This is a genomic window from Nocardia sp. CNS-044 (assembly GCF_059570515.1).
This window is the reverse complement of record NZ_JCANSX010000007.1, coordinates 573265-630586: the sequence shown is the minus strand read 5'-3', so window position 1 is coordinate 630586 and position 57322 is coordinate 573265. Positions and strand designations below refer to the sequence as shown.

52 protein-coding genes, 2 tRNA genes and 1 pseudogene (2 of these 55 running past the window's edge) are annotated in these 57322 nt (G+C 69.2%); 30 read left to right on the top strand and 25 right to left on the bottom strand.

From position 1 onward, the window contains the following. The 6 genes from T333_RS17635 to T333_RS17610 all read left to right on the top strand — a co-directional run. On the top strand, nt 1–890 hold the 3' portion of the coding sequence (locus T333_RS17635; RefSeq protein WP_496425120.1) for a glycoside hydrolase family 13 protein. It extends 766 nt beyond the left edge of the window; the window shows 890 of its 1656 coding nt (coding positions 767–1656); its start codon lies off the left edge, out of view; its stop codon occupies nt 888–890. Nucleotides 891–982: 92 nt separating this feature from the next. Then, a complete protein-coding gene (ctaJ, locus tag T333_RS17630; protein ID WP_067787523.1) occupies nt 983–1261 on the top strand; it encodes an aa3-type cytochrome oxidase subunit CtaJ in 279 nt (92 codons plus the stop codon). Next, nucleotides 1248–1712 (top strand): DUF5130 domain-containing protein, encoded by a 465-nt coding sequence (locus T333_RS17625; protein ID WP_496425119.1) that lies wholly within the window; start codon nt 1248–1250, stop codon nt 1710–1712. Before ctaJ ends, T333_RS17625 begins: the two co-directional genes overlap by 14 nt. 134 nt (nt 1713–1846) lie before the next feature. Next, complete coding sequence (locus T333_RS17620) at nt 1847–2650, top strand: NAD(P)H-binding protein (RefSeq protein WP_496425118.1); 804 nt, start codon at nt 1847–1849, stop codon at nt 2648–2650. A 111-nt stretch (nt 2651–2761) separates the two neighbouring features. After that, nucleotides 2762–3178 carry a hypothetical protein gene (locus T333_RS17615; RefSeq protein ID WP_496425117.1) on the top strand — a complete coding sequence of 139 codons (417 nt, stop codon included), beginning with the start codon at nt 2762–2764 and terminating at the stop codon, nt 3176–3178. Next, complete coding sequence (locus tag T333_RS17610; RefSeq protein ID WP_496425116.1) at nt 3175–3375, top strand: DUF6186 family protein; 201 nt, start codon at nt 3175–3177, stop codon at nt 3373–3375. Before T333_RS17615 ends, T333_RS17610 begins: the two co-directional genes overlap by 4 nt. Nucleotides 3376–3587: 212 nt before the next feature. Here T333_RS17610 and pepN read toward each other — a convergent pair whose 3' ends face one another. Continuing rightward, complete coding sequence (pepN, locus tag T333_RS17605) at nt 3588–6176, bottom strand: aminopeptidase N (protein WP_496425115.1); 2589 nt, start codon at nt 6174–6176, stop codon at nt 3588–3590. A 320-nt stretch (nt 6177–6496) separates the two neighbouring features. On the opposite strand from pepN, the gene T333_RS17600 reads away from it, so the two are divergent. Beyond that, the gene (locus tag T333_RS17600) at nt 6497–7327 is read left to right on the top strand and encodes a phosphoribosylaminoimidazolesuccinocarboxamide synthase (RefSeq protein WP_357251567.1); all 831 of its coding nucleotides are present in this window, start codon (nt 6497–6499) and stop codon (nt 7325–7327) included. 22 nt (nt 7328–7349) lie between these two features. Here the strand turns inward: T333_RS17600 and T333_RS17595 are convergent, their stop codons facing one another. The 4 genes from T333_RS17595 to T333_RS17580 all read right to left on the bottom strand — a co-directional run bounded on the left by T333_RS17595 (nt 7350) and on the right by T333_RS17580 (nt 10994). Continuing rightward, nucleotides 7350–7865: an NUDIX hydrolase gene (locus T333_RS17595; RefSeq protein ID WP_496425114.1), complete on the bottom strand. Its 516-nt coding sequence runs from the start codon at nt 7863–7865 to the stop codon at nt 7350–7352. A 159-nt stretch (nt 7866–8024) separates the two neighbouring features. Further along, nucleotides 8025–9257, bottom strand: a complete 1233-nt coding sequence (locus T333_RS17590) for an RNA polymerase sigma factor (RefSeq protein ID WP_496425113.1) — start codon at nt 9255–9257, stop codon at nt 8025–8027. Beyond that, nucleotides 9254–9655, bottom strand: a complete 402-nt coding sequence (locus T333_RS17585) for a YciI family protein (RefSeq protein WP_355000880.1) — start codon at nt 9653–9655, stop codon at nt 9254–9256. Before T333_RS17585 ends, T333_RS17590 begins: the two co-directional genes overlap by 4 nt. Nucleotides 9656–9761: 106 nt before the next feature. Further along, nucleotides 9762–10994: an NAD(P)/FAD-dependent oxidoreductase gene (locus T333_RS17580; RefSeq protein ID WP_496425112.1), complete on the bottom strand. Its 1233-nt coding sequence runs from the start codon at nt 10992–10994 to the stop codon at nt 9762–9764. 180 nt (nt 10995–11174) lie between these two features. On the opposite strand from T333_RS17580, the gene T333_RS17575 reads away from it, so the two are divergent. Further along, complete coding sequence (locus T333_RS17575) at nt 11175–11816, top strand: mycothiol-dependent nitroreductase Rv2466c family protein (protein ID WP_357251580.1); 642 nt, start codon at nt 11175–11177, stop codon at nt 11814–11816. A gap of 45 nt (nt 11817–11861) precedes the next feature. Here the strand turns inward: T333_RS17575 and T333_RS17570 are convergent, their stop codons facing one another. After that, nucleotides 11862–12800: a M48 family metallopeptidase gene (locus tag T333_RS17570; RefSeq protein WP_496425111.1), complete on the bottom strand. Its 939-nt coding sequence runs from the start codon at nt 12798–12800 to the stop codon at nt 11862–11864. A gap of 686 nt (nt 12801–13486) precedes the next feature. Between T333_RS17570 and T333_RS17565 the strand changes: the two genes are divergently transcribed. After that, a complete protein-coding gene (locus T333_RS17565) occupies nt 13487–13960 on the top strand; it encodes a ribose-5-phosphate isomerase (protein WP_357251583.1) in 474 nt (157 codons plus the stop codon). Nucleotides 13961–13974: 14 nt separating this feature from the next. Continuing rightward, nucleotides 13975–14772 (top strand): Fpg/Nei family DNA glycosylase, encoded by a 798-nt coding sequence (locus tag T333_RS17560; RefSeq protein WP_355000876.1) that lies wholly within the window; start codon nt 13975–13977, stop codon nt 14770–14772. A 48-nt stretch (nt 14773–14820) separates the two neighbouring features. On the opposite strand, the gene T333_RS17555 is transcribed toward T333_RS17560, so the two are convergent. Continuing rightward, on the bottom strand, nt 14821–15777 hold the full coding sequence (locus tag T333_RS17555; protein WP_141812251.1) for a GGDEF domain-containing protein: 957 nt from the start codon (nt 15775–15777) through the stop codon (nt 14821–14823). Between the two features lie 683 nt (nt 15778–16460). Between T333_RS17555 and T333_RS17550 the strand changes: the two genes are divergently transcribed. From T333_RS17550 to T333_RS17540, 3 genes are all read left to right on the top strand, one after another. Continuing rightward, nucleotides 16461–16531, top strand: a tRNA-Gly gene (locus tag T333_RS17550). 47 nt (nt 16532–16578) lie between these two features. Then, nucleotides 16579–16655 (top strand) — tRNA-Pro (locus tag T333_RS17545). 44 nt (nt 16656–16699) lie between these two features. Continuing rightward, nucleotides 16700–16939 (top strand): hypothetical protein, encoded by a 240-nt coding sequence (locus tag T333_RS17540; protein WP_496425110.1) that lies wholly within the window; start codon nt 16700–16702, stop codon nt 16937–16939. A gap of 173 nt (nt 16940–17112) precedes the next feature. Here the strand turns inward: T333_RS17540 and T333_RS17535 are convergent, their stop codons facing one another. Then, nucleotides 17113–17601 (bottom strand): FBP domain-containing protein, encoded by a 489-nt coding sequence (locus tag T333_RS17535; protein WP_496425109.1) that lies wholly within the window; start codon nt 17599–17601, stop codon nt 17113–17115. Between T333_RS17535 and T333_RS17530 the strand changes: the two are divergent. Both T333_RS17530 and T333_RS17525 read left to right on the top strand, forming a co-directional pair. Next, nucleotides 17600–18397 (top strand): annotated as a pseudogene (locus T333_RS17530) (exonuclease domain-containing protein); the annotation flags it as partial. The gene T333_RS17535 and the pseudogene T333_RS17530 overlap by 2 nt on opposite strands. Before the next feature lie 162 nt (nt 18398–18559). Then, complete coding sequence (locus T333_RS17525) at nt 18560–19639, top strand: TerD family protein (protein WP_496425320.1); 1080 nt, start codon at nt 18560–18562, stop codon at nt 19637–19639. Nucleotides 19640–19730: 91 nt separating this feature from the next. On the opposite strand, the gene T333_RS17520 is transcribed toward T333_RS17525, so the two are convergent. From T333_RS17520 to T333_RS17510, 3 genes are read right to left on the bottom strand one after another with little or no spacing between them, the layout of a single operon-like run. Beyond that, the gene (locus T333_RS17520; protein ID WP_496425108.1) at nt 19731–20450 is read right to left on the bottom strand and encodes an ESX secretion-associated protein EspG; all 720 of its coding nucleotides are present in this window, start codon (nt 20448–20450) and stop codon (nt 19731–19733) included. Continuing rightward, entirely contained in the window at nt 20447–21031 is a 585-nt protein-coding gene (locus T333_RS17515) for a WXG100 family type VII secretion target (protein WP_496425107.1), read from the bottom strand. The genes T333_RS17520 and T333_RS17515 overlap by 4 nt, the downstream gene beginning before the upstream one ends. Next, nucleotides 21028–21396 (bottom strand): hypothetical protein, encoded by a 369-nt coding sequence (locus tag T333_RS17510; protein ID WP_355000870.1) that lies wholly within the window; start codon nt 21394–21396, stop codon nt 21028–21030. Before T333_RS17510 ends, T333_RS17515 begins: the two co-directional genes overlap by 4 nt. 180 nt (nt 21397–21576) lie before the next feature. On the opposite strand from T333_RS17510, the gene T333_RS17505 reads away from it, so the two are divergent. After that, entirely contained in the window at nt 21577–21969 is a 393-nt protein-coding gene (locus T333_RS17505) for a DUF1801 domain-containing protein (protein ID WP_357251602.1), read from the top strand. A gap of 3 nt (nt 21970–21972) precedes the next feature. On the opposite strand, the gene T333_RS17500 is transcribed toward T333_RS17505, so the two are convergent. Then, complete coding sequence (locus T333_RS17500) at nt 21973–23217, bottom strand: serine hydrolase domain-containing protein (protein WP_357251605.1); 1245 nt, start codon at nt 23215–23217, stop codon at nt 21973–21975. Nucleotides 23218–23727: 510 nt separating this feature from the next. On the opposite strand from T333_RS17500, the gene T333_RS17495 reads away from it, so the two are divergent. Continuing rightward, entirely contained in the window at nt 23728–23889 is a 162-nt protein-coding gene (locus T333_RS17495) for a hypothetical protein (RefSeq protein WP_496425106.1), read from the top strand. A 101-nt stretch (nt 23890–23990) separates the two neighbouring features. On the opposite strand, the gene T333_RS17490 is transcribed toward T333_RS17495, so the two are convergent. The 3 genes from T333_RS17490 to T333_RS17480 form a co-directional block, all read right to left on the bottom strand. After that, on the bottom strand, nt 23991–26669 hold the full coding sequence (locus tag T333_RS17490) for a polynucleotide kinase-phosphatase (RefSeq protein WP_496425105.1): 2679 nt from the start codon (nt 26667–26669) through the stop codon (nt 23991–23993). Continuing rightward, nucleotides 26666–28483, bottom strand: a complete 1818-nt coding sequence (locus T333_RS17485) for a 3' terminal RNA ribose 2'-O-methyltransferase Hen1 (protein ID WP_496425104.1) — start codon at nt 28481–28483, stop codon at nt 26666–26668. The genes T333_RS17490 and T333_RS17485 overlap by 4 nt, the downstream gene beginning before the upstream one ends. A gap of 79 nt (nt 28484–28562) precedes the next feature. Continuing rightward, nucleotides 28563–31028: a phosphoketolase family protein gene (locus T333_RS17480; RefSeq protein WP_496425319.1), complete on the bottom strand. Its 2466-nt coding sequence runs from the start codon at nt 31026–31028 to the stop codon at nt 28563–28565. Nucleotides 31029–31297: 269 nt separating this feature from the next. On the opposite strand from T333_RS17480, the gene T333_RS17475 reads away from it, so the two are divergent. The 6 genes from T333_RS17475 to T333_RS17450 all read left to right on the top strand — a co-directional run bounded on the left by T333_RS17475 (nt 31298) and on the right by T333_RS17450 (nt 37346). Continuing rightward, a complete protein-coding gene (locus T333_RS17475; RefSeq protein ID WP_355000862.1) occupies nt 31298–31855 on the top strand; it encodes an FKBP-type peptidyl-prolyl cis-trans isomerase in 558 nt (185 codons plus the stop codon). 149 nt (nt 31856–32004) lie between these two features. Next, the gene (gene tig / locus T333_RS17470) at nt 32005–33366 is read left to right on the top strand and encodes a trigger factor (RefSeq protein WP_355000861.1); all 1362 of its coding nucleotides are present in this window, start codon (nt 32005–32007) and stop codon (nt 33364–33366) included. A gap of 297 nt (nt 33367–33663) precedes the next feature. Continuing rightward, the gene (locus T333_RS17465; protein WP_355000860.1) at nt 33664–34251 is read left to right on the top strand and encodes an ATP-dependent Clp protease proteolytic subunit; all 588 of its coding nucleotides are present in this window, start codon (nt 33664–33666) and stop codon (nt 34249–34251) included. 72 nt (nt 34252–34323) lie between these two features. After that, nucleotides 34324–34989, top strand: a complete 666-nt coding sequence (locus tag T333_RS17460; RefSeq protein WP_067787453.1) for an ATP-dependent Clp protease proteolytic subunit — start codon at nt 34324–34326, stop codon at nt 34987–34989. Nucleotides 34990–35430: 441 nt separating this feature from the next. Beyond that, entirely contained in the window at nt 35431–36711 is a 1281-nt protein-coding gene (clpX, locus tag T333_RS17455) for an ATP-dependent Clp protease ATP-binding subunit ClpX (protein ID WP_141812266.1), read from the top strand. Nucleotides 36712–36941: 230 nt separating this feature from the next. Continuing rightward, nucleotides 36942–37346 (top strand): STAS domain-containing protein, encoded by a 405-nt coding sequence (locus T333_RS17450; protein WP_355000859.1) that lies wholly within the window; start codon nt 36942–36944, stop codon nt 37344–37346. A 68-nt stretch (nt 37347–37414) separates the two neighbouring features. On the opposite strand, the gene T333_RS17445 is transcribed toward T333_RS17450, so the two are convergent. Together T333_RS17445 and T333_RS17440 are read right to left on the bottom strand one after the other, a co-directional pair. After that, on the bottom strand, nt 37415–37792 hold the full coding sequence (locus T333_RS17445) for a nuclear transport factor 2 family protein (protein ID WP_496425103.1): 378 nt from the start codon (nt 37790–37792) through the stop codon (nt 37415–37417). A 293-nt stretch (nt 37793–38085) separates the two neighbouring features. After that, nucleotides 38086–38697: a dihydrofolate reductase family protein gene (locus T333_RS17440; protein ID WP_496425102.1), complete on the bottom strand. Its 612-nt coding sequence runs from the start codon at nt 38695–38697 to the stop codon at nt 38086–38088. 182 nt (nt 38698–38879) lie between these two features. Here T333_RS17440 and mihF point away from each other — a divergent pair, with 182 nt between their 5' ends. Further along, nucleotides 38880–39194, top strand: a complete 315-nt coding sequence (gene mihF / locus T333_RS17435) for an integration host factor, actinobacterial type (RefSeq protein WP_067787445.1) — start codon at nt 38880–38882, stop codon at nt 39192–39194. A gap of 174 nt (nt 39195–39368) precedes the next feature. Here the strand turns inward: mihF and T333_RS17430 are convergent, their stop codons facing one another. The 4 genes from T333_RS17430 to T333_RS17415 form a co-directional block, all read right to left on the bottom strand. After that, nucleotides 39369–39902 carry a hypothetical protein gene (locus T333_RS17430; RefSeq protein ID WP_496425101.1) on the bottom strand — a complete coding sequence of 178 codons (534 nt, stop codon included), beginning with the start codon at nt 39900–39902 and terminating at the stop codon, nt 39369–39371. Nucleotides 39903–40000: 98 nt separating this feature from the next. After that, a complete protein-coding gene (gene fdhD / locus T333_RS17425) occupies nt 40001–40837 on the bottom strand; it encodes a formate dehydrogenase accessory sulfurtransferase FdhD (protein WP_496425100.1) in 837 nt (278 codons plus the stop codon). Nucleotides 40838–40975: 138 nt separating this feature from the next. Beyond that, entirely contained in the window at nt 40976–43285 is a 2310-nt protein-coding gene (locus T333_RS17420; protein WP_496425099.1) for an FdhF/YdeP family oxidoreductase, read from the bottom strand. Nucleotides 43286–43367: 82 nt separating this feature from the next. Then, on the bottom strand, nt 43368–44537 hold the full coding sequence (locus tag T333_RS17415; protein WP_496425098.1) for an FHA domain-containing protein: 1170 nt from the start codon (nt 44535–44537) through the stop codon (nt 43368–43370). A gap of 382 nt (nt 44538–44919) precedes the next feature. On the opposite strand from T333_RS17415, the gene T333_RS17410 reads away from it, so the two are divergent. Further along, the gene (locus tag T333_RS17410) at nt 44920–45447 is read left to right on the top strand and encodes a GNAT family N-acetyltransferase (protein ID WP_357251644.1); all 528 of its coding nucleotides are present in this window, start codon (nt 44920–44922) and stop codon (nt 45445–45447) included. Between the two features lie 590 nt (nt 45448–46037). On the opposite strand, the gene T333_RS17405 is transcribed toward T333_RS17410, so the two are convergent. Both T333_RS17405 and T333_RS17400 read right to left on the bottom strand, forming a co-directional pair. Next, nucleotides 46038–47585 carry a glycerol-3-phosphate dehydrogenase/oxidase gene (locus T333_RS17405; RefSeq protein WP_496425097.1) on the bottom strand — a complete coding sequence of 516 codons (1548 nt, stop codon included), beginning with the start codon at nt 47583–47585 and terminating at the stop codon, nt 46038–46040. Further along, the gene (locus T333_RS17400) at nt 47582–48205 is read right to left on the bottom strand and encodes a TetR/AcrR family transcriptional regulator (RefSeq protein WP_496425318.1); all 624 of its coding nucleotides are present in this window, start codon (nt 48203–48205) and stop codon (nt 47582–47584) included. The genes T333_RS17405 and T333_RS17400 overlap by 4 nt, the downstream gene beginning before the upstream one ends. Nucleotides 48206–48344: 139 nt before the next feature. Between T333_RS17400 and T333_RS17395 the strand changes: the two genes are divergently transcribed. Beyond that, nucleotides 48345–49919, top strand: a complete 1575-nt coding sequence (locus T333_RS17395) for an FAD-binding oxidoreductase (protein ID WP_355001156.1) — start codon at nt 48345–48347, stop codon at nt 49917–49919. Further along, nucleotides 49919–50884 (top strand): YegS/Rv2252/BmrU family lipid kinase, encoded by a 966-nt coding sequence (locus tag T333_RS17390; RefSeq protein WP_496425096.1) that lies wholly within the window; start codon nt 49919–49921, stop codon nt 50882–50884. Before T333_RS17395 ends, T333_RS17390 begins: the two co-directional genes overlap by 1 nt. Nucleotides 50885–50888: 4 nt before the next feature. On the opposite strand, the gene T333_RS17385 is transcribed toward T333_RS17390, so the two are convergent. After that, nucleotides 50889–51581: an AAA family ATPase gene (locus T333_RS17385; protein ID WP_496425095.1), complete on the bottom strand. Its 693-nt coding sequence runs from the start codon at nt 51579–51581 to the stop codon at nt 50889–50891. Nucleotides 51582–51684: 103 nt separating this feature from the next. After that, nucleotides 51685–52284, bottom strand: coding sequence for a helix-turn-helix domain-containing protein (locus T333_RS17380; RefSeq protein ID WP_496425094.1), 600 nt, complete (start codon nt 52282–52284; stop codon nt 51685–51687). A gap of 91 nt (nt 52285–52375) precedes the next feature. Between T333_RS17380 and T333_RS17375 the strand changes: the two genes are divergently transcribed. From T333_RS17375 to folC, 3 genes are all read left to right on the top strand, one after another. Continuing rightward, nucleotides 52376–53326 (top strand): NAD(P)/FAD-dependent oxidoreductase, encoded by a 951-nt coding sequence (locus tag T333_RS17375; RefSeq protein ID WP_496425093.1) that lies wholly within the window; start codon nt 52376–52378, stop codon nt 53324–53326. 238 nt (nt 53327–53564) lie between these two features. Further along, the gene (locus tag T333_RS17370; protein WP_355000846.1) at nt 53565–56243 is read left to right on the top strand and encodes a valine--tRNA ligase; all 2679 of its coding nucleotides are present in this window, start codon (nt 53565–53567) and stop codon (nt 56241–56243) included. Beyond that, on the top strand, nt 56240–57322 hold the 5' portion of the coding sequence (gene folC, locus T333_RS17365; protein ID WP_496425092.1) for a bifunctional tetrahydrofolate synthase/dihydrofolate synthase. Its footprint extends 375 nt past the window's final position; the window shows 1083 of its 1458 coding nt (coding positions 1–1083); it begins with the start codon at nt 56240–56242; its stop codon lies beyond the right edge, outside the window. The genes T333_RS17370 and folC overlap by 4 nt, the downstream gene beginning before the upstream one ends.

The following is a 57322-nucleotide window of genomic DNA, read 5'->3' as shown; positions in this document are numbered from 1 at the left end:
CCAAGATGCTCATCCACGACGACAGCGACCCGCGCTTCAACAACCCGGCCGTGCACGACATCCACCGCCGCATCCGCAAGGTGATCGACGAGTACCCGAACGCGGTGTCCATCGGCGAGGTCTGGGTCGACGACAACACCCGCTTCGGCGAATACGTGCGACCCGACGAACTGCATCTGGCCTTCAACTTCCGCCTGGCCGAGACGGCGTTCACCGCCGAGGCGGTCCGCCACGCCATCGACAATTCGCTGGCCGCGGTCGCGCCGGTCGGCGCCTCGCCCACCTGGACCCTGTCCAACCACGACGTCGAACGCGAGGTCACCCGCTACGGCGGCGGCCCGACCGGGTTGGCGCGGGCCAAGGCGATGATCCTGGTCGAGCTGGCGCTGCCCGGCTCGGTGTTCATCTACAACGGCGCCGAGCTCGGCCTGCCGAACGTGGACGACCTGCCCGAGGAAGTGCTGCAAGACCCGGTCTGGGAACGGTCGGGCCGCACCGAACGCGGGCGCGACGGCTGCCGGGTGCCGATTCCGTGGGAGGGCGACCGGCCGCCGTTCGGGTTCACCAAGGGTGAGCGCTCGTGGCTGCCGATTCCGCCGGAGTGGGCCGGGCTGACCGTGGAGGCGCAGCTCGAGGAGCTCGGATCCACTGTCTCGCTGTACCGGCTGGCGATCGAGTTGCGCGGCCTGCGACCGGAATTCGCCGGCCCGCGGATCGAGTGGTACGGCAGTCCCGCGGGATGCCTTGCCTTCCGCCGCCCCGGCGGGCTGGTCTGCGTGCTCAACGCGAGCGCCGCACCGATCCCCCTACCGCCCGGCGAACTGCTCCTCGCCAGCGCGCCGCTGACCAGTGGCCACCTGCCGCCCGACGCGGCCGCCTGGCTGGTCTGACCTATACCGCGACCAGGGGAAGCTGGAACGACACAGGGGTGAGTGGCCGACCGGACGAGCGTCTACTACACAGCATCGTCTACCGTAAGGCCGTGAGCATTCTCGAGACAGTGCTGATCTTCGTCGGCATCCCGCTGGTGATCTACGCGGCGATCGCCGGATTGTCGTTTCTCGGTAAGCCGCTGCCCGGCGAGAAGCCGGTTCACTTCGAACTCGGACAGAAGTGGACCGCGGAGCCGGTGCTGTGGAGTGCTACCGACGAGGTGACCGGACACGGCCACCACGACACCGCTCAGTCGCATGGCAGCCATGCGGCTATCGAATCCGCCCAGGTTGAGCTGATCGGAGGCCGGGCAAGTGGCAAGTTCTAAGTGGCCCGCGGTGGTCGAGGCCGACCTCCCGCACGGGTACGCCCTCACCAGCAGCGGACGCGTGTCCGGCGTGCACGAGGCGGGCGACCTCTTCAGGGAAGCCCCCTTCAGCGATGAAGAGCGCCTCGCCATGGACAACGCGCTGACCGAGGCGACCAGGGCGACCAAGGTGCGCTTCAACATCTACGTCGGCGATCTCGGCGCCGACACGGCGGCGGGCGCGGACGCGCTCTTCGCCACGACCCCCGAGGCGGCGCGCTCGGTGCTCATCGCCGTCTCGCCCAACGAGAAGGCGATCGAGGTCCGCTCCGGCCACGATATCGCCGACCGCGCCAACGACCGCGTCTGCCAGCTCGGCGTCACCGCCGCGCTGAGCTCGATCCGCCAGGGCGAGCTGATCGACGGTTTGATCTCCGCGGTCCGCGTGATGGCTGCCGCCATCGGTCGCTGACCCCCACGTCACCAGCGTGCTCGCGGCGCGCCCACCCGGTTCGGGTGGGTGCGCCGCTCGCGTTTCCGGGTGTGCTTGCGTCGCTGCGGAATTGGGGGTTGTCGCGAGCGGCGGAGTGCGAGCACCTTGGGAAGATGAAGATTCTTGTCACGGGAGCGACCGGCAACATCGGACGGATGGTGGTGGACCACCTGCTCGCGGGCGGCGCGACGGACGTGCGTGCGCTGTCGAACCATCCCGAGCGCGCGGCGTTCCCCGCGGGCGTCGAGGTCGCGCACGGTTATCTGCGGCGGCTGTCCTCGCTGCCCGCCGCCTTCGAGGGCGTCGACCGCATGTATCTCGCGCCGGTGCTGGAGACGGTGAACGAGGTGGTGGAGCTGGCGAAGGCGGCGGGCATCCGGCATATCGTGGATCTGTCGGGTGACGCGTCCACCGACTGGCAGCCCATCGCGAAGGCCGTCGAGGGTTCCGGCCTGGACTGGACCCACCTGTACGCCGGTGAGTTCACCGAGAACGCCACCATCTGGGCCGGACAGATCAAAGCCTCGGACGAGATCCGCGATCCGCACCCGGACGCCGCGAACGCGCCACTCACCATGGACGACATCGCCCGCGTCGCGGCGAAGGTGCTGCTCACCGAGGGGCACGCGGGCAAAACCTATGAGCTGACGGGCCCGGAGACGCTCACCAGGGCCGAGAAGATCAGCGCCATCGGCGCCGCCCTCGGACGGGACCTCACCGTCGTCCAGCTGCCACGTGACGAAGCCATCCGGCTGCTCGAACCGGATATGGGGGAGTACGCGCAGTGGTACGTCGACGGAATCGCGAGCATGGTCGAGCACCCGCAACAGGCCACGACCGTGATCGCGGACCTCACCGGCGCACCGGCCACCACCTTCGCGCAGTGGGCGCGGGACAACGTCGACCTGTTCCGCTGAGCCGGGCGGCTCAGCCGCCGGTGGGCGGAAACCGCCGAAGCCGATCGGTTCTGCGGAGTGGCGGCAGCGCCACGTGGCGCTCCGGGTCTGTCGTGGTCGTATCCTGCGACGATGGCAGCGGAGTCGACGCCCGGAGCGCGTCCGTCGAGCGGATGGCGCGTGCTCGCTGTTGTCTGCGTCGTCGCGGTGGCGGCGGTCGGGTCCGTAACTCGGCCGTTCGGCTGGGCCGCGACAGTGCTGGTGGTGGTCGTCGGCGTGGCCGTATTGATCCGGGCCATCCGTTCCCCGAGCTCGGTGCGGCCGAAGGACCCGCCGCTGCGCCGCGGCACCGCGATGTGGTCCGCGCTGCTGCTCGCGATCGCCGGATGGGAGGCGTACGCCTTTGTGCGCCAACCGGATTGGACTAAGCCCAGCGACCAGCATCCGACTCTCTCGACCCTGCTCGATCCGGGTCTGGAACAGGGCCCGCTGCGCTTCGCGGGCTGGCTGGTCTGGTTGGCCGTCGGCTGCTGGCTGGCGACGCGATGACCGAGCGCGCCATCGTCATCGCGGGTTTCGTCGCCCTCTTCGCGCTAGCCCTCGGCCTGACCGCGCTCGCTCATCTCCGCCGGGATCTGATCGCTCCGCTGACCGAAGTGGCTGCCGCCGCCCTCGACCACCGCTCGGTGCGCATCCTCGCGGTGCTCTGCTGGGCGTGGCTCGGCTGGCACTTCCTCGCTCGCTGAACATCCCCGCCGACCTGACGTAGATCAGCTCGGGATGCCGGGCCCGGCGCGGCGCGCTGAACCTTCGGCCAAGCGGGGGCGCACAGGGATCGCACGCCGCGCATTGGTGGCGGCTGCGAGGCGTTCAAACGGTGGGCCCGACGGCTTCCACTGCGGCGAGGCCGACGGATTGCGTCCGGAGGAGACGTGGTCTCTCCTCCGGACGATCCGGACTATCGTGCGTCGAACGCCCGTGCGCGCAGCGAGCGTTCGATGCCCGCCTTGCCCTCGGAGACCAGGCGGCGCAGGGCGGGCGGGTGGTTCCCGGCGAGGAACTTGTCCGCGACGGCGACCGCGTCGTCGGTGATCTCCCACGCCGGGTACAGGCCGACGACGACCGTCTGCGCGACCTCGCTGGAGCGCCGCTCCCACACCGCGGGGATCTCGGCGAAGTACCGCTCGACGAACGAGCCGAGCAGCTCGCCCTGACCGGCCGGTGCGAAGCCGCCGACGATCGCGCGGGCGGTGATGTTGGGCAGCGAGTCGTCGTCCATCACCCGGGTCCACGCCTGTTCCTTGACCTCGGCGATCGGCCGCGCGGTCGCCGCGGCCGCGGCCTGGCGCTTGCCCGCCGCGGTCGGGTCGTTGGCGAGCTCGCGGTCGATGGTCGGAGAAGCCGTGCCCTCGGCGTCGATCTCGCCCGCCGCGGCGAGCGCGCTGACCAGCCGCCAGCGCAGATCCGTGTCGACCACCAGTCCGCCGAGACCGACCGAGGCCGGGTCGCCGTCGAGCAGTTCGCGCAGCACCTCGGTGTGCCAGGCCGACAGCCGCGCGCCGGTCAGCGCGTTGACGAAGGCGAGCTGGTGGTCCGAGCCAGGCTCGGCTTCGCGCGCCAATTCCAGCAGGCGGTCGGCGAATTCGGGCCAGCCCACCGAAGCCGCCCACGCGGGATCGGCGTAGCTGCCGATCGCGGTGTGCGCCTGCATGAGCAGCCGCTGCACCACGCCGATCTCGGTTTCCGCGCCGACGCCGCGCTGCACGAGCGCCACGAAATCGCGGGCCTTGAACTCGGCCTGCCTGGTCATCTCCCACGCCGCCGACCAGGCCAGCGTGCGGGGGAGCGGCTCGGCGATGTCGGCGATGCGGTTGACGAGCACGTCGAGCGAGTCGGCGTCCAGCCGCACCGAGCAGTAGGTCAGGTCGTCGTCGTTGACCAGCACGAACTTGCCGCGCGGTACGCCGACCAGCTCGGGCACCTCGGTGCGTTCGGCGGCATCGAGATCCAGCTCGACGCGATGGGTGCGGACCAGCTTGCCGTCCTGGTCGTCGTAGACGCCGACCGCGAGCCGGTGCACGCGCCGCTCGCCCGCGCCGGGGGCCGCGCCTTCCTGGACGACCGCGAAGGAACCGAACTTGCCGTCGGCGTCGACCTGGAAGTCGGGCCGCAGGATGTTGAGGCCGGTGGTCTTGAGCCACTGCGAGCCCCAGGTCGACAGGTCGCGGCCGGAAGACTTCTCCAGTGCGGTCAGCAAGTCGTCGAAAGTGGCGTTGCCGTAGGCGTGCTCGGCGAAGTAGTCGCGCAGACCCGCCAGGAACGGCTCCAGCCCGACGTAGGCCACCAACTGCTTGAGCACGCTCGCGCCCTTGGCGTAGGTGATGCCGTCGAAGTTGACCTCCACCGCGGCGAGGTCCGGGATGTCGGCCGCGATCGGGTGCGTCGACGGCAGTTGATCCTGCCGGTACGCCCAGGACTTCTCCACGTTGGCGAAGGTGGTCCAGGCGTTGGTGTACTCGGTGGCCTCGGACTGGCACAGCACCGAGGCGAAGGTGGCGAACGACTCGTTCAGCCACAGGTCGTCCCACCACTTCATGGTGACCAGGTCGCCGAACCACATGTGCGCCATCTCGTGCAGCACGGTCTCGGCGCGGCGCTCGTAGGACGCGCGGGTGACCTTGGAACGGAAGACGTAGTCCTCCAGGAAGGTCACCGCGCCCGCGTTCTCCATCGCGCCAGCGTTGAACTCCGGCACGAACAGCTGGTCGTACTTGCCGAAGGCGTAGGGCACGCCGAAGTTGGCGTGGTAGAAGCCGAAACCTTGCTTGGTCTCGGTGAAGAGGCGGTCGGCGTCCATGTGCTCGGCCAGCGACGCGCGGCAGTAGATGCCGAGCGGGATCGAGCCGTGCTCGTCGGTGTAGGTGTCGGTCCACTTCGCGTACGGGCCAGCGATCATGGCGACCAGGTAGGTGCTCATTCGCGGCGTGGTGGCGAAGGTGTGCACGGCGACCCCGCCGGATTCCTGTTTGCCGCCCGCACCATTGGAGACGACTTCCCAGTCGGCGGGCGCGGTGGCGGTGATGTCGAAGGTGGCCTTCAGGTCCGGCTGGTCGAAGCAGGCGAACATGCGCTTGGCGTCGGCGGTCTCGAACTGCGAGTACAGGTAGACCTTGTCGTCGGTGGGATCGACGAACCGGTGCAGGCCCTCGCCGGTGTGCGAGTACACGCAGTCCGCCTCGACGACCAGTTCGTTGCGCTCGGCCAGGTTGTGCAAGGCGATGCCCTTGGCCTCGTCGTAGTCGGAGATGTCGAGCGGGGTGCCGTTGAGCGCCGCCGAACGCACGCCGGCCGCGACGATGTCGATGAAAGTGCTCGCGCCCGGCGTCGCGGTGAAGGTCACGGTGGACTTCGAGCCGAACGTCTCGCCGACCGCGCCGTCGGTGCCGGTCGGCTGGTCGGTGAGATCGAGTTCGATGCGGTAGTTCTCGACGCTGACCGTGGCGGCGCGCTCGATCGCCTGGTCGCGGGTGAGATTCGGGGCAGACATGGAACTCCTTCGCTCTTCGACGAACACGGCACGGTGCGAGCTCGCGGCGGGATCGCCCACCGGGAGCGCGACAGCGTCCACAATGCCACCGGGCGGGACCGCCCGCGCGGAACTTTCTCGGCCAACCCTAGTGGGCGCAGCCGGACGAAGTCGGTCCCTCGACTGCGCATGGCCGGGACGAATACCGACTGATGGGCGCATGCGGCCGCTAGCGAGACCAATGCACGCGGCCGCCGGGCGGCGGCAACGGGCCGGACGCGGCGCGGCGGTATCGTTCCTGTGCAGCGCAGACACACATCCACGGATTCGGAGGCTCCACGTTGAAGCATGTGCACGCCGGTAAGGTGCGCGACCTGTACGAGGACGGCGACACGTTGCTGCTGGTGGCCTCCGATCGGGTCTCGGTGTACGACGTGGTGCTGCCGACGCCGATCCCGGAGAAGGGCGCGCTGCTGACGCAGCTGTCGAACTGGTGGTTCCAGTTCTTCGCCGACGTGCCCAATCACGTGCTGTCCACCACCGACGTCCCCGCGGAGTTCGCGGGCCGCGGCGTGCGGGTCAAGCCGCTGAAGATGGTGCACGTGGAGTGCATCGCGCGCGGCTACCTCACCGGCTCGGGTCTGAAGGAGTACGAGCGCACCGGCACCGTGTCCGGCGTCGCGCTCCCGCCCGGCCTGCGCGACGGCGACAAGCTGCCCGAGCCGATCTTCACCCCCACCAGCAAGGCGTCCGAGGGCCACGACGAGCCGATCACCTTCGCCGACGTGGTGAACCAGGAGGGCCGCGAGGTCGCCGAGCAACTGCGCGATCGCACCCTCGACATCTACCTGCGCGGCGCCGAGCACGCCGCGAGCAAGGGTGTCATCATCGCCGACACGAAGGTCGAATTCGGCTGGGACGGTGACGTTCTCACCCTCGGCGACGAGGTGCTCACCTCCGACTCCTCGCGCTTCTGGCCCGCCGATCAGTGGGAGCCCGGCCACCCGCAGCCCTCCTTCGACAAGCAGTTCGTCCGGGACTGGTCCACCTCGACCGGCTGGGACAAGGAGCCTCCGGGGCCGGAGATTCCGGCCGACATCGTGGCGGCGACTCGCCGCAAGTATCAGGAGGCGTTCGAACTCATCACCGGCGTGAAGTGGGCGTCGGCCTGAGTTCCCGCCAGGCTCCGCGTTTTCAGGGCCGAGTGTCGTCGGTGCGGTTCAGGTCTCGGTCGGTTTCCGCGCGCAGGTGTTCGGTGAGGAGGTCCAGGTAGGGCCGCTGCCCGCCGATCAGTTTGTCGTGAGCGGTCGCCAGGTCGAACCATTCGGCGCGGTCGATTTCAGGGAAGGCGACGAGACGGCCGGAGTGCGGCGGCCATTCCATCTCGAAGGTGCCGGGGTCGAGTTGGGCGGGATCGAGGTCGCCCTCCACGGCCCACGCGACGAGCCGCTTGCGCCCGCTGCTGTACCGGACCTCGCCCAGCGGGATCCATTCTCCTTCCGGCGCGGGCAATCCCAGCTCTTCGGTGAATTCGCGGCGGGCAGCCAGCGCGGGGTCCTCGGTGTCCGGGTCGTATTCGCCCTTGGGGATCGACCAGGCCGCGTTGTCTTTGCGCGCCCAGAAGGGCCCGCCCATGTGGCCGAGCAGGACTTCGGGATCGCCCGACGTGGTGCGAAACAGGAGTACGCCCGCGCTGAATGTCGCTGTCACACCAGCAGTCTGCCGCGCCACTCGACCGGAGCGCCCGATGGTCGGCGGTCGTGTCGGCAGCGATGTGGTGCGGCTTGGACCGCCCGTGCGAGGGTCGTGTGGCGCCGGTGCTCGCGGTGCAGTCGCGGGATATCGGCGCGCAGGGCACTCGCAGTTCGGTCAGCGTTTCGCGGCGGTCTCTTGGCGCAGTCGCGCCGCACGCAGCGTCAGATAATCCCGCTCCGGCACACTCGTGGTCCGGCGGGCCGCCGCGGTGTAGTGCGCGACGGCAACCGGATACTCACCCGCCATCTCGTGCAGGTGCCCGCGCACCGCGTCCAGCCGATGACCAGCACCCGCGAGCGGCTCCTCGAGGGTGTCGATCAGCGCCAGCCCCGCCGACGGACCGTGCACCATCGCGACCGCGACGGCTCGGTTCAGCGTGACCACCGGATTCGGCGCGATGCGTTCGAGCAGGTTGTACAGCGCCAGGATTCGCGGCCAGTCGGTGTCCTCCGCACGCGGCGCCTGCCCGTGCACGGCCGCGATCGCCGCCTGCACTTGGTAGACGCCGGTGAGTCCATGCGACAGGGTGCCGGTGACCAGTCGCACGCCCTCGGTGATCATCGCTCGATCCCATCGACCTCGTTGCTGCTCGGCCAGCGGAATCAGCTCGCCGTGCGGACCGACGCGGGCGGCACGGCGAGCGTCGGTCAGCAGCATGAGCGCCAGCAGACCGGTGACCTCGACGTCGTCGGGCAGCAGCCGGTGCACGGCGCGGGTCAGCCGGATCGCCTCGCCGGAGAGGTCGGTTCGCTGCAATTCGGCGCCCGACGTAGTGGTGTGCCCTTCGTTGAAGATCAGATACAACACGTGCAGCACCGAGCCGAGTCGCTCTCGCCACTCGGCGGCATCGGGCCTGACGAATGGACGATCGAGCGCGGCGAGGCGCTTCTTGGCCCGCGCGATGCGCTGGGCCGTGGTCGGTTCCGGCAGCAGGAAGGCGCGCGCGATCTCCGTTGTGGTGAGTCCGCCGACCGCCCGCAGCGTCAACGCGATCGCACTCGCCGAGGACAACGCGGGGTGGCAGCACAGGAAGAACATCGCCAGGGTGTCGTCCCGGTCGACGGTCTCGGTGTCCGGCACCTCGCGCTCGAAAACAGTTGCCTCCCTGCGCCGCCGCGCCGCTTCGGCGCGCACCACGTCCGCCATCCTGCGCTGCGCGACCTGGACGAGCCAGCCGCGCGGATTGTCCGGCAGCCCCGCCGCGGGCCACTGGGTCGCGGCGGCGAGCAGGGCCTCCTGGACGGCGTCCTCGGCGGTGTCGAAGTCGCCGAAACGGCGCACCAGGACGCCGAGGACCTGGGGCGCCAGTTCGCGCAGCAGGGCCTCGGCGTCGGAGGACAGGGTCACAGTTCGGCGGCGGGAGCGCTCATCACCGCGCGCACTTCGATGTACTCGCCGATCGGCTTGCCGCCGGGGCCGGGCGCGGCCGAGGCCTGGGCGGCGATCTGCAACGCGCGTTCGGGGCTGTCCACGTCGACGAGCCAGTACCCCGCCAGGAATTCCTTGGTCTCGGGGAACGGGCCGTCGGTGATCACCGGGGCGGAGCGGCCGTCGGCGCTGACGATGCGCGCACTCTCCGGTCCTGCCAAGCCTTGCGCGTCGACCAGCTCGCCCGATTTCGCCAGTTCCTCGCCCAGCGCACGCTGAAAGTCGATGTGCGCCTCGAGATCCTCCGGCTCCCACTCCGAGATCGGGGTGTCGCAGTAGGCGGCTTCGCTGTAGGTCTTGATCAGCATGTACTTCATGGTCGGCTCCTCGCGGATCGGCGCGCCCCTTCGGCGCTCTCGTAGGTAGGTCGGAGCGGGGCGCGCCTCTTCGACACATCGCTCACGGGAGGTTCAGTGATCTGGATCACAGTGACGTCGAGGTGTCTGCCAGGCGGTCGGGGTCGGCCGGCTCGCCCGCGGTGATCAGCTCCTTGATCCGGTCGGTCACGTCCCACACGTTGACGTTCATGCCCGCGAGCACGCGATTCTCCGAGTCCAACCAGAACGCGACGAACTCGCGCTGGTCCAGATCGCCGCGTACCACGACCCGCTCGTACCCGCCGGGCGCGGCGTAGCCGGTGTACTCCATGCCGAGGTCGTACTGATCGGTGAAGAAGTAGGGCAGCCGGTCGTAGGTCGCCGACTTGCCGAGCATGGTCGCCGCCGCGACCGCGGGCTGGTTGAGCGCGTTGGCCCAGTGCTCCACCCGGATGCGGCGGTCGAGCCGCGGATGCTGCTGTTCGGCGATGTCCCCCACGGCGACGATGTCCGGATCGCTGGTGACCAGGCTCGCGTCGACGAGCACGCCCTTGTCCACCTCGAGTCCCGCCTCGGCGGCGAGCTCGATATTCGGCCTGGCGCCGACCGCGACCAGCACCGCGTCGGCGGCGACGGTCGTCCCGTCGGCCAGCCGCAGCCCGTCGGCGATCGCCGTCGCGATCCCGTCGTGCGTGGTGATCTCCTCGACTTGGGCGCCGAGGCGTAGATCGACGCCGTGCGCCCGGTGCAGGTCGGCGAAGACCGCGCCCATCTCGGGTCCGAGCGCGCCGAGCAGCGGCTGTTCGGCGGTCTCCACGATGGTGACGTCCATCTCGGCGGCGCGGGCGGCCGCCGCGACCTCGAGACCGATCCAGCCCGCGCCGATGATCGCGAGCCGGTCGCTCTGGCCGAACAGGCCGATGAGGGTGTCGGAGTCCTCGATGGAGCGCAGCGTGTAGACGTTGGGGGTGTCGGCGCCGGGCAGCGACAACGTGCGCGGCGTGGATCCGGTGGCCAGCGCGAGTTTGTCGTAGGCGAGCGTGGAGCCGTCCGGCAGCGTGATCGTCTTGGCGTCCCGATCGATCGCGCTGACGGTCGTGCCGAGCAGCAGGTCCACATTGTGGTCGCGGTACCACTGCGCCGGATTCACGGTGAAGTCCGCGAGCTGCTTCTTGCCGAACAGATGTTCCTTGGACAGCGGCGGTCGTTCGTACGGCAGGTGCTCCTCGGCGCTGACCAGGGTGATCTTCCCGTCGAAGTCGTTGTCGCGCAGGGCTTCCGCCAGCTTGGCCGCGGCAAGTCCACCGCCCACGATCACGAAACGCCGATCCGAGGTCATTTGCGGACTCCTTCTCGGGAGGAAACGCGTGCCCACTCGAGCCTACTGTCGGCGGGTGTTCCGCAACGCCTTATCCGGACATCGGTTCGGGGCGGGAACGAATCGTCCGGCGGCGTGGTTGGTTCCGGGTGACGGCGCTCGCGCGCCGCGCTTCTTGCATGCGATCGAGAGGAACGACCCGTGACCGACACGGCCGAGAAGAACGTCGCCGATTTCTGGTTCGACCCGCTGTGCCCTTGGTGTTGGATCACTTCCCGCTGGATCTTGGAGGTCGAGCAGGTCCGCGACATCGAGGCGCGCTTCCACGTGATGAGCCTCGCGGTGCTGAACGAGGGCCGCGATCTGCCCGAGCAGTACCGCGAACTGATGAACAGCGGCTGGGGTCCGGTGCGCGTCGCCATCGCCGCCGCCAAGGACCACGGCGACAAGGTGCTCGCCCCGCTCTACACCGCGATGGGCAGCCGCATCCACGATCGCAAGGCCGAATACGAGCGGCCGACCATGCAGGAGAGCCTGGCCGCGGTGATCGCCGACGCGCTCGCCGAGGTGGGCCTGCCCGCGGAGCTCGCGAAGGCCGCCGAGAGCACCGAGTACGACGAGGCGCTGCGCAAGAGCCATCACGAGGGCATGGACAAGGTCGGCCAGGACGTCGGCACCCCGACCATCCACGTCAACGGTGTGGCGTTCTTCGGCCCGGTGCTCTCGCGCATCCCGCGCGGCGAGGACGCGGGCAAGGTCTGGGACGGCGTCGTCGCGCTGGCCTCCTACCCGCACTTCTTCGAACTCAAGCGGACCAGGACCGAGGACCCGGTCTTCGACTGAACGCGAAACCGGGCGCCGCGCGTTCGCGGCGCCCGGTTCGTCGGCTCAGGGCACCGGCTTCGGCGGCAGACTCGGCACCTCGCCGTACGGGCCATACGGCACGGCGCCCATCGGCGGCTGCGGGCTCGGGCGCAGGAAGAGCTTTCCGTGCCTGCTGCGGTCGCGCAGCGCCCACATCCGCCAGGTCAGCACCGGGTGCGAGGACAGGGCATTGACGAACCAGACGAACCCGCCCTTCTCGGTCGCGGCGCGGTCGGCCATCTCGTCGAAGCCGACGAGGGTGTTCATGTACTTGCCCGCCGCCAGCGTGCCCATGGCCGCGGCCGCGCCGGTGTGCCGGTTGCAGTAGCCGTGGTTGTCGGCGGTGTACTCCTGCGAACGGATCAGCGAACTGCCCAGGATCGGCAGAAACGGCACGAGGAACATGCCCAGCTGTCGCCAGTACGAGGTGTGTCCGGCGGCGATGTGGCCGACCTCGTGGCCGATGATGAACGCGAGCGCGTCGGGTTCGCGTGCCTTGCCGCCGATTTCGAACAGGTCGCTGTAGACGACGACGAAGCGCCGGAAGCCGTGCCCGGAGGCGAAGGCGTTGATCTGGCCGTTGCCGAGCACCACATAGGCGTCGGGCACCTTCGCCATACCCAACCGGGCCGCCGCCTCGACCACCATCTGATAGCCCTCGGGGAACTGCGTCGGCGACATCTTCACGCCGTTCACCCGCTGCGACGCGTAGTTGATACCGCGCCCCACCCAGACCAGGATCGGCGCGAAGACGAGCAACAGCAGGTAGTCGCTCGGCACCGCGCCGTCGGCGAGCACCACGACGAGCATGACGATGGCGATCAGGTAGGCGACCGTCGTGCACACCACCACCAGGACGAGCAGCGGGATCTCCCAGCTGTGCCTGGCGGGCATCCCGAACGGGGAGAGGCCGCGCGGCATGTTCTTCGGCGGTACGGGGGGTGGTGCGCCGTAGGGCGTCATCGGACCGGCGCCGTAGGGGGACGTGGGCTGAGCGCCGTAGGGCGAGGTGGATCCAGTGCCGGGAGGCGGCGTCGGCTGGGCGCCGTGAGGCGACGTGGATCCAGCGCCATAGGGCGAGGTGGATCCAGTGCCGGGAGGCGGCGTCGTTGGGGTGCCGTAAGGCGACGTGGATCCAGCGCCGTAGTGCGAGGTGGATCCGGCGCCGGGAGGCGGCGTCGGCTGGGCGCCGTAAGGCGACGTGGACCCAGCGCCGTAGTGCGAGGTGGCCCCGGCGTCGCGAGCGGGTGTGGATCCAGCGTCGTAGGGTGACGTGGGTTCAGTGCTGTAAGGCTTCGAAGTCTCGGTGCCGTAGGTCGGTTGGGCGCCGGTGTGCTGTGGTATCGCCGAGCCGGGCTGCGGCGGTTGCTGTTCCTGCCCCCACCCGCTCGGCGGCGCGTACGGGGATTCCGGCTGGTCGGCTCGGTCCGGCGGCGTCGGTTCGTGCGGCTGCATGGAATGCACTCTATTCATCGGTAGGGGCGGGGTTCTCGCGTCCGAGAGCCAGCGCCGCTGTGCTGTCGGACACTCGCTGGTCAGTGCCCGCGGGCACGCCTCGTGTCAGCAGATTCGCGCCGGACGGCGCTGGTGTTGATGGCGGACGGTGCCCACCCGGATCGGCTGTCGCGCGGCCTGACAGAATCGCAGCCATGCGCGTATACCTGGGTGCCGACCATGCCGGTTTCGAACTGAAGAATCACGTCAAGGCCCATCTCCAGCAGGCGGGCCACGAGGTCGTCGACTGCGGCGCCCTCGAGTACGACGCCCTGGACGACTACCCCGCCTTCTGCATCGAAGCGGCTCGTCGCACCGTCGCCGATCCGGGCAGCCTCGGCCTGGTCTTCGGCGGCAGCGGCAACGGCGAGCAGATCGCCGCGAACAAGGTGCCCGGCGCCCGCTGCGCCCTCGCCTGGAGCGTGGAGACCGCGAAGCTGGCCCGCGAGCACAACAACGCGCAGCTGATCGGCATCGGCGGCCGCATGCACTCCACCGAGGAGGCGCTGGCCATCGTCGACGCGTTCGTCTCCCAGCCGTGGTCCGAGGAGGAGCGCCACCAGCGCCGCATCGACATCCTGGCCGAGTACGAGAAGACCGGTGTCGCTCCCGCCGTCCCGGCGTACTGAGGTCACGTCGACGAATGCCTGAAGGGCACACGCTGCACCGCCTGGCGAACCAGCATCAGCAAGCCTTCGCCGGCGGTGTGGTGCGGGTGTCGAGTCCGCAGGGCCGGTTTGCCGACGGCGCCGCGCTGGTGGACGGACAGCGACTCGTGCGCTCGGAGGCGCACGGCAAACACCTGCTGCATCACTACGAATCGGGCCTCGCGGTGCACGTGCATCTCGGGCTCTACGGCAAGTTCTACGACTCGGAACCACCGATGGGCGTGCCCGTCGGGCAGGTCAGGATGCGGATGGTCGGCGACGGCTTCGGCACGGATCTGCGCGGTCCCGCGGCCTGCGAGGTGCTGCTGCCGCCGGAGGTCGAGGCGCTGACCGACCGCCTCGGCGCCGACCCGCTGCGTCCCGACGCCGATCCGGACCGCGCCTTCGCGCGAATCCGCCGTTCCCGCAGGCCGATCGGCGCGCTGCTGATGGACCAGAGCGTGATCGCCGGTGTCGGCAACGTCTACCGCGCCGAAGTGCTCTTCCGGCACGGTATTTCGCCCTACCGTCCCGGCGTCGACCTGAGTGCCGAAGAGTGGAGCGCCCTTTGGTCGGATTTGGTCGAGCTGATGCCCGTGGGCGTGGCGACCGGACGTATGCACGTCGTCCGTCCCGAGCACGATCACGGCGAACCGTCCTACGCCCCCGACCGTCCGCGCACCTACGTCTACCGCCGCCTCGGCTCGGATTGCCGGGTGTGTGCCGAGCCGGTTGCTCACGCGGTGCTGGAAGGTCGCAACCTCTTCTGGTGTCCCACCTGCCAGCCGAGCTGAACTCCTTCGGCAGCGCCACCCCCGCCCGCGGACGCGGTTTGCGGGGGTTCAGCCGGCGACGGCCGCGTCTATCTCCGGTTCGTCGGAATCGGAGAACGCGAACCGTCGCCCGCCCGCCGTCTTGGCCGAGTACATCGCCCGATCGGCGCGCCGCAGCAGATCGGTGAAGTCGCACGGGGCGCCCGGCGGGTTGTAGGCGGTGCCCACACTCGCCGAGACCGGCACCGGACCCGCCGACGACCACACCGGGTCGCGCAGCGCTCCCACGATGCGGTTGGCGATCTCGGTGAGGGTCTTGCCGTCCCGGTTCACCGCCAGCACGAACTCGTCACCGCCGTACCGGCAGATCACCGTGTCGGGCGGGCAGACCTCGCGCAGCCGGTTGGCCAGTTCGACGAGCACCTCGTCGCCGACCGCGTGCCCGTATCCGTCGTTGATCTGCTTGAACCGGTCCAGGTCGATGAGCAGCAGCCCCACGCAGCTGTTCGGGTCGGTGGCCATGCGGCGCACCTGATCCTGGAGCAAGGTCCGGTTGGCCAGGTCGGTCAGCGCGTCGTGGGTGGCCTCGTGGCGGAGCCGATGCTGGAGGGCGGCGATCTCCTGCACCCGCAGCGACACCTTGGCCGAAAGACTTTGCTCCTGCTGGGCCAGCGCTCGCTCCTGCAGGGCCTGGGCGTAGCTGTCGATGGCCTGGCTGGCCACGAACGGCCAGCGGGTCGCCACCAACGAGCCCGGCCTGCCGGAGGGGAAGCCGAGCAGCCAGCGACTGGCCTGCGCGAGCATCCTGGTCCGCTCGAACGGCGGCTCGGCGAGGCGAGCGCCCAGCATCCGCGCCTCCGGCACCGGGAAGGGCTCGTGCCTGGCCAGATACAGCAGCCGTTCGACCAGCTCGATCAGAACAGGTTCCAGCTGATGCGGCGTCGTGTGCGAGCCGGGTTCGGAGCACACGGCCCGTGCCCAGGCGCGACACATCGCGGCGACTGGCGGTTCGATGTCGGTCGCCATCGCATTCACCGACCGTGGGCAACGTCGGTACCCGGGTGCCCTGTGCGCACACAGGTGCCGGCCTCACCCCGATCACTACTGCTACGCGGTTGTGTCCACCTCGCTCGGCGCACGCTCACCGCCCCCTTTCCAGATACCCCCGTCCGGCAAAAAGGATCCTAGCAAGCCACTCGGCACTGAAAAACGGCGTTTTACAACGAGTTTTCGATGCCTCGCGAATGGCGATCGGATGTGTGATCGTTCCAGCGGCGCGGATGTTACACATGAGTTTTCGTTCGCTGGAGAGTCGCGGGCCGACGCGCCGGGAGTGTGCTGAAACGGGGGTCCTGCTCGACAAGGGCGTAGGCCAACGCGTCGGCGGGCCCCGACGCCGCGGCGGACACCGGTTCCGGCCCGAATCCGGCGGCACGGTGGGCTCCACATGGAGCGGATCGAGGCTCGGCGCGGGACGCTGCAACTCGAGAGCTGGGATCGCACAGACGGTCCATACGTCACGCAGAGGCGGTGCTGTGTGTCGCGTGCGAAAGCTGTGTGCGACTTGTTCGGCCACCCACGCGCGGTGATCAGCGGCGACGGCCGGTCGCGCACCGCCAGCACGGGGGCGATTGGCGTTTCCCGAACCGGATTCGGTACAGTGCGTGGTGCACACGACATCGTGGCGATCCCATCGATGTCGTATGCCTGCGGGTGTAGTTCAATGGTAGAACCTCAGCCTTCCAAGCTGATGGTGCGGGTTCGATTCCCGTCACCCGCTCAACGCAAGATTCATACTCGTCGGCGGCCCCCGCCACCGCGAGGCCTCGGGGTGTAGCGCAGCTTGGTAGCGCATCCGCTTTGGGAGCGGAGGGTCGCAGGTTCAAATCCTGTCACCCCGACCAGTTTTCGACCTCCCGGCCCGATCGGGATCGGTACCCTGATCGCCGTGGTGGATGCGATGGGGCACGGCCCCACCCAGTTTCAGAAGCCCTGGCCGCCCGACGCGACCCCGGGGATCCTGACGGAAAGCGGGCGGGTCTTCCATCGTGGCGTCGATTGTCCCGGATATCGGGAGGGCGTCGAGAACTCGCGTCGACTCGGCAGACGGATCGCGCCGGTCGAACAGGTGACCTCCGTCGAGGCGCGTCGTCGTGGCAAGGGCGTGTGCAACAAGTGCTGGGCGTAGGGGATTCCTCTCCGGACGGGGCGGGCCGGTTGGGTCGGCGCGTCTCGACCGGAGAGGGATCCCGGGCATCCCGAGTCCCGTTGAGGGAGAGGGGACTCGGGTGCTGTCGGGATGCGGGGTGGTCGAGTGTCGGCACATGGCATCTACCTCCTTTCGAACGGGCTACGGGTGGGTCAGCTGTAGAGCCTGGTGAGGAAGGCGTTCATGTTGTCGCGGACCCGGTCGATCTTCTCCTCGAGCGTGAGGTCCTCGCGGTAGCGGCTGCCGAGGGCGGGGCGCTTCTTGCCGCGCGCGTACAGCGAGCAGGCCAGATCGGTGCACATGTAGGTGCCGATCGAGTTGCCGCGGCGACCGGAATCGCCCGCCTTGTGCGCGGTCATCAGGACCACATCACCGCCGGTGTGCGTGGTCAGGCAGATCGCGCACAGCTGCGGCTTGCCGGTCCCGCCGGTCTCGTAGCGCAACGCGACCCCGACCAGCCGTTCGTCCTGTGGCACCACCAGGTAGCAGCGGCCCGGCAGCGACGGATCTCCCCAGCCGAGGAAATCCAGATCGTCCCATGGCCGCTCCGCGAGGTCACGTGGCACGGACAGCCGCTTGGCGTCTCCCTTGGAACAGTTGACGAACGACGACCTGATATCGCGTTCGGTGACAGGTTTCATGACAGTGTCGACTCCTTCCGGTCGATGGTGGACAAACCGACGTGACGTTACGGACCCCGCCACCCGTGGAACAACGGATTTTCCGCGTCTGCCCCGCCCCGCCGAGATCCACCCGACAGCCTCCGGCGAGCACGGCGACCCGATCGCCCACCCGACCCGCGCCTTGTCACCGAATATCTCGGCTTCGACCTCCCGAGCTGAACGCAGCCGGAAAAGATTCGCCTGCAACACTTTCAGCACCGGCACCGATTGCTCTCGCATGCAGGGGAGCACGGTTGCCCAAGGAGTGCCGCAGGACGGCGGGTTCGGATCTTTCACCATCGTGGATGTCGAGACCACGGGACTACGCGCGTCGGATCACCGCATCCTGTCGGTGGCCGCATTGACGTTGGAGAGCGATGGGCGCGTCGCGCGAGAGTTCCACACGCTGCTCGATCCGGGCTGCGACCCCGGTCCGGTGCACGTGCACGGGCTCACCGCCGAGATCTTGCGTGGTTCACCACGTTTCGAACATGTGCGGGAACAGTTGTCGGAACTGCTGACCGGCCGGGTGATGGTCGCGCACAACGCCGGCTTCGATTACGGCTTCCTGATGAACGAGTTCGACCGCAGTGGTGGTGTGCTGCCGGTGGACCACCGATTGTGCACCCTCGCCCTGGCACGCCGGGTCGCCCCGCCGACGCCGGACTGCAAGCTCGGCACGCTCGCCTCCTATTACGGTGTGCCGCAGCGGAAAGCGCACGACGCGCTGGACGACACTCGTGTCTTGGCAGGGGTCTTTCGCGCCTTGGTCGCGGACGCGGCGCGCCTCGGGGTCGCACCGCCGCTGCTTCGCTGCCCGCCGAAAGAGAACAGCCGGGGTTCCTGGCGGCGCCCTGGCACTCGTTCGGGTCCGAAGTCGCCGTGCGAGTTCAGCTATCCGGGTGCTCTCGGCGCCGATGGCCGTCTCGTCCAGGGAATGAAGGTCGCGTTCACCGGCGAGACCGAGACCGAACGCGAAGTTCTGATCGCCATGGCGGAAGCTGCCGGTTTGGATGTGACGGGTGGTGTCAGTGGACGAACGAGCCTGCTGGTCACGAACACTCCGCATGGACCAACCGGAAAGGCCCGCCGTGCGGCTGAATTGGGCACGCCGATCGTGAGCGAACAGCGATTCGTCGCGATGCTCGGTGAAGTGCGACCGGGACGGCGCAAGGACGATTCCGCCGCGTCGGGACGCACCGCCTCGTCGAAAGCGACCGGACCTCTAGCGGGTCGGCGCATTCTGGTACTCGGCGGCGCACACCGCGAAGCGGCAGATGCTCGCGCCCGTGTCGTGGAACTGGGCGGTTCGGCGGCGGTGAACATGTCGGCTCGGGTGACAGATGTGCTCGCGCTGCCGGGGGCCGGTGCCGATCGCAGGCACGCGAAGGCGATAGAGCTCGGCCTGCCGGTGCACGGCCCGGAGCTGTTGTCGGGCGGGCCGTCGACCACGGTGCGGCAGGTGGCGATCGCCGAAGCTGTAGTTGATCCGATCGATCTGGCGCGCGGGCAGGTGATCGATCTGCCGATCGCTGAACGCGGAGTCCAGTGGCAGCTGCGCGCGTCGTGGGCGCAGAGCACGACCTGGGAGGTCGATCTGATCGCCTTTCTGGTCGACGGCGACGAGCGTGTCTCCACAGACGAGGATTTCGTCTTCTACAACCAGCCCCGGACGAGCGGAGCCGGGCTCGCTGTGGAGGGCCCCAGCGAACAGTCGATCGAGTTCGATCTGGATGAGCTGCCGGTGACCTGCCGCCGAATCGTGTTCGCTGCCGCACTCGAGGGCGCGGGCGTGACCTTCGGTGACGTCGGCGCCGTAGAGGTGGAAGTCGCGCCAGGCGGCGATGCGGCGGCGGTGGCCAGGACAACGCTCGACGCCGCGACCGAGGAAGAGACTCTGCTACTGGCCGAGATTTATCTGCGCGGCGACAACTGGCGACTGCGGGCGATCGGTCAAGGGTACGCAACCGGGCTTGCGGCGCTTGCTCGAGGTTATGGCGTCGAGGTGGATGAGTAACGGCTGACAGATCGCGCAACAGGTCGACGAAATTCGAAGTTCGGAGCCGAGTTCCGGTGGTGGGAGTGGGTACTTGTCAGCGCATCCACCGTCAGCGGATGGCGGCCAAGCGGGTGAGATGGGTGGCGAGTGCGGGGTCGGTGACCGGTGCCAGGGTCAGATCGGTGGTGGTCGTCAGTAGGTAGCGTCCGTCGTCGGTGAAGTCCAGCCAAGTGCGGTGGCGGGTCGGGGGTGACATCGGGTCTTCCGGCGCGACGGTGACGGTGATGAACCCGCGCGCGTCGATCGGCCGGTGCAGGGTCTCGCGGAGGGCGGCGGCGCGCAGCGCGGCCTCGGATCGCTGCTGCCAGAGGTGGGGATCTTCGTGCAGGACGGCCTCGCGTGGTTCACGCATCGGCGCGAGGCGGCCGGGGGGAGCCGAGCCCATGGCGGCCACCAAGTGATGGGCGACTTTCCTTGCGTGGCAGGCGATCACGCTGACGTCGCAGGGCCCCGCGACGATCACCGTTCCCCACACGAGGTGGGTGGCGCCGAAGGCGAGGATGGGCTCATCGGCGCGCCCGTCCTGGACGTAGCGGTCGCCGGATACCGTGATGGTGGTGACGTCACCGCGGGCGCAGAGGGTGAGCGCGCCGGTCAGGTCGGGATCGGCGTTGCGGGGGAAGCGTTTGGCGAGTTTCAGCTTGTCCCAGTCGTTTTCACTGCGGACAGTGCCGCGGTGGGCCATGTTGATCGGGTAGGGGCGGCGATCGAGGCCGGTTTCGACCGACCACACGTAGGTGAACTCGTCCGGCGTGAAGACCCACTTCACCGCGCGCCCTCGCCGCTCGGTTCGGGTGTGCCGAAGACGGGCACCGCGTCGCCGGAGGCGACGAGGGTGGAGTTGTAGCCGAAGGTCAGCGTGTCCTGCGCGGCGGCGAGCGCCTCGGCGGCGGCGATGTCGTGTGCCATCTTGCGCGGACCGCCCTCGATCGCCTCGAGCACCGGGTCCGGATTCGGCGCGTAGGGTTCGGGCGGCGGCGGAATGGCATCGCGGATCGCTTGAGCCGCAGTCGAATTCGACTCCATCAACCGGTGCAGTTCGGCGCAGACGTCGCGCACGGTCGCGCCCGCGCGAAGGAACCGCTCGGTCGATTCGCGCGCGGCCGTCGCCGCTTCGCCGTGCCATTCCGCGAACTCGCGGCGCACCGCGGCCGCGAACGCCGCGAACAACTCGTCGAGCGCCTCGGCTCCGGCCTGCCAGCCCTCGGCGATGCGGCCGAGCTCGGCCGGACGCAAGGCCTCGTGCACGAGTTCCCAGATCTCACGGTGGGTGTAGGCGTCGAAGGATTCCCGATCGGTGACGTACGGCGGGTCGGTCGCCGCGTCGACGGCGTCGGGCGCGCTGTTCACGCGCCCTCGTCCAGGCGGTCGGCGGCCAGCTCCAGCGCCGCGCGCTGGGCGGCGTCGGCCTCGGACACCAACTGCCCGGCCGCCAGATATCCGGCCTTGTAGCGCAGGGCCGCTTCTTGTAGCGCGGTCAGCGTGTCCGCGAATTCCTGCCCTTTGGCCGCGAATCCGCGGGTCAGCGCGACTCCTGAGGGCAGATCGGGAAAACCGCTCACCTCGCCGAGATCGGTGCCGCGCAGCTGGCGCAATCCGTCGATCAGCGCGTCGCAGGCCGACGCCAGTCGCAGCGCCGTCTGTTCCGACATGCGCAGCTCACCGGTCAGCGCGGCATCGAACACTCCGGCGGCCCGTGCCTGTTCCGGTTGCACTGGAATCGCCCCCTCGCTCTCCCTCGGCACGACGGTCGTGAGCAAGGCAGCCTATCAGCGCCCGAGCGCGCCTTTCCGGTGAATCGTGCACGGTTCGTGGATCACACAGCGTCGTCGGTAAGCGCTTGTGCTCCGATCCGAACACTGTCCTCGGACCGGTATCTGTGCCACGATCGGCACATGCCCTACGTGGCCGACCCACGCGTCGACGCCTACATCGACGCCCTGCCCGCGTGGCAGCAGGCGATCTGCCGCGAGGTTCGCGACCTGGTGCACGCCGCCGACCCCGAGGTCGAGGAGACCATCAAGCGCACCGTCCAGCCTTACTTCGTGCTCGACGGCAATATCTGCGCGCTGCTCGCCGCGAAGACGCACGTCAACGTGTTCCTCTACGACGGAGGCATCGTCCCCGACCCCGAGGGCATCATCACCGGCGGGCACGACAACAAGACCGCACGCACCGTGGCCATTCGCGAGGGCGAGACCGTCAATGCCCGCGCCCTTTCGGCCATGTTCCGCCAGATCATCGCCGACAACCGCGCGGGCGGATGGCGAAAACTGAAGGGGCGCTGATTTTCAGCTGGCCGCTGCTTCCGGCTCGACCGGGATCGGCGCTTGGCCGCGGGCGGCGCGGGCGATGCGCTCGGCGCGGGCGGCGAGCATCGGCAGCCTGGCGTCGCCGACCGACATGGCGTGGTTGCCGAGACGATTGGTGACGAAGGCGACCGAGAGGCCGAGTTCGGGGAACGCGATGCCGCCCGATCCGCCGATCCCGAAGTGCCCCAACGCCCTTCGGGTGATGCGCGGACCGACGATGGCGCGGTGGTAGCCGAGCGCGAAGTGTGGCGCCGCGCCGAGCACGTAGTCGAAGCGGCCGTTGGGCGGCATCTCCGCGATGCGCCGGGTCGTCTCGGCGCGCAGCAGTCGGCGGCCGCTCACCATGCCGTCGTTGGCGATCGCGCCGTACATCTTCGCCAGCGCGCGGGCAGTGAACACCCCGTTCCAGCCGGGCATCATCGCGTCGTAGGGCCGGGTGCCGATCGACATGTCGGCCCAGCCGTCGTAGACCGCGCCGCGGGCGGCGTACACCAGTTGCAGCGGTGCGAAGGGCGCGATCAGCCGGTCGATCGGAACCCTGGCGACCCCGATCCGCGGCGAGAGCGTCGCCAGCCGGTGCCGCTCGTGTTGCGGAACGCCGTAGAAGAAGTCGCGCTCGCCGAGCGGTTCGGCGAGTTCGGAGCGGACCAGATCGGTGAAGTCGCGACCGGTCGCGCGCTGGGCGATCTCGGCCACCAGGGTGCCGAAGGTGATGGCGTGGTAACCGGATGCGCGCAGCCGCAACGGATCCGGCGCGGAGGCGGCCATCGCGGCGGAGACCGCGTCGTGGTCCAGGAAGTCGTGCGGGTCGGGCAGCAAGCCGCGGATGCGCTGGAGACCCGCGCGGTGGTTCAGTACATCGCGCAGGGTGATGTCCGCCTTCCCGTTGGCGGCGAAATCCGACCAGTAGTCGGCGACCGGGGCGTCGACGTCGAGCAGTCCGCGATCGATGAGCCGATGGGCGACGGTGGCCGCCACACCCTTGCCGGTCGAGTACGACAGCGCCATGGAGTCCGCGCGCCACGGCCGGTCGCGGTCCGCCCAGCCCGCCCACACATCGAGCACCGGTTTGCCGTTCAGATAGACCGCGAGCGCGCCGCCGCCCTGGCTCTTGCGACGGAACATGCCGAAGAACTTCGAGGCCAGCCCGGTGAAGCGGTCGTCGATCAGCATCGTCCGGGTGTCGGACTCTCGAGCCTGCCCGTTGTCGAGGGGTGCAGTCATGGTCAGACTCCTTTGTCTGTCGGCTGCGCGCGGCCGAACCGCGCAGGCGGGCTGCTTACTCTTGCAAGCGCCCTGCTAGCAGACTGTAACGGCCGTCACGATCCGTCCGCAACGGTCGTTCCCACTGGATGGGGAGTACCCAGCGTCAACCTTTCGATGCCTCAGCACTTCTCACTCCGGGCGCGCGGCGTCGCTAGAACCCCCACGACCTGCGCCGATCGCCGGATACCGCCCAGCTGCCAAGCGACTATCGGCGTCGAAGCCGGGACACGCGGGGCCATCGAGCCGCTCTGAAAGTCCTCTGGACGCCGTCCGCCCCCGATCGCGGGCCACCGACCGGCAGTCCACCGACCGGCACGCCACCGACCGGCGCGCATCGCCCGGCGCGGCATCGAAGAGCGCGGCGCCGACCGGCGCGGCACCGGCCAGCATGGCACCGACCGGCGCGGCGCCGACCGCAAGTTCAGGGGATCCGTACCCGTTGTCCTCGGTTCGGCCCGCGCGTCGTCGGTGAACTCTCGCCAGCGTCCAGCAGGTGATCGCGGGGTCGATTGGCGCGCCTGCGGCCTGGCGGACCGACGTGTCGGCATCCAGCAGTTGCGCTTCCTTCCGCTGCGCACGCCGTCCGACGGCCTCGACGAGGCGATGCTGCCCAACGCTGCGCCCGCGTGACCGGGTCGGCTCGGTCGTGCGCACGGTCGAGCCGACCAAGCCGCCGGAGGTCTTCTACGAGGTCACCGGGTGGAGCCGTTCACGGCGCCGGGCACCGCCGTTCACAGGCGCGGGTCGACGGGCTCCGATTCGAGGGCCAGCACCGCGAACACCGCCTCGTGCACCCGCCACAGCGGCTCGCCCGCGACGAACCGGTCCAGCGCCTCCAATCCGAGCGCATACTCGCGCAGCGCCATCGACCGCTTGCGCCCGAGACCGCGGGTGCGCAGGCGGTGAAGGTTGGGCTCGCGCAGGTACTCCGGGCCGTAGATGATCCGAAGGTACTCGGGTCCACGGCATTTCACGCCCGGCTGAACCAGGCGGGCCGACTCGCCTCGGGTCGGAGTGCTGGCCGTGTCCGAAGTGTCCGGTGCCGAACCGCTTTCCTCGGGACCACGCTCACCGTCGGTACCGGGACGGTCGACCGATCGGCTTCGGACAAGGGAACCGAGCGGCTTCACGATCATGCCTTCGCCGCCCGCGGTGGTGAGTTCGATCCACCACGCCGTCGCGGCCGCTTCGCTGTCGGCATCGGCGAGATCCACCACCATGCGGCGCGTAGGAGTGAACAGCTCCGGATCGGCGGCGACCAGGCGATCGATCACCGCCAGGTGCCAGGCGTGGTCGCGGGTGGCGTGGTTGACGCCCTCGGCGGCGAGCACTTGGAACGGCGCGAGACGCAGCCCGGCAAGACCGTCGGTCGTCCAGCAGTAGCGGCCGTAGGCGGTGGTGAAGGCCGCGGCGTCCGCGCGCCGCCCCGTGGTGCGGTCGGCCAGCTGGGTGACGTCCTGGCCGCGCATGGCGACCGCCGCCAGCACCGCCGCGGTGTCGTCCAGCGCGGCCTTCGCCGCCGCGCCGACGGCCGCGTACTGGTTGCGCAGCAGGCCGACGGCCTTCGCCGACCACGGCAGCAACTCCGTGTCCAGCAGCAGCCACTCGCTGCGTAGTTCCTCGAACAGACCCGCGGCCTCGGCCGCCGCGCGGACTCGCGCGAGCAATGTCTCGGTCTGGGCGGGGCCGTCGAAGAACGGGCGACCGGTGCGCGTGTAGATCGCGCCCGTGCCGTCGTCCTCGACGCCGAAACGGTCCCGCGCGACCGCCGCCGAGCGGGTCACCAGGACGACGGCTCGCGAGCCCATGTGCTTCTCCTCGCACACGACCCGGTCCACCCCTTCGCCCCGGTAGTAGGCGAATGCCTCGGCCGGGTGCTCGAGGTAGCCGTCGAGCGACGAGGTCGCACACGGCGCCATCGTCGGAGGCAGGTACACCAGCCAGCGCGGATCGATCGCGAAGCGGCTCATCACCTCCAGGGCAGCCCCGGCGTTCTCCTCCTGCACGCCGACGCGGCCGTGGTGGCGGGTGTGCACCACGCGGCGTCCCAGCACGTCGTCGAGATCCAGCACGCCCGGATCGCGGTGCACCACGGCCGCGGTGGTGTCGGCCGTGGTGGCTACGGCAGGCGCGAGCGGGCGCACCGGCTCGTACCAAACCTGTTCGGCAGGAACGGATGCCGGCTCGCGCTCGGGGTAGCGCAGCGCCGTGAGGCGACCGCCGAACACCACGCCGGTGTCCAGGCAGAGCGTGTTGTTCACCCACCGCAGCTCGGTCACCGGGGTGTGGCCGTACAGCACGGTGGCCCGGCCGCGGTAGTCCGAGGCCCACGGGTAGCGCACCAGCAGACCGTATTCGTCCGTCTCGCCGGTCGATTCGCCGTACATGGCGAACGCGCGGACCCGGCCGGACGCGCGGCCGTGGTACTCCTCCTTCAGCCCGGCGTGCGCGACGACGAGGTTGCCGCCGTCGAGCACGTAATGACTGATCAGTCCGCGGCAGAAGTCGAGCGTCGCCTTGCGAAAATCCTCGTCCTCCGCCTCGAGCTGGCTCAGCGATTCGGCAAGGCCGTGCGCGATCCTGACCTTCTTGCCGTCCAGCGCGCGAACAAGCTTGTGTTCGTGATTGCCGGTGACACACAGCGCCGTTCCCGCGGCGACCATACCCATCACCAGCCGCAGCACACCCGGGGTGTCGGGGCCGCGGTCGACCAGGTCGCCGACGAACACCGCGGTGCGCCCGCGCGGATGACGCGCGCCGACCGCACGCCCGGCCTCGTCACGCTCCAGCGCGTACCCGAGCTCGCCGAGCAGCGTCTCCAGTTCGGCGCGGCAGCCGTGCACGTCGCCGATCACGTCGAACGGTCCGGTGAGTTCGCGCTTGTCGTTCCACGCCTTCTCGTCGACGAGGGTCGCGCCCTCGATCTCCTCTGTCCCGCGCAACACGTACACCTTGCGGAAACCCTCGCGCTCCAGTCCGCGCAGGCCGCGGCGCAGCTCCCGCTGCTGGCGATGCACCACGTGCGCGGCGAGATGCGAACGGTCGGGACGCAGCGCATTGCGTTGCAGGCACACCGCATCCGGCACGTCGAGCACGATGGCGACCGGTAGCACGTCGTTGGCGCGCGCCACCGCGACCAGTTCCTGACGCGCCCGAGGCTGCACATTCGTCGCGTCGATCACCGTGCGCAAGCCGCGGCGCAGCCGGATGCCCGCGATGTGGTGCAGCAGCGCGAAGGCGTCCGGTGTGGCCGACTGGTCGTTCTCGTCGTCGCTGACGATGCCGCGGCAGGCATCGGAGGAGACCACGGCCGTGGCCGGAAAGTGCTTGCGCGCGAAGGTCGACTTGCCCGAGCCGGTGCTGCCGATGAGCACGACGAGCGAGAGTTCAGGGATGGACAGTTCGGTCATCGTACGGCTCCTTTCGTGTCTTCGCCGGTGGGCCGGGGTTCGTCGGCCCTGGTGAACAGCGCCAGCTGTGTGGGCGCACCGAGCTCGGGGTGCTCGGCGCCCACGGGGCGCAGCTGAACGCGGTACCCGTTGCGCTGCGCGACGCCGGTCGCCCAGGCGGCGAATTCGGCGCGGGTCCACTCGAACCGGTGGTCGTCGTGGCGGAACTCGCCCGCGGGCAAGGTCTCGTAGGTCGCGTTGTACTCCGAGTTCGGTGTCGTCACCACGACGGAACCGGGTGCGGCCGTGGCGAATACGGCGTGCTCGAGCGCGCCGAGGCGCGGCGGGTCGACGTGCTCGATCACTTCCATCAGCACCGCCGCGTCGTAGCCGCGCAGGCGAGCGTCGGTGTAGGTGAGCGCTCCCTGGAGCAACGTGAGCCTGCGTGCGACACGCTCCGGCATGCGGTCCAGCCGCAGCTTGCGCTTGGCGATGTGCAGCGCCCGTGTCGACACGTCGACGCCGACGATCTCGGTGAACATCGGGTCCGCCAACAGCTCTCGCAGCAGCGCGCCCTCGCCGCACCCGAGATCGAGCACCCGCTGCGCCCCGATCTCACCCAGCGCGGCGAGCACCGCCGCCCGCCGCTGCACCGCCAGTGACGGCGTACGGGTTTCATCGGTGCGTTGCTCGCCCGCCGAGTCGACGGCAGACGCGCCCGCAGCGGCATCAGTCAGTGCAGGTTCACCCGTATGCGGCGCCACCGCGCGCGTGTCGGCCCGCATTCCGTCGGATGCGGCGTCCGGCGACGAGCGAGGAGCCTCGGCCGCATCGAGCAGGGCGATCTGTGTCGTCGAGCCGAGCCCCCGTGAACCCGTGGAGTCCGCGGTCTGGCCCGAGATCGAACTGTCCGCATGCGAAGACGCGGCGCTACCGACGTGCACAGCAGTGTCAAATGCCACGGAGGCGTTGTCGTCCAAGGCATTCGCGCCGTCGACATAGTCCTCCACCGCGCCGAGATCGTCCGGATCGGCCTCGTCGATCTCCGCCAAACGCGCCAGTGCGGTGCGAACGAGCGACTGACGCCGGGCCAGGTAGCGACGGGCGATCCACCCGCGTTCCGGGTGCTCGGCCAACCACCCGTCGCCCGCGCGGATCAGCTTGTCGACCTCGTCGGCCGCCATCCAGTAGTGCTTGGCTCCGTCGAGGACGGGCAGCAGTACGTACAGGTGTGAGAGGGCGTCGGCCAGTCGCATCTCACCGGTGAGCGCCAACCGCAGGTAGTGCGAATCGCCCCACTCCGGAAAAGCAGGATCGAGCGGGAGCGGCGTGGTCGAGACACGCCAGCCGAGCGGCGTGAACACCCGCTCCGCGGCCTCGGCACCGCCCTTGCACGGCACCGCGGGCAATTCGATCCGCAACGGCAGCTCGGCGAGCGCGAGTTCCGGACGCGCTTTGCACTGCCCGTGCAGCGCCGTGCGGAACACCGCGCCGATCGCCACGGACAGCAGTGACGACGCCGCGTACGGCCGGTCGTTGACGTACTGACCGAGGCTGAAATCCGGTGTGCCACGCGAACGTCCGCGCACCAGGCGGATCGGGTCCACCTCGAGAACCAACGCCGCCGTACAGCGCGCCGGATCCGCCTCCGGATACACAACGTGCGCCGTGCCGTAGGACTGCTCGAACGCCTGCACCCGCTCGGGGTTTTTGTGCAGCAGGAACCCGAGGTCGGTCGCGGGCCAGTCCGCGCCCTCCGGTCGCGTGCAGGTGATCGTCAGCAGCATGCTGCGATCGTCGCCGACCCACCCCATGGCCGCAAGGAAGTTTTCCACAGCGACGATGAACTTCCATATGGCACAAACCATTCGGGCGCCGATATGTGAACAACCGGCTGTCGCTCCCGCCGCGCGGCTAGCCTGAGAGGCTGACTTCGGGCCAGCTCCACTCCGCGACGCACGGGATGTCGGCGCCGTACTCCCTGGTCCACGCGCGCGCCTGCCAGCGGGCGTCGACCATCTCCTGGCGCAGCCCGGCGGCCTTCTCGCGCAGGTCGGGCACCCGGTCGATGACGTCCATGACGAGGTGGTACCGGTCCAGGTCGTTGAGCATCACCATGTCGAAAGGCGTTGTGGTGGTGCCCTCTTCCTTGTAGCCGCGGACGTGTATCTCATCGTGGTTGGTGCGCCGGTAGGTCAGCCGGTGAACCAGCCACGGGTAGCCGTGGAAGGCGAAGATCACCGGGCGATTCCTGGTGAACAGCGTGTCGAACTCGCTGTCGGGTAGGCCATGCGGGTGCTCTTCCGCAGGCAGCAGCCGCATCAGATCCACCACGTTGACCACGCGAACCCGCAAGTCCGGCAACCGATCGCGGAGTATCGCCGCGGCGGCCAAAGTCTCCAGCGTCGGCACGTCGCCCGCGCACGCCAGCACGACATCCGGTGTGCTGCCGACAGTGTCGTTGTTGCCAGCCCACTCCCAAATGCCAAGGCCTCGTGCGCAGTGCACCGCCGCTTCGGTGACCGAGAGCCAATCCTCCTGCGGCTGCTTGCCCGCCACCACCACGTTGACGTAGTGCCGCGAGCGCAGGCAGTGGTCGTACACCGAGAGCAGGGTGTTGGCGTCCGGCGGCAGATACACCCGCACGATCTCGGGCTTCTTGTTCAGCACCACGTCCAGGAAGCCGGGATCCTGATGGGTGAACCCGTTGTGGTCCTGCCGCCAGACGTGCGAGGACAGCAGATAGTTCAGGCTGGCGATGGGCCGCCGCCATGACACCGCCGCGCTGGCGTCCAGCCACTTGGCGTGCTGGTTGAACATCGCGTCGACGATGTGGATGAACGCCTCGTAGCAGGTGAACACCCCGTGCCTGCCGGTCAGCAGATAGCCCTCGAGCAGGCCCTGGCACATGTGCTCGGAAAGTACCTCGATCACCCGACCGGTGCGGTCCAGCGCGACGTCGTATTCACCGATCTCCGCCTGCCAGTCGCGTCCGGTGACCTCCAGGATGTCCTGGAGCCGGTTGCTGGCCAGCTCGTCGGGCGCGAAGGTGAGGAAGTTGTCCGGATTGCGCCGGGTCACCTCACGCAGCCAGCCGCCGAGCACCCGGGTGGCCTCGTGTTTCGTGCCGCCGGGCGCGTCCACCTCGACGCCGAAATCGCGCCAGTCCGGCAGAAGCAGATCGCGAACGAGCATGCCGCCGTTGGCCACCGGGTTCGCGCTCATCCGCCGATCACCCGCGGGCACCTGGTCGAGCAGTTCCGGCACCGGCTGTCCCGCCTCGTCGAACAGTTCCTCCGGGCGATACGAGCGCAGCCATTGCTCGAGCACCTCGCGATGCGAATCGTTGTTCCGCGCGGCGGGCAGCGGCACCTGATGGGCGCGGAAAGTGCCCTCGACCGGGTCGCCGTCCACCAACGGAGGACAGGTCCAGCCCTTCGGGGTGCGCAACACGATCATCGGCCAGTTCGCGGGCGCGCCGTCGGCGCCGGACCTGGCGGCGCGCTGAATCCGGTCGATCCGATCGAGGCAGCCGTCCACCGCACCCGCCATCGCCTGGTGCACCGTCGCCGGATCGTCGCCCGCCACGACGATCGGTTCGTAGCCGTATCCGCGCAGCAACTCGATGAGTTCGTGCTCCGGAATCCGCGCGAGGATGGTCGGGTTGGCGATCTTGTACTGGTTGAGCGCCAGGATCGGCAGCACCGCGCCGTCGCGTCCGGGGTTGAGGAACTTGTTGGCGTGCCAGCTGCCTGCCAGCGGTCCGGTTTCGGCCTCGCCGTCGCCGATCACACAGAAGACGATCAGGTCGGGATTGTCGAGCGCGGCGCCGTAGGCGTGCAGCAGGGAATAGCCGAGTTCGCCACCCTCGTGGAAGGAGCCAGGTGTCTCGGGCGCGCAGTGACTGGGCACCCCGCCGGGGAAGGAGAACTGGGCGAACAGCGCGCCCATCCCCGCGCCGTCGCGCGGAATGTGGCTGTACAGCTCGGAATATGTACCCTCCAGCCAGGCGCACGCGTTCGGGCCGGGACCGCCGTGGCCGGGACCGGCGACGAACACCGCGTCGAGTTCGCGGCGACGGATCGCCCGGTTGGCGTGCGCCCACACCAGATTGAGCCCGGGCACCGTGCCGAAGTGCCCGAGCAGCCGAGGCTTGATGTGCTCGGGACGCAACGGTTCGCGCAGCAGCGGGTTCTTCATCAGATAGATCTGGCCGACGGACAGATAGTTCGCCGCGCGCCACCAGGCGTCGATCGCGGTCAGCTCCGCGCGATCCAGCGGCCCGGACGCCTCGCTCAGCCGATAGGGCCGGGGCGCGATGGAAACGCCGCTTCGCGCGCCGACATTGTCCGCCGAGGTGTCGCCCCCGGCACTGGCCATCTGCGTCATCCGCCGACTCTCCTCACGGTCGCTGGGAAATCCGCTTCACCGGCCGCATTACCCGTTTACGGGCCGCGACACCCCGAGACTGCCGGAAACCGCCACTGGACGCACGGGCACTGTGTCGTCGCTGCGCGCGCGGGCGCTGTGTCGTCGCTGCGCGCGGGCGCTGTGTCGTCGTGCGCCCGCGGACGCTGGGGTGTCGCTGGGCGCGCGGGTGCCGGGTCGTCGCTAGGCGCGCGGGCGCTGGTTGGTCTAGGGTCCGCCGCATGCACACACTCGGCAGGATCATCGGTGTCGGGGCCATCGCCGCGGCCGCGTTCACGCTGGCCGCCTGCGGCTCCGACGACAAGGACACCGCCGCCACCGCGACGGCCACCACCACCAGCCCCGCCGCCGCGCAGGCCAAGCACGGCAGGGAATGCACGGCCGAGGACATCGGGGTGACGGGCGGCTTCGGCGAGACGCCGACCGTGACCATCCCCGGTGACTGCGACCCGCCCACCCAGCTGATCGTCAAGGATCTGGTCGCGGGTAGCGGCCCCGGCGCGGTGGCCGACCAGCCGCTCACCATGAACTACGTGCTGGTGACCTGGTCGGACAAGAAGAAGCTGGACAGCTCGTTCGATCGCGGCAAGCCCTTCCAGCTGAACCTCGGCGCCGGTGAGGTCATCCCCGGCTGGGACCAGGGCCTCGTCGGTGTCCAGCAGGGCGCGCGCAGGCTGCTGATCATCCCTCCGAACCTGGGCTACGGCGCGGGCAGCGGCGGCATCAAGCCCAACGAGACGCTGGTCTTCGTCACCGACGCGGTCGCCGTCGGCAACTGAACGCAGCCGGTCGCGGCGCCGCGGGGTGCGCCGCGCCGTGACCGATTGCAGGCGCCGACGGCCGGTCAACTAACCTGGTCGGGATGCGTACGCGCACCCCCGCTGGAGTCGCGCCAACCCGAACGAACAACGAACCAAGGAGCATGTCCGTGAAGAGCACCGTCGAGCAGCTGAGCCCGACCCGGGTCCGGATCAATGTCGAGGTGCCCTTCGAGGAACTGAAGCCGGACTTCGACCGCGCCTACAAGGCCCTCGCCAAGCAGGTCCGCATCCCCGGCTTCCGCCCGGGCAAGGCGCCCGCCAAGCTCCTCGAAGCCCGCCTCGGCCGCGGCGCCGTCCTCGAGCAGGTCGTCAACGACGTGCTGCCCGGCCGCTACAGCGAGGCCGTCACCACCGCCGAGGTGAAGGTCATCGGCCAGCCCGACATCGAGATCACCAAGATCGAGGACGGCCAGGAGCTCGCGTTCACCGCCGAGGTCGACGTGCGCCCCGAGATCGCGCTGCCCAGCTACGAGGAGATCGAGGTCACCGTCGACGCGTTCAGCATCGGCGACGAGGACATCGAGGAGCAGCTCACCTCGCTGCGCCAGCGCTTCGGCACCCTGACCGGCGTGGAGCGTCCGGTCCAGGACGGCGACTTCGTCTCCATCGATCTCGCCGCCAGCGTGGACGGTGAGGAGGTGGCCGACGCCGCCACCACCGGCCTGTCCCACGAGGTCGGCTCGGGCCAGCTCATCGAGGGCCTCGACGAGGCGATCGTCGGTCTGTCGGCCGGTGAGTCCAAGGAGTTCACCTCGACGCTGGTCGCGGGCGAGCACGCGGGCAAGGAAGCCGTCATCACGGTGACCGTGCAGTCGGTGAAGGAGCGCGAGCTGCCGGAGGCCGACGACGAGTTCGCCCAGCTCGCTTCGGAGTTCGACACCCTCGACGAGCTCAAGGAAGACCTGAAGAGCCGGGTCGAGCGGGTCAAGAAGGTGCAGCAGGCGGGCGAGATCCGCGACAAGGTCCTGGAGACCCTGCTGGAGACGACCGAGATTCCGCTCCCGGAGAAGGTCGTGCAGGCCGAGATCGACGCCGTGGTGCACGACGCCGTGCACGGCTTCGACCACGACGAGGCCAAGCTGGCCGAGGCGCTCGAGGCGCAGGGCTCCAGCCGCGAGGAGTTCGACAAGGACACCAAGGAGGCCGCCGAGAAGTCGGTGAAGACCCAGCTGCTGCTGGACGCCATCGCCGAGGCGGAGAACACCCAGGTCGGCCAGGAGGAGCTCACCGAGCGGATCCTGTTCCAGTCGCAGCGCTACGGCCTGTCCCCGGAGCAGTTCATCCAGCAGGTGCAGCAGGCCGGTCAGCTCGGCGCGGTGTTCGCCGACGTGCGCCGCGGCAAGGCGCTGGCCGGTGTCGTCGGCAAGGTGAAGGTCACCGACTCCGAGGGCAACGCCGTGGACACCGCCGAAATGTTCGGCGCGCCCGCGGATTCCGCCGACGAGACCGAGGCCGAGAGCGCCGAGTAGATCTGTGAAACACCAGCGCGAGACACGACCGTGTGATGTTGTGATTGCGCTGTGAGCGAGCGTAGCGAGTGAACAAGAGTCACAACGCGCCCTCGTACACAGCGCGACCGAGCACGAACGTAATTGCGCTGTGAGCGAAGAAAGGGCGGTACCGGGAGTTCGGTGCCGCCCTGCTTCGTTAATGTTTGTGGCAACGAACCAGTGATGGCTGTGTGGCACTCAGCGCTGTTCAGCTTGCAGTGACAAGCCGGTGAGAAGAGAAGGCAGGTATCCGTGACAATCAACCAGGCAGGGGTCATGACATCCGCGACTGCTGGTCTCAACCTCAGTGATTCGGTGTACGAGCGCCTGCTGCGGGAGCGCATCATCTTCCTCGGCAGCCAGGTCGACGACGACATCGCGAACAAGCTGTGCGCGCAGATCCTGCTGCTTACGGCGGAGGATCCGACCAAGGACATCGCGCTCTACATCAACTCGCCCGGCGGCTCGGTGACCGCTGGCATGGCCATCTACGACACCATGCAGCTGTCCGAGTGCGACATCGCCACCTATGGCCTGGGTCTGGCGGCATCGATGGGCCAGTTCCTGCTGACCGCGGGCACCAAGGGCAAGCGCTACGCGCTGCCGCACGCGCGGATCATGATGCACCAGCCCTCGGCGGGCATCGGCGGTTCCGCGGCCGACATCGCGATCATGGCCGAGCAGTTCGCCCACACCAAGCGCGAGCTCAACGAGCTCCAGGCGCTGCACACCGGCAAGTCGGTGGAGCAGGTCACCGCCGACGCCGACCGCGACCGCTGGTTCACGGCGAAGGATGCCCTCGAGTACGGGTTCATCGACCACGTGATCAGCCACGCCAAGCAGGCCAACGGCGCGGCCAAGTGAGCGGCGGCCGGACCTGGTTCCGGCCCGCGCCGTCAGTCAACCGTCGTTGAACACATAGACTTTGGAGACGAAATGGCTCTGATCGACCCACGCGCCGGCCTCTCCGGCATCGCGCCTGCCTCGCCGCAGTCGCGCTACATCCTGCCTTCTTTCATCGAGCACTCGAGCTTCGGTGTCAAGGAGTCCAACCCGTACAACAAGCTGTTCGAGGAGCGCATCATCTTCCTCGGCGTGCAGGTCGACGACGCCTCGGCGAACGACATCATGGCGCAGCTGCTGGTGCTGGAATCGCTGGATCCCGACCGCGACATCACGATGTACATCAACTCGCCGGGTGGCTCGTTCACCTCGCTGATGGCCATCTACGACACCATGCAGTACGTGCGTGCCGACGTCGCGACGGTCTGCCTCGGCCAGGCGGCCTCCGCCGCGGCCGTGCTGCTCGCCGCGGGCACCCCCGGCAAGCGCGCCTGCCTGCCCAACGCCCGCGTGCTGATCCACCAGCCTTCGCTGGAGGGCGGCATCCAGGGTCAGGTCTCGGATCTGGAGATCCAGGCCGCCGAGATCGAGCGCATGCGCCGCCTGATGGAGACCACCCTCGCGCGGCACACCGGCAAGGACGCGGACACCATCCGCAAGGACACCGACCGCGACAAGATCCTGACGGCCGAGGAGGCCAAGGAATACGGGATCATCGACACGGTGTTCGATTACCGCAAGCTGAGCGCGCAGAAGTAAGGCGTTCGCGGGCTTTTCCCATTCGCGGGATCGCTCGCAAGTTGCTGTGTCTCAGGGGAATACGGCCGGGCAGTGTGTCGAAGGCGGACTGTCCGGCCGCTTCCGCTACGGTGTCATCGACCGTTCGCGAGGGTGGCGGACGGCGCGAGACATCACGGCGGTTGGCCGGGCGTCGGGACCGGCCGCTCACCGGCGGAACATGTGCCGAACGTGTTTCGATGTCGTGAGAACACGCACAACCCCGGCGAGAAACATGCTCGAGTTGTCGACCTCCGTCGCGCACACCGGGTACGGTCGACCTAGGGACCTTTGCTCTCGGTTGACGGCATAGCTCGACCCGCCCGAAATGCTCGAAGTGTTCGCGATTACACACGAGTTCGGCGGATTGCTGGCAACCTGGACAGACGGTTGCACGCGGACAAGGAAGTAGGGACCCACGAGATGGCGCGCATCGGAGACGGCGGCGATCTGCTGAAGTGCTCGTTCTGCGGAAAGAGCCAGAAGCAGGTCAAGAAGCTCATTGCGGGACCTGGCGTGTACATCTGTGACGAGTGCATCGATCTATGCAACGAGATCATCGAGGAGGAGCTCGCCGAGTCCAGCGAGGTCAAACTCGACGAGCTGCCCAAGCCTGCCGAAATCCGTGAGTTCCTGGAGAACTACGTCATCGGGCAGGACACCGCCAAGCGCACTCTCGCCGTGGCCGTCTACAACCACTACAAGCGCATCCAGGCGGGCGACAAGGGTCGCGACAGCCGCGGCGAGACCGTCGAGCTGACCAAGTCGAACATCCTGATGCTCGGCCCCACCGGCTGCGGCAAGACCTACTTGGCGCAGACCCTGGCGAAGATGCTGAACGTGCCGTTCGCGATCGCGGACGCCACGGCGCTCACCGAGGCGGGTTACGTCGGCGAGGACGTCGAGAACATTCTGTTGAAGCTGATCCAGGCCGCCGACTACGACGTCAAGCGGGCCGAGACCGGCATCATCTACATCGACGAGGTGGACAAGATCGCCCGCAAGAGCGAGAACCCCTCGATCACCCGCGACGTCTCCGGCGAGGGCGTGCAGCAGGCGCTGCTGAAGATCCTGGAAGGCACCCAGGCGAGTGTGCCGCCGCAGGGCGGACGCAAGCACCCGCACCAGGAGTTCATCCAGATCGACACCACCAACGTGCTGTTCATCGTGGCGGGCGCGTTCGCGGGCCTGGAGAAGATCATCTCCGACCGCACCGGGCACCGCGGCATCGGCTTCGGCGCCGAAGTGCGCTCCAAGGCCGAGATCGACACCACCGACCACTTCGCGGAGGTGATGCCCGAGGATCTGATCAAGTTCGGTCTGATCCCGGAGTTCATCGGCCGTCTGCCGGTCGTCGCGTCGGTGACGAACCTGGACAAGGACTCGCTGGTCAAGATCCTCTCCGAGCCGAAGAACGCGCTGGTCAAGCAGTACATCCGGCTGTTCGAGATGGACGGCGTCGAGCTGGAGTTCACCCAGGACGCGCTGGAGGCCATCGCCGACCAGGCCATCCTGCGTGGCACCGGCGCTCGCGGTCTGCGCGCCATCATGGAGGAAGTCCTGCTGCCGGTGATGTACGACATCCCGAGCCGCGACGATGTCGCCAAGGTGGTCGTCAACGCCGACACCGTCAACGACAACGTGCTGCCGACCATCGTGCCGCGCAAGCAGCAGCGCGCCGAGCGCCGGGAGAAGTCGGCGTAATTTCGGAACTCGAAATCCGGGCCCGCGGGAATTGTCCCGCGGGCCCGGATTTGTTTCGGACATGTCCGAATTGTCGAGATTGATTCGTAATTGGTGGTGTACTGACCTGTCTGTCCGGGTACTCGGAGGTCAGGGTTGAGTAGCCAGCTCAGTTCCGGGGCCTCGGGCAGCCGGGACGAAAATTCGCCCGGCGCATGTTCGGTGCCGGGCGCGACGGGACCGGGGTCCTCATGTCGACCGTATTCGCCACCCAATCCACCGACGCCCGAACGCACCAGCCCGATCCCGCTGCGCGGGTACGGGTTTCGATCACCGCCCCGGGTGACGAGATCACGCTGTGCGCCGTGGCGGGCGAGGTGGACCAATTCACCGTCGAGGAGTTTCGGCGGCATCTGATCGGCTCTCTGGACACCGCCGCCCCGCGCGTGGTCGTCGATTTGTCCATGGTGACGTTCTTCGGCATTCCAGGGCTGCGCGTGCTGTTCGAGGCGCGTTCCGTGCTCGAACAGACCGGAGGGCGGTTGCTTCTGGTGACCGGCCCGCCGTGCGTGGACCGGCTGCTCCGAGTGGCCGCCGATGTCGTGACCTTCGAGACGGCGACCGCCCTGACGGGCGCGCTGCTCGACGCGGCATAACTTCCAGACGACTCGACGCCGCCCCGGATGCGATTCCGGGGCGGCGTCGGCGTCGTGGGTGGCTCGGATCAGATCGGTTCGGCGCGCATGTCGTCCTGGCTCCAGTAGGCGCGCATCTTGACGATCTTGCCCTGCTCGTCGAACTCCATCGTGTCGATCGGCGTCAGCGTGAAGCGCTGATCGCCGACCTTGGTGATCACGTCGAACATGAAGGCGGCGTGGTTGCCCGCGACCCGCACGGTATCGGCGTGCAGCGTGGTCGAGCGGTCCAGGTTGTCGAACACGGAGTAGAACTCGCGGATGGCGTCGTGGCCCTGCCGCAGCGGCGTGCCCGCGGGGTCCTCGACGGTCGCATTCGGTGCGTAGAGCTCCACGATGGCTTCCGTGGGCCCGGTGCCGACCAGCTTGACGTACTGCTCGACGACGTCGCGAATCTGTTCTGTCATGTCAACCCCTGACGAATTGAAACGTGTTCCAATTCGGAGGCTAGCAGCCCGGGCCCGCGCCGTGTAGCCCGAAGGCCGTTCATCGGGACGCGGATCGTTGTGCGGTTGTGCCTGCCTCGCCGGGACGCGGTGACGATTCGTCGTCGACGAATCGCGCCCGAGATGGGGAGCTCCGTTGATCCCCCTGGTTCGCCGTTGAACCTTGATCCCGAACGAATGCTGACGTACTGACTTTCGCTGCCGCCGCTCGATGTGTTACGTAGATCACAAAGATCGCGGCGATGGACGGATGGCTACTCGCCGACGGTGCCGTATTCGGGGATGCCCGCGGCGCGGTAGGTCGTGATGTGGACGCCGGTGGGGGTGGTGCGGGAGTCGGTCAGGTGGAAGGCGGTCGGGGTGGCTCCGGTGGAGAAGAGGCGTTTGCCGGTGCCGAGGAGGACCGGGAAGGTCAGTAGGTGCAGGGTGTCGATCAGGCCGGCGGCGAGCAAGGTCTGGGCGAGGTTGCCGCTGCCGTGGATTTGGATCTCGCGGCCCGGGCGGGACTTCAGGTCGGCGACTCGTTCGACCAGATCGCCGCGCAGCAGTTCGGTGCCCGCCCAGTCGGCGTGCGAGAGAGTATGGGTGCCAACATATTTCGGCAGGGCATTGAGGTTCGAGGCGATCGGGTCCGCGGGGTCGTCGTGCTGCGGCCAGTAGCCCGCGAAGATCTCGTAGGTGCGCCTGCCGAGCAGGAAGGCGTCGGCGCGAGCGAACACCTGGTTCATGAACTCGCCCCCCGCCTCGTCGAAGTAGGGCGCGGTCCAGCCTCCGTGTGTGAAGCCGTCCTCGGTGTCCTCCTGCGGTCCGCCCGGGGCCTGGCAGACGCCGTCGATGGTGACGAACTGGGTGAGCGACAGTTCCATGGCGGGCTTCCTTTCGTCCGGTTCGCGCGCTTCGCGCCTGCCCTTCACCGGTTCTGACGGCGGCGCGCCAGAAAACTCATCGCAAACTCTGACCGGTGTGTCGTCGGTGTGCCGCCGGTGCGGTGCTGTTTACTCGGTGCGGTCAACCAGATGTTCGAGTGACGAGTGAAAGCGGAGGAGACATGGCACTGCCCACGATGACCGCCGAGCAACGCACCGAGGCGTTGGCCAAAGCGGCTGCGGTGCGCAAGGCGCGCTCCGAATTGATCGGCAAGGTGAAGGCCGGCAAGGTGTCGGTCGCCGACCTGCTGAAGAAGGCGGAGTCCGACGATCTGGTGAAGAAGACCAAGGTCGCGGCGGTGATCAAGGCCCTGCCCGGCGTCGGTCCGGTGAAGGCCGCGAAGCTGATGGATCAGGCCGAGATCCCCGAGGATCGCCGCATCGGCGGACTGGGTGCTCGGCAGCGGGCGGCGCTGCTCGAGGCACTCAAGGACTGAGGGCGCCGCAGCGACCTGGCTCGAGCCGGAGGCGCACGCCAGCACGCCCGAGGTGACCTACCAGCGGCTCGCGCCGACGGTCTCCCCGGGCTTCCCGTGCGACGCGCATCGCCTCCGGCCAGGCACTACCCGCGCTTCGGCCGGGTCGGAACGGTCGTTCGGCACGACCCGCGCTCAGCGCGTCGGGCGGCGGCGCGGGAAATGGAAGTCGATCGGCTTGGGATCCGTCGCCTGCGGACCGCGCGGCGGCACCAGCAGGCAGGCCGCGCCGAGCGCCAGCAGGGCCGCGGCGGCGAGCAGGCTCAGCGTGAAGCTCACGCCGCTCATCGCGTCCGGCCGGTGAAACGCGTGGTAGATCAGATGCGGGGTGGCGAAGACCAGCCAACCCAGCCCTGCGGCCTGCGACAGCGCGCTGCCCCCGCGCCACAGCGCGAAGCCGCTCACCGCGGCGAGGGCCAGGAAGAAGGCGCCGACGTCGCCGGCCAGATGGTGGTTGTAGGGGCCGTCGACGGCGATCCAGTGCATACCGAATCCGGGGAAGCTGGTGTACCAGGAGTGCGGCGCGAGCACCGCCCACAGGCCGATCACCGCGCCCTGGAAGGTCAATATTCCCAACATGATTCGTACGGCGAGCCAGCGGCGACGGTGCTGCTCGAAACGCATACGGACGCGCACGCCGCCGGACTTTCCTTCTACCGAGATCCGCATCGTTGGCTCCGTTCCTCGCCGAAGAGCGTTCGGGGGTGCAGTCACGGTAAATCGGACATCGGGTACCGGGCAATAGCCGCCTCGGCCGCGAGCCGGAGTCAGCTCGCGGGACGCGCGGAGGACCGCCGCTCCAAGCGGTGCGCGCCGGAATAGACGTTCATGGTGTCCCCGCGCAGGAAACCGACCAGGGTCAGGCCGGATTCATCGGCCAGGTCGACCGCGAGCGAGCTCGGCGCCGACACCGCGCCGAGCATCGGCACCCCCGCCATCACCGCCTTCTGGACCAGCTCGAAGGACGCCCTTCCGCTCACGATGAGCACCAGATCCGATGCCGGAACGCGGTTTTCGCGCAACGCCCAGCCGAGTACCTTGTCCACCGCGTTGTGCCTGCCGATGTCCTCCCGCACCGCGAGCGCGGTCCCGTCGGCGGTGAACAGGCCCGCGGCGTGCAAACCGCCGGTGGCGTCGAAGACCGACTGCCGCGCGCGCAGGGTCTCGGGCATCGCGGCGAGCGCGGCCGGATCCACGGCCACCGCGTCGGCCGGGAGCGGGTAGCGGGTGCGGGCCCGGACGTCGTCCAGTGCGGTCTTGCCGCAGAGTCCGCACGAACTGGTGGTGAGGAAGTTGCGGGCGCGAGCGGGTGCGGGGACGCGCAGTTCTACGTCGAGCACGTTGTAAGTGTTGCGGCCCTCCGCGTCGGTTCCCGCGCAGTATCGGGCGCTGACCACGTCTTCGGCGGACCCGATGATGTTCTCGCTCAACAGGAATCCGTGCACGAGGTCGATGTCGGAGCCCGGGGTGCGCATGGTGACCGTCAGCGATTGCCCGCTCAGGCGGATCTCGAGCGGCTCCTCCACGGCCAGCGTGTCCGGACGCTGGATCTCGCCGGTGGGAGAAAGTCGCAGCGTGCGGCGGCGCGCGGTAACCCGACTCACGACCCGGCCTCGCTGGCGCTCGTCCGCGTCGCGCGTCGGTGCACGCTGTGCTGATGGTTCGCTCGCTGACGCTTGTTCACGACACGCCCTCGCTGGCGCTCGTCCGCGTCGCGCGTCGGTGCACGCTGTGCTGATGGTTCACGACACTGCTCCGATGTGCACGTGCCGCTCCAGCCGGATGGTCACCGCCTTGGAGACCGGCGTATTGGACCGCGCCGCAACGTGGTCCAGGGGGACGAGCGGATTGGTCTCGGGATAGTAGGCGGCGGCGTTGCCGCGCGGCGTCGGGTAGGCGACCACGCGGAAGCCTCGCACGCGACGCTCCACGCCGTCGGTCCACTCGGAGACGAGATCGACGAGATCGCCGTCCGCGAAGCCGAATTCGGCGATGTCGTCCTGGTTCACCAGGACCACCCGCCGTCCGCCGTGCACGCCGCGGTAGCGGTCGTCGAGGCCGTAGATGGTGGTGTTGTACTGGTCGTGGCTGCGCAGTGTCTGCAGGATGAGCCTGCCTTCGGGGACCGGCACCCAGGTCAGCTCGTTGACCGCGAAGTTGGCGCGACCGGTGGACGTACGGAATTCGCGGCTGTCGCGCGGCGGATGCGGCAGGACGAAACCGTTGCGCTGCCGGACGCGGGTGTTGTAGTCGGCGCAACCGGGCACCACGCGGGCGATCGCGTCGCGGATCTTGTCGTAGTCGCGCTGGTAGCGCGCCCACGGCACGGGATGATCCGGGCCGAACAGCGCGAGGGCGAGTTCGCAGACGATGGCGACCTCGCTGCGCAGCTGATCGCTGACGGGTTCGAGCCGACCGGTGGACAGGTGCACCATCGACATCGAATCCTCGACCGACACTTGCTGTTTCGTCCCGGCTTGGACGTCCTTGTCGGTGCGGCCGAGGGTGGGCAGGATCAGCGCGGTGCGCCCGTGCACCACGTGGCTGCGGTTGAGTTTGGTCGAGACCTGCACGGTGAGTTCGCAATTGCGCAGCGCGGCCTCGGTGACTTCGGTGTCGGGGGTCGCCGAGACGAAGTTGCCGCCCATACCGAAGAACACCTTGGCGCGGCCGTCGCGCATCGCCCGAATGGAATTCACTGTGTCCCAGCCGTGTTCGCGCGGACTGGTGATGCCGAACTCGCGGTCGAGCGCGTCGAGGAAGGCGTCGGGCATCTTCTCCCAGATGCCCATCGTGCGGTCGCCCTGCACGTTGGAGTGCCCGCGCACCGGGCAGACGCCTGCGCCCGGCTTGCCGATCATCCCGCGCAGCAACAGCAGGTTGGTCGCCTCCTCGATGGTGGCGACGCCGTGCGCCTGCTGGGTCAGACCCATCGCCCAGCAGATGATGGTGCTGCGCGACTCGGCGAGCAGCCGCGCGGTGCGCTCGAGCTCCGCCATGGACAGTCCGGTCGCGATCTGCACGGCGCTGAGATCGACCGCGCGCGTGTGCTTTTCGTAGTCGGCGAACCCCGCGCAATGCGCGTCGACGAACGCGCGGTCGACCACGGTGCCCGGGGCCAGGTCCTCGGCGTCGAACAGCAGCTTGCCGAGGCCTTGGAACAGGGCCATGTCGCCGCCGAGCCGGATCTGCAGGAAATCGTCGGCGATGGCGACGCCGGTGGTGACGCCGCGCACGGTCTGCGGGTCGCGGAAGCCGAGCAGGCCGGTCTCCGGCAGCGGATTGACCGCGATCACCCTGGCCCCGTTGGCCTTCGCTTCGGCGAGCGCGCTGAGCATGCGTGGATGATTGGTGCCGGGATTCTGGCCCGCGACGATGATCAGATCGGCCTTGCCGAAGTCGTCGATCGAGACCGAGCCCTTGCCGATGCCGATGGAGCCGAGCAGCGCCGCGCCGGAGGACTCGTGACACATGTTCGAACAGTCCGGCAGATTGTTGGTGCCGTAACCGCGGACCAGCAACTGATAGAGAAACGCCGTCTCGTTGGCGGTGCGGCCCGAGGTGTAGAACACGGCTTCGTCGGGCGAGGACAGCGCGCGCAGCTGGTCGGCGATCAGGCGGTAGGCCTCGTCCCAGGCGATGGGGGAGTAGTGCGTGTCGCCGGGTCGCAGCACCATCGGATGGGTGATTCTGCCCTGCTGACCTAGCCAGTAGCCGGATTTCCCGGCCAGTTCGTCGACCGAGTGGGCGGCGAAGAACTCCGGCGTGACGGTGCGCAGCGTCGCCTCCTCGGCGACGGCCTTGGCTCCGTTCTCGCAGAACTCCGCGGGGCGGCGGTGCCCGCTCGGCTCCGGCCACGCGCAGCCGGGGCAGTCGAAGCCGTCGACCTGGTTGAGCCTGGTCAGGGTGCGGGCGGTGCGGACGACGCCCATCTCCTCGACCGAGCGTTTCAGCGCCACGGCCACCGCCGTGACCCCCGCGGCCTGCTCTTTCGGCGCGGTGACGGTCAGCGCGGTTTCGTCGATGTCCTCGGTGGGGCCGTGACGATGCATGTCCCTATTGTCCTCTCCGCGCGATGACTGTCTCAGCTGGCGCAGTCTTCGCATCGTAGGCCGCGGAGCGGGGCCGGTCGCTTCAGGATCTCCGGGTCTGGGCCGTGGCCGGATGGCGCTCGTCGGTGCGGTGGGTGAGGACCTTCTCACCGATCCGGATACGCCAGCCGGGCGGCAGCTCGACCGGTGCGGTCCCGATCCGGGTCCAGGCGTCCGTGCCGGGGCCCGCGACGTAGGTGCCCGCGGGGGTGGACGCGTCGCGGACGAAGACCTTGCCGCGATTGAGCGAGACGTAGGCGTGCACCCGCGAGACGTGGCGGTCCCTCGGTACCGCCAGCGGGGACGCGATGGCGTTGCGCACCGAGTCGTCGGCGGCGGGGCTGCGACCGATGACGTACGGGCGGTCCAGCGGGTAGGCGGTGTCCTCGAAGACCAGCGCGCCCGTCGGGGCGTCGGCCTGCGGCGAGCCCTTCGGCGGGCGAGGCGGTGGGACGCGGACGCCGTGGGTGGCCGGGTTCTTCTGCAAGGCAACGGGTTCGGGTCGGAAGCCGGCGGTTTGCGACCAGGCGAGTGGCATCGCCCTGGTGCCGATGTCCTGGGGGCGATCGGTCGCGGACGGTCGACCGGCGCTGGTGTCGACGGGGACGTCGTTGCTTCGAGCGTCGTCGGAGTCGTCGGTCAAGGCCTCGAAGCCCGCGGGTGCGGTCGCGGGCGGTTCCGTGGCGCCGGGTTTCGCGGTGACAGCGGCGCGCTGCGGGGACTTCGGCGCGCCCGCGCGACGCACAGCAACACGCCATTCGAAGCCGCCGCCGGGCACCGTGCCCGCGCGCAGGTCGGTGCGAGGCAGGGCGCTGATCGCGGAGCCGGTGTCGGCGCCCACGGTGATCCGGCGCACCGGCTCGCGCACGATCTCGTCCACCCAGGTGAACGCACGCGCGCCGGAGATCCTGCGTGCGCCCTCCGCGCCGTGGATTTCGGCGGCGACCTTTCCGCGCAGCAGGATCACCGTGCCGTCGTCGGTCGGTGCGACCACACCGAACGGCGGTGGTTCGGAGCCGCTGCCGAATACCACGGCGGCCAGTCGCTGGGCGATCGCGGCCCCGGGATGGTCACCTTCGGCGACCGCCTCGATCGCACCGAGAATCCGGTCGGTGGAAGCGGTTTCACCCGCGAGATACACCACCACCGCGCCGAAGCGTGCAATCAGACCATCGCCCGGCGCGATCCCTACGGTCGACGGGTTCTTGCGCACCCGCGCCTCCTTCCCGCGCACTACCGGCGTCCAGCATAGAGGTTCGCACGGTACGTGATCGGGCAGATCGAGGAGCGGGCAACCGGCCGACCGGTCGCTCCGCACCGGGAATCCGCAGGGCAACCCGGAGAGTCGGGCGAAGACACGCGCCCGGCGGATCGGTCGGCCGTGATCGAGTCGACTTCGCGGCCGACCGGTGTTGTCGGGCGCTTCGTTGTCGTCCCGATCACTGCGGTCGCGGTCTGCCGCTGCCGGGTTGCTGATACGTGACCGAGAGTCGACTCGCGTCGCGGGTATCGCGGCTCCGGCGGCTGAACCTAGTGGAACGGACGAAGCGGGAAATCCGCGCGACTTCGTCCGGCTGTCCGGCAATACTCCTGGCATGGCATCCATCAGACCGGCGACCGAGGCCGACCTGCCCGTTCTCCAGGACATCGAACGCGCGGCCGGAAAACCTTTCGCCGACATCGGCATGACGGCCGTCGCGGACGACGAGCCGCCGCCGCTCGACACCCTCCGTGGATTCCAGCGCGCCGGGCGTGCCTGGGTCGCGACCGACGACGCCGACCGGCCGATCGCCTACCTCGTCCTCGGCATCGTCGACGGCAACGCGCACGTCGACCAGGTGTCGGTCGACCCGGAATACGCCGGTCGTCGCATCGGTAAGCGGCTCATCGACCGCGCCGTCGACTGGGCGCGCACCCACGACCTGCCCGCCATCACCCTGACGACCTTCACCGAAGTGACCTGGAACGGGCCGTACTACGAGCGCCTCGGGTTCCGCTACCTGGCGCCCGCCGAGGAAACGCCGGGCCTGCGCGCCCTGCGTGCGGCCGAAGCCGACCATGGCCTGGACCGCTGGCCCCGCGCCTGCATGCGCGCGGAACTGGCGACGTGGGTCAGCGACTGATCATCAGCGCCTCGCAACCCTGATCCGTTTGCTTCGAGGCCCGGTCGGCACCTTCGAATCGCCTGATTCTGTTCGCAGGCGGGGTGCCAGGCGGGGGCTCCAGCGCACTGAATCTCGTGATACAGAATCCGGCAGATCGCACGAACCGAACTGGACGGGCGAGCGCCAGCAGGCGCCTACTGGGCGATGCTCAGGTCGGCGTGAGCACCAGGGACCGATCTGGTCATCGGATCATATTGGGGGGCAAGCATTTCCGTCGGTAGTCTCACGTAAAGTGTGGGCACCTCCTGCCGAGGGGCGGTGGACATTGGTCCAGACACCGCGCCCAGGGAGGAGGTGGTGGGGGATGGCGAAACATCGCCGGAAGAAGAGGGAAGCCCCGGTCGATTACGGCATTATCTTGATCTTTGCTGCCGTGACCGCCGGGGCACTCATCCTGGTCCGCCGAGTGCGGGCTAGCTGACCCACCAGGTGGGGCGTCGTCGGAAGCGGCGCTCCACCTCTCGGCATCACTTTCGTGACGAGCTCAAGCATACAGGCAACGCAATTGCTTTGCCCGAATGTGGGATGGGCGGTAGCACAGTCGACGATCAGATCGTGGCGAGGGCGGCGGTGGCGGCGGGGAGGGCGGCGGCGCGGTCTTCCGGAACCAAACCGATGCGGGTGCGGCGGTCGAGTAGGTCGTCGACGTGCAGTGCGCCCTCGTGGGAAAGGGCGAAGGCGAATTCGGCGCCGATGACGTCCATTCCGTGGGCGACCGGTTCGCGCAAGGCCGGGTCGAGGGCCGCGAGGGCGGTGACGGCGGGCGCCTCGCTGCCGTAGCGTTCCACCAGCAGCGGGGCGGCGGCGAGGCGATCCCGCGCCGCGCCGGAGACCGCGCCGACCAGCGGCAGCCGCTTGGTCGAGCAGGGTGCCGCGTCGAGGCGGGCGTGGCGCACCGCCGCGTCGACGACGTCCTCGGCCATCTGCCGGTAGGTGGTGAGTTTGCCGCCGACGATCGTGATCACGCCGGTCGGCGAGTTCAGCACGGCGTGCTGGCGGGAGATGTCGGCGGTGCTGCCGTCGTCGGTCTTCAGCAGCGGGCGCAAGCCCGCGTACCGGCCGCGAATGTCGGCGCGGGTCAACGGTTCTCGCAGTGCGGTGTTGATGGTGTCGAGCAGGAAGTCGATCTCGGCCTCGGTGGGCTGCGGCTCGTCGGGCACCGGGCCCGGCGCGTCTTCGTCGGTCAGCCCGAGGTAGACCCGCCCGTGCGCGGCGGGGAAGGCGAAGACGAATCGGCTGGTGCTACCGGGCACCGGCACCGTCAGCGAGGCACTGAGCCCGCCGAAGGACTCGGCGGAGAACACCAGGTGGGTGCCGCGGCTCGGGCGCAGTTCGATGCTCGGGTCGACCTGGTCGGCCCACACGCCGGTGGCGTTGACCACCGCGCGGGCCCGGATGGAAAGGGTCTCGCCGGAGAGCGTGTCGCGCAGGGTGGCCGAATCTCCGGTCACGTCAGAGGCTTCCACTCTCGTGAGAACTGTCGCCCCCTCGGCCGCCGCGGTGCGGGCCAGCGCGACGACCAGCCGCGCGTCGTCCACCAGCTGCCCGTCCCATGCCTGAAGCCCGCCGCGCAGACCCGCCCTGCGCACGGTCGGCGCCAAACGCAGTGCCTCCGCGGCGGCGACGTGCCGCGACCGCGGCAAGATCGCGGCAGGCGTGCCCGCGCCGCGCCGCAGCGCGTCACCCGCGACGAACCCAGCACGAATCAATGCCCGTTGCGCCGCACCGATGTTCGGCAGCAGCGGAACCAGCTGCGGCAGCGGACGCACCAAATGCGGTGCGGTGGTGCCGATCAGGACGCCGCGCTCGACCGCGCTCTCGTGCGCGATCCCGACCCGCCCGCTGGCCAGATAGCGCAAACCGCCGTGCACCAGCTTGGAACTCCAGCGGCTCGTGCCGAACGCGAGATCGTGCCGCTCCACCAGCACGGTGCGCAGCCCGCGCGCGGCGGCGTCCAGCGCCGCGCCCGCCCCGGTGACGCCGCCGCCGATCACCAGTACATCGATCGCGCCGCCGTCGCCGAGTGCGCGCAGCTCGCGCGCGCGGCGCTCGGCATTGAGCGCGGAATTCCCGCGGGTCACCGGATTGTCGGTCATGCCAGAGCCTTTCGTCGTCCTTCGGGTTCGCCGGGGCGGAGGTAGCCATCGATAGCGCGGGCCAGTTCGGTGTCCAGCTCGGGGGCGGGCAGCAATGGCGCGACCGTCCCCGCCGACTGCACCGCGGACTGGACGATCAGCAGCAGCATGGTGGCCAGCTGGAGCGGATCGCCGGGCCGGATGGAGCCATCGCGCTGGCCGTCCAGGATCCCCGCGGCGAACAGTTCGATGAGGGTGCGCTGGTTGCGGCCGAGCCTGCCGAAGACGTAGGTGAGCATCAGATCGGTGTCGGTGCGGAAGATCTTGCCGAACAATGGATTCGAGCGCACCATCCCCGCGCCCTCGACCACGCCTTCGACCAGTCGTGCCCGCGCCGGGCCGGACTCGGGCATAGCCGCGGTGAGGATTCCGCGCAGTTCGCGGACCAGTAGCTCGGCGACCAGCGCGCCGGTGTCGGGCCAGCGGCGGTAGACGGTCGGCCTGCTGACGCCGGCGCGCCGCGCCACCTCGGTGAGCGTGGTCCGGCGGACACCGAACTCCTGGACGCAGGCGCGCGCGGCGTCGAAGATGGCCAGGTCGATGGCCGAAAGTTCGGCGTCCGGGTCGTCGGTCACGAGAATCACCACCGGGCTTCGAGCGGGGATGGACAGTTACTGCTTGACAGTCTATGTCAAACTGTAACGCATGGTCGAGACGCAGCAGCCAGGCGGGCATTCCGTTCCCGCGGCAAACCCGGGCGCGGACGCGCGGGTACCGAGTATGGTGTGGGACGCCTGGGGTATCCCGGCCGGACACAAGCCACTTTCGGCGCAGATCCGCGGCCTGCTCGCGCAGGTCTTCGGGGTGTCCGGCGACCCGGTGGCGCGCCGCGATGAGGGTGACGTGCCGCTCCGCGCGTCGGCGTTGACGCCGGCGCAGCGGGACGGGTTGGTCGAGGTGGTCGGCGCGGACAACGTGTCGGCCGACCATCACGATCGACTACGGCGCGCCGGTGGCAAGAGCACCCTGGATTTGCTGCGGCGCCGCGCCGAGGGTCCGCAAGACGCGCCGGACGCCATCGTCTTTCCCGCCGACCACGAGCAGGTGCTCGCGGTGCTCGCCTACTGCGCCGAGCACGGTATCGCGGTGGTGCCCTTCGGCGGCGGCACCAGCGTCGTCGGCGGCGTCGATCCGGTGCGCGGCCAGTTCGACACCGTCATCGCACTCGACCTGCGCCGCATCGACGGACTCACCGAGGTCGACCCGGTGAGCGGCACCGCGACGCTCGGCGCGGGCCTCACCGGGCCACAAGCCGAGGAACTGCTTGCCGCGCACGGACTTTCGCTCGGCCACTTCCCGCAGAGTTTCGAATTCGCCAGCATCGGCGGTTTCGCGGCGACCAGGTCCTCCGGTCAGGCCTCGGCGGGCTACGGCCGCTTCGACGACATGGTGCAGCGCCTGAAGGTCGCCACTCCTACCGGCTCGTTGGAACTGGGCCGCGCGCCCGCCTCCGCCGCAGGGCCGGATCTGCGCGAGCTGTTCGTCGGCTCCGAGGGCGCGCTCGGTGTGATCACCGAGGTCACGTTGCGCGTGCATCCGCTCCCGGAAACCACTGCGTACCAGGCGTGGTCGTTCCCCGACTTCGCCGCCGGCGCGGCCGCGCTGCGCACCGTGGTGCAGGCGGGCGCCGCGCCGACCGTGTTCCGGCTGTCCGACGAGGCCGAGACCGGCCTGAACCTGGCCCGCTCCGGTGACATCGGCGGCCAGGCGGTGACGGGCTGCCTCGCGATCACCACCTTCGAGGGCAGCGCCGAGCACGTCGCGGCCCGCTCCGCCGAGGCCACCGCGCTGCTGACGGCCGCGGGCGGCACTGCGCTCGGCGAACAGCCCGCCCGCGAATGGGAGCACGGCCGGTTCGCCGCGCCCTACATGCGCGACGCGCTGCTCGACGTCGGGGTGCTGTGCGAGACGCTGGAGACCGCGACGACCTGGTCCAACGTCGCCGAACTGAAGGCGAAGGTGACCGCGGCGCTGACCGACTCGCTCGGCGCGCAGGGCACGCCGCCGCTGGTGATGTGCCACATCTCGCACACCTATCCGACCGGCGCCTCGCTGTACTTCACCATCGTCGCCAAACAGCTCGACGATCCGATCGCGCAGTGGCAGATCGCCAAGCGCGCGGTGGGTGACGCGATCATGGCCGCGGGCGGCACCATCACCCACCACCACGCCGTCGGCGCCGACCACCGCCCGTGGCTGCCCGCCGAGGTCGGTGAGCTGGGCATCCGGGTGCTGCGCGCGGTGAAACGGGAATTGGACCCCGCGGGCATCCTCAATCCTGGAAAACTGATCTGATGGATCGGCAGGTAAGCGCCCTTCGCTCGGCGCTGGTCGTCACGAACCGGCTCTCCGGCGCGGGCAAGGGGCACGACACCGCGACGGCGGCCATCGCCCGGCTCACCGAGCGCGGTGTCGAGGTCACCGAGATCCGGGCGCCGTCCGCCGCCGAATCCGTCCGGCTGGTGCGTGATTCGCTGGCGAACCCGGATCCCGCCGCCCGTCCCGACGCGGTGGTGTGTGTCGGCGGTGACGGCCTGATCTGCGTGATTCTGGAGGCCGTCGCGCAGACCGGCGTTCCACTGGGTCTGGTGCCGAGCGGAACGGGCAACGACCTGGCGCGGGCGCTCGGCATCCCCACCGACGATCCCGCCGCCGCGGTCGACGTGGTGCTCGCCGGGCGCCGCAAGGCGATGGACCTGGGCCGGATCGAGTCGCCCGCACCGGATTTCACTCCGATGTGGTTCGCCACCGTGACCGGCACCGGCTTCGACGCGCGAGTCACGTTGCGCGCGAACAGCATGAGCTGGCCCAAGGGCAGGCTCCGCTACACGTTCGCCGCGCTGGCCGAGATCACCGGCGGTTTCACCGTGCCCTACCGGATAGAGCTGTCCGGCGTGGCCGAAGGCGCGGTGGACAATCCGCCGGGCGACGGCGTGATCGAGACCGACGCGGTGATGGTCGCGGTGGGCAACACCCGCACCTACGGCGGCGGCATGCTGATCTGCCCCGACGCCGAGATGGACGACGGATTGCTGGATCTCACGGTCGTCGGCGCGGTGCCGCGGCTGGAGATGCTGCGGCTGCTGCCCGCCCTCTCCGCGGGCAAACGCATCGACCATCCCGCCGTGGCCCAATACCGTGCCGCCGCGGTGACTCTCACCGCGCCGGGCGCGCCCGCTACCGCGGACGGCGAACCGGCGGGGACGCTGCCGATCACGTTGCGCGCGGTGCCCGAGGCGCTGACGGTGCTCGTGCCCTGAGCGTTCAGCCGTCGAACGCGACGCGACTCATGCGATCGACGGTGGAACGGTCCACGATGACGACGGACGAGGACGGAACGGGCGCGTCCCGGTCCTCGGTGTCCAGGTCCCGGATCAGGCGGTCCCAGCGGCGGCAGTGCAACGTGAAGAACATTCCGTTGATGCGGCGGCCGCGGGCGTACTGTCCGGCCCTGGCGACCGTCGGGGGCACGTCGAGCATGACGACGTGCAGATCCCTGCGGTAGGCGGCCGCCCAGCGCGCGATCATCCTGCGGCTCCAGCCGAAGGTGCCGCAATCGTGGATCACCACCGGACCGTCGGCGTCCCGCAGCGCCGCCTTGATCCCCGCGTAGTGCGCGACATGCACGACCGGACGCCACAGCGGATAGGGAAGCCAGCCGAGCCGGTGCCGCCAGCGGTTCCGCGCGTGCTGGGAATCCAGGACGATCGAACCGGACGGTCCGGCGGGCGGCTCCTCGGCCTGCGCCGTCGCACCGAAGAACTTCCGCAGCGCTGTGCTCTTGCCCGCTCCGGGCACTCCGGCGAAGATCAGGGCCGCCGTTGTGGGGTAACGCAATTCATCGATCGTCCGACCGCGCAGGTCGTGCACGCCGACCGGTGTCAGCGCGCCGACGGCGGCCAGCGGCATGCGCGGCTCGGGGGAGTGCAGGGGTAGCGCATCGAGCGGGGGGTTCACCCCTTCCAGACTCCCTAGTCCGGTCCGATTCGGCAACCGGGAAAACCCTGAGATCGCGCGACGGAAAGGATGATTCGTCGCGACCGGCCGGTTTGTCGTCGGCCTACCGATCGGGCGAGGCCGCGCGACGCGGCCTCGCCCGCACGTGCATCCGCTCACCCTGGCTGCCGAACAGGCTCAAAATCTCCACCGGCCCACGCCCGGTGCTGCCGAACCAATGCGGTTGCCGGGTATCGAATTCCGCGGTCTCGCCGGGACCCATGATCAGGTCGTGTTCGCCGAGGACCAGCCGCAACCTGCCGGACAGCACGTAGAGCCACTCGTATCCCTCGTGCACGCGAGGATCGGGATCCTTGCGCTCGGGCGGCAGGATCATCTTGAACGCCTGTAGCGGGCCGGGCCGCGCGGTCAGCGGCAGGACGGTGTAGCCGTTGACCTGCCGGGGCGTGGTGTGCACGCGGGGGTCGGCGATCTTGGGCGCCGCGACCAGTTCGTCGAGCGGCACCTGCAAGGCCAGCGCGATCGGCAGCAGCAATTCCAGACTGGCCCTGCGCTGTCCGGACTCCAGCCGCGAGAGCGTGCTCTTGGAGATGCCGGTGGTCGCCGAGAGCGCGGTCAGCGTGATGCCGCGGTGGGTGCGCAACGCCTTCAGCCGTGGGCCGATCTCGGCCAGCGCCTGTGTGACGCCTGGTTGGTCGTACATGTTCCCAGTGCACGCTCACTTCCCGGAAACGGCAAATATTGTTGCCGATACCGGTCCTCCTCGGCAGCCTGAACGCCGGAGGTGATCGCGAATGAGCGAAAGAGACAAGACGATCCACGACGTGGTCGTCGTCGGCGGCGGCGCGGCGGGATTGTCGGCGGCGCTGGTGTTGAGCAGGGCGCGGCGGCGGGTCGCGGTGGTCAGGGGCGGAGCGCCGCGCAACGCCCCCGCCACGCACATGCACGGTTTCCTGTCGCGGGACGGGCTCCCGCCCGGCGAGCTGCTGACGATCGGCGCCGCGGAAGTCGCGGGATACGGTGGCGAGCTGATCGACGACGAGGTGATCGGCGCCGAAAAGAACGAGGACACGGGCGAATTCACGCTCCATCTGGCGGGCGGCGGGCGGTTGACGACGCGGCGGGTGCTCGTCGCCACCGGCCTGCGCGACGTGCTGCCCAGCCTGCCCGGCGTACGCGAGCGCTGGGGCGCGGACGTGCTGCACTGCCCGTACTGCCACGGCTACGAGGTGCGTGATCGACCGCTCGGCGTGCTCGGCGGCACCGAGCCGGGTGCTGTAGCGCGGGCTGTGCACGTCGCGCTGCTGCTGCCGCAATGGTCGGCCGACGTGGCGTTCTTCCCACACACGATGGAGTTGTCCGAGCACGATCTGGCCCGGCTCGCCGCGCGTGGCGTGCGGGTCGTGCCCGGCGAGGTCGCGCGGCTGGTGGTCGAGGACGGCGAGCTGCGCGGCGTGGAGCTGGCCGACGGGCGAGCGGTGCCGCGCGCCGCGGTGTTCGTCGCACCCACCTTCGTGCCCAACGGCGACGTGCTGGCCGCGCTCGGCTGCGCGACGGGTCCGGACGGCTGGGTCGTCACCGACGCGCGCGGACGGACCAGCGTGGCAGGGGTGTGGGCGGTGGGTAACGTCGCCGACCCGGGCGCCCAGGTGATCTCCGCCGCGGGCGCGGGCTCGGCGGCCGCCATCGCGATCAACGGTGACCTGGTCGAAGAGGAGTCCACGGTCTCTGTTCCGGTGCGCTGAAACGGTCGCGTTCCCGGGGTGCCGCCCAAAGCTGAGAATTGCTCGAGGATTCGGGGCTGTTCCGCGGATCGCCGGTAAGCTGTGAGGCGTAGGCGGAGTGTTCGGTGTCCCTCATCCACCGAAGACTCCGCCTCCTTTCGTTTCCGCACCCCTGTGGTTCGTGCCGCCGAGTCCGCGCCGGGAGCGTGGGCGCGGGGAGGCGGCGAGGTCATGTCGAGCCAACCCCTAGAATCACGGAGTGACCAGCGCAGCCCCTGACAACTCGCGTAATCGTGCCGATGCCCTCCCCAAGAGCTGGGACCCCAGCGTCGTGGAGGCCGAGACGTACGAGCGCTGGGTAGCCGCTGGCTATTTCCAAGCCGACACCGCGAGCGGCAAGCCCGCGTACTCGATCGTGCTGCCGCCGCCGAACGTGACCGGCACCCTGCACATGGGCCACGCCCTCGACCACACGCTGATGGACACCCTCGCCCGCCGCAAGCGCATGCAGGGATACGAGGTGCTGTGGCTGCCCGGCATGGACCACGCGGGCATCGCCACCCAGACCGTGGTGGAGAAGCAGCTCGCCGTCGACGGCAAGACCAAGGAAGACTTCGGCCGCGAACTGTTCGTCGAGAAGGTCTGGGACTGGAAGCGCGAGTCCGGCGGCGCCATCCAATGGCAGATGCGGGCCCTCGGCGACGGCGTCGACTGGAGCCGCGACCGCTTCACCATGGACGAGGGCCTGTCGCGTGCCGTGCAGACCATCTTCAAGCGCCTCTACGACGCGGGCCTGATCTACCGCGCCGAGCGACTGGTGAACTGGTCGCCCGAGCTACGCACCGCCATCTCCGACATCGAGGTCAAGCACGAGGAAGTCGCGGGCGAGCTGATCTCGCTGCGCTACGGCTCGCTGAACGACGACGAACCGCACGTCATCGTGGCGACCACCCGCGTGGAGACGATGCTCGGTGACACCGCGGTGGCCGTGCATCCGGACGACCCGCGCTACCAGGCGCTGATCGGCGCCACCCTGGAGCACCCGATCACCGGCCGTCAGATCCCGATCGTCGCCGACGACTACGTCGACCCGGAGTTCGGCTCCGGCGCCGTGAAGATCACCCCCGCGCACGACCCGAACGACTTCGAGATCGGCCTGCGGCACAACCTGCCGATGCCGACGATCATGGACGAGCGCGGCCGCATCGCGAACACCGGAACCGAATTCGACGGCATGGACCGCTTCGAGGCCCGCGTCAAGGTCCGCGAGCGGCTCGCCGCGGAGGGCCGTGTGGTCGCCGAGAAGCGTCCGTACGTGCACAGCGTCGGCCACTCCGAGCGCACCGGCGAGCCCATCGAGCCGCGGCTGTCCATGCAGTGGTGGGTCAAGGTGGAGTCGCTGGCCAAGGCCGCCGGTGACGCGGTGCGCAACGGCGACACCGTCATCCACCCGGCCAGCCAGGAGCCGCGCTGGTTCGAGTGGGTCGACAACATGCACGACTGGACCATCTCGCGCCAGCTGTGGTGGGGCCACCGCATCCCGATCTGGTACGGCCCCGAGGGCGAAGTGATCTGCGTCGGCCCGGACGAGACCGCCCCCGAGGGCTGGGTGCAGGACCCGGACGTGCTCGACACCTGGTTCTCCTCGGGCCTGTGGCCGTTCTCCACGATGGGCTGGCCGGAGGCCACGCCGGAGCTGGAGAAGTTCTATCCGACCAGCGTGCTGGTCACCGGCTACGACATCCTCTTCTTCTGGGTCGCCAGAATGATGATGTTCGGCATGTTCGTCTCCGAGGATCCGGCCATCCTCGCTGGCAAGTCCGGCGCGGTGCAGGTGCCGTTCAAGGACGTCTTCCTGCACGGCCTGATCCGCGACCAGTTCGGCAAGAAGATGTCGAAGTCGCGCGGCAACGGCATCGACCCGCTGGACTGGATCAAGGCCTACGGCGCGGACGCGCTGCGCTTCACCCTGGCCCGCGGCGCGCAGCCGGGTGGTGACCTGTCCGTCGGCGAGCCGCACGCGCTGGCCTCGCGCAGCTTCGTCACCAAGCTGTTCAACGCCACCAAGTTCGCGCTGATGAACGGCGCCCAGCCCGGTGAGCTTCCCGACCGCGCCGCGCTCACCGACCCCGACCGGTGGATCCTCGATCGCCTGGATCAGGTTCTGGCGGAAGTGGATTCGGCTTTCGACGCCTACGAGTTCGGCAAGGCGTGCGAGGCGCTCTACCACTTCGCCTGGGACGAACTGTGCGACTGGTATCTGGAACTGGCCAAGGTGCAGTTCTCGGAGGACGAGGAGCGGGCGGCCGCGACGAGGACCGTGCTCGGCAACGTGCTGGATTCGGTGCTGCGACTGCTGCATCCGGTGATCCCGTTCGTCACCGAGTCGCTGTGGCAGGTGCTCACCGGCGGTGAGTCCGTGGTGATCGCGGCATGGCCGCAGGCCAGCGGAATCGCCACCGACACCGTTGCGGCGCAGCGTGTTTCGGACGCCCAGCGGTTGATCACGGAGATCCGCCGGTTCCGCAGCGACCAGGGCCTCGCCGACAAGCAGAAGGTGGCGGCCAAGCTGATCGGTCTGGAGCAGGCCGATCTTACGGCGCTGGAGCCGTCGGTCGCCAACCTCGCCAGGCTCACCGCGCCCGGCCCCGAGTTCGCCGCCACCGCCTCGGTCGAGGTGCGGCTGAGCGGCGCGACGGTGACCGTCGAGCTGGACACCTCCGGCGCGGTCGACCTGGACGCCGAACGCCGCCGCCTGGAGAAGGATCTGGCCGCCGCGGAGAAGGAACTGGCGGGCACCGAGGCCAAGCTCGGCAACGAGGCGTTCCTCGCCAAGGCGCCAGAACCGGTGGTTGCCAAGATCAAGAACCGTCGCGATGTCGCCGCCGCCGAGGTGGAGCGCATCGGGGCGCGGCTCGCGGAACTGGCGGTCAAGTGAACGAGGAGCCGGAGCGGCAGTACCGCGACGACGACGGAGGCGCCCGGCTCGGGTCCGGGCCGTCGCCGGTGGAACTCGCCGAGATGGCGCTGGTCGAGGCCGAACTCGACCAGCGCTGGCCGGAAACCAAGATCGAGCCGTCGCTCACCCGCATCGCCACCCTCATGGATCTGCTCGGCTCGCCGCAGCAGAGCTATCCGGCGATCCACATCGCGGGCACCAACGGCAAGACCTCGGTCACCCGGATGATCGACGCGCTGCTCACCGCGCTGCACCGGCGCACCGGCCGCATCACCAGCCCGCACCTGCAGCTGGCCACCGAGCGGATCAGCATCGACAACGCGCCGATCAGCCCGGCCAAGTACGTCGAGACCTACCGCGAACTCCAGCCCTACGTCGAGATGATCGACGCGCAGTCGGCCACGGCGGGCGGTCCGGCGATGAGCAAGTTCGAGGTGCTCACCGGCATGGCCTACGCGGCGTTCGCCGAGGCCCCTGTCGACGTGGCGGTCGTGGAGACCGGCATGGGCGGCACCTGGGACGCCACCAACGTGATCGACGGACAGGTCGCGGTGATCACCCCGATCGGGCTGGACCACGTCGACTATCTCGGCCCCGACCTCGCCTCGATCGCGGGGGAGAAGGCCGGGATCATCAAACGCGCGCCGGAGAGCCTGGTTCCGCGCGACACCGTCGCGGTGATCGCGCAGCAGGAACCCGAGGCGATGGACGTCCTGCTGCGCAGGGCCGTCGAGGTAGATGCCGCGGTGGCGCGCGAAGGCTCCGAGTTCCGGGTGCTCGCGCGCCGCGTCGCCGTCGGCGGCCAGCAGCTCGAACTGCAGGGCCTCGGCGGGGTCTACGACGACATCTTCTTGCCGCTGCACGGCGAGCACCAGGCGCGCAACGCGGTGCTCGCGCTGGCCGCGGTGGAGGCGTTCTTCGGCGCGGGCGCCGAACGTCAGCTCGACATCGACGCGGTGCGCGCCGGTTTCGCTTCGGTCACCAGCCCTGGCCGCATGGAGCGGATGCGCAGCGCGCCCACCATCTTCATCGACGCCGCGCACAACCCGGCGGGCGCG

Excerpts from the sequence above, each read along its gene's own strand:
- T333_RS17620 (WP_496425118.1), top strand. The coding sequence starts at position 1,847 with ATGAAGATTCTTGTCACGGGAGCGACCGGCAACATCGGACGGATGGTG.
- T333_RS17615 (WP_496425117.1), top strand. The coding sequence starts at position 2,762 with ATGGCAGCGGAGTCGACGCCCGGAGCGCGTCCGTCGAGCGGATGGCGC.
- T333_RS17610 (WP_496425116.1), top strand. The coding sequence starts at position 3,175 with ATGACCGAGCGCGCCATCGTCATCGCGGGTTTCGTCGCCCTCTTCGCG.
- pepN (WP_496425115.1), bottom strand. The coding sequence starts at position 6,176 with ATGTCTGCCCCGAATCTCACCCGCGACCAGGCGATCGAGCGCGCCGCC.
- T333_RS17585 (WP_355000880.1), bottom strand. The coding sequence starts at position 9,655 with ATGAAGTACATGCTGATCAAGACCTACAGCGAAGCCGCCTACTGCGAC.
- T333_RS17580 (WP_496425112.1), bottom strand. The coding sequence starts at position 10,994 with ATGACCTCGGATCGGCGTTTCGTGATCGTGGGCGGTGGACTTGCCGCG.
- T333_RS17570 (WP_496425111.1), bottom strand. The coding sequence starts at position 12,800 with ATGACGCCCTACGGCGCACCACCCCCCGTACCGCCGAAGAACATGCCG.
- T333_RS17565 (WP_357251583.1), top strand. The coding sequence starts at position 13,487 with ATGCGCGTATACCTGGGTGCCGACCATGCCGGTTTCGAACTGAAGAAT.
- T333_RS17560 (WP_355000876.1), top strand. The coding sequence starts at position 13,975 with ATGCCTGAAGGGCACACGCTGCACCGCCTGGCGAACCAGCATCAGCAA.
- T333_RS17555 (WP_141812251.1), bottom strand. The coding sequence starts at position 15,777 with ATGGCGACCGACATCGAACCGCCAGTCGCCGCGATGTGTCGCGCCTGG.
- T333_RS17535 (WP_496425109.1), bottom strand. The coding sequence starts at position 17,601 with ATGAAACCTGTCACCGAACGCGATATCAGGTCGTCGTTCGTCAACTGT.
- T333_RS17525 (WP_496425320.1), top strand. The coding sequence starts at position 18,560 with ATGAAGGTCGCGTTCACCGGCGAGACCGAGACCGAACGCGAAGTTCTG.
- T333_RS17505 (WP_357251602.1), top strand. The coding sequence starts at position 21,577 with ATGCCCTACGTGGCCGACCCACGCGTCGACGCCTACATCGACGCCCTG.
- T333_RS17500 (WP_357251605.1), bottom strand. The coding sequence starts at position 23,217 with ATGACTGCACCCCTCGACAACGGGCAGGCTCGAGAGTCCGACACCCGG.
- T333_RS17490 (WP_496425105.1), bottom strand. The coding sequence starts at position 26,669 with ATGACCGAACTGTCCATCCCTGAACTCTCGCTCGTCGTGCTCATCGGC.
- T333_RS17480 (WP_496425319.1), bottom strand. The coding sequence starts at position 31,028 with ATGGCCAGTGCCGGGGGCGACACCTCGGCGGACAATGTCGGCGCGCGA.
- T333_RS17475 (WP_355000862.1), top strand. The coding sequence starts at position 31,298 with ATGCACACACTCGGCAGGATCATCGGTGTCGGGGCCATCGCCGCGGCC.
- T333_RS17465 (WP_355000860.1), top strand. The coding sequence starts at position 33,664 with ATGACATCCGCGACTGCTGGTCTCAACCTCAGTGATTCGGTGTACGAG.
- T333_RS17460 (WP_067787453.1), top strand. The coding sequence starts at position 34,324 with ATGGCTCTGATCGACCCACGCGCCGGCCTCTCCGGCATCGCGCCTGCC.
- clpX (WP_141812266.1), top strand. The coding sequence starts at position 35,431 with ATGGCGCGCATCGGAGACGGCGGCGATCTGCTGAAGTGCTCGTTCTGC.
- T333_RS17450 (WP_355000859.1), top strand. The coding sequence starts at position 36,942 with ATGTCGACCGTATTCGCCACCCAATCCACCGACGCCCGAACGCACCAG.
- T333_RS17445 (WP_496425103.1), bottom strand. The coding sequence starts at position 37,792 with ATGACAGAACAGATTCGCGACGTCGTCGAGCAGTACGTCAAGCTGGTC.
- T333_RS17440 (WP_496425102.1), bottom strand. The coding sequence starts at position 38,697 with ATGGAACTGTCGCTCACCCAGTTCGTCACCATCGACGGCGTCTGCCAG.
- mihF (WP_067787445.1), top strand. The coding sequence starts at position 38,880 with ATGGCACTGCCCACGATGACCGCCGAGCAACGCACCGAGGCGTTGGCC.
- T333_RS17430 (WP_496425101.1), bottom strand. The coding sequence starts at position 39,902 with ATGCGGATCTCGGTAGAAGGAAAGTCCGGCGGCGTGCGCGTCCGTATG.
- T333_RS17420 (WP_496425099.1), bottom strand. The coding sequence starts at position 43,285 with ATGCATCGTCACGGCCCCACCGAGGACATCGACGAAACCGCGCTGACC.
- T333_RS17410 (WP_357251644.1), top strand. The coding sequence starts at position 44,920 with ATGGCATCCATCAGACCGGCGACCGAGGCCGACCTGCCCGTTCTCCAG.
- T333_RS17405 (WP_496425097.1), bottom strand. The coding sequence starts at position 47,585 with ATGACCGACAATCCGGTGACCCGCGGGAATTCCGCGCTCAATGCCGAG.
- T333_RS17395 (WP_355001156.1), top strand. The coding sequence starts at position 48,345 with ATGGTGTGGGACGCCTGGGGTATCCCGGCCGGACACAAGCCACTTTCG.
- T333_RS17390 (WP_496425096.1), top strand. The coding sequence starts at position 49,919 with ATGGATCGGCAGGTAAGCGCCCTTCGCTCGGCGCTGGTCGTCACGAAC.
- T333_RS17380 (WP_496425094.1), bottom strand. The coding sequence starts at position 52,284 with ATGTACGACCAACCAGGCGTCACACAGGCGCTGGCCGAGATCGGCCCA.
- T333_RS17375 (WP_496425093.1), top strand. The coding sequence starts at position 52,376 with ATGAGCGAAAGAGACAAGACGATCCACGACGTGGTCGTCGTCGGCGGC.